Annotated in this window: 54 protein-coding genes and 1 pseudogene (1 of these 55 running past the window's edge); 32 read left to right on the top strand and 23 right to left on the bottom strand. The window is 35.7% G+C overall.

All coding sequences use genetic code 11. The annotated features are described in order from the left end of the window. Window positions 1-168 precede the first annotated feature (168 nt). The 3 genes from I2E21_RS07490 to I2E21_RS07500 all read left to right on the top strand — a co-directional run bounded on the left by I2E21_RS07490 (window position 169) and on the right by I2E21_RS07500 (window position 1290). Window positions 169-453 (top strand): DUF6809 family protein, encoded by a 285-nt coding sequence (locus tag I2E21_RS07490; RefSeq protein WP_195410898.1) that lies wholly within the window; start codon window positions 169-171, stop codon window positions 451-453. Beyond that, window positions 450-950 (top strand): hypothetical protein, encoded by a 501-nt coding sequence (locus tag I2E21_RS07495; RefSeq protein ID WP_195410899.1) that lies wholly within the window; start codon window positions 450-452, stop codon window positions 948-950. The genes I2E21_RS07490 and I2E21_RS07495 overlap by 4 nt, the downstream gene beginning before the upstream one ends. A gap of 103 nt (window positions 951-1053) precedes the next feature. Then, entirely contained in the window at window positions 1054-1290 is a 237-nt protein-coding gene (locus I2E21_RS07500) for a hypothetical protein (RefSeq protein ID WP_195410900.1), read from the top strand. A gap of 167 nt (window positions 1291-1457) precedes the next feature. Here I2E21_RS07500 and I2E21_RS07505 read toward each other — a convergent pair whose 3' ends face one another. Beyond that, window positions 1458-2102, bottom strand: coding sequence for a DUF6076 domain-containing protein (locus I2E21_RS07505; RefSeq protein ID WP_195410901.1), 645 nt, complete (start codon window positions 2100-2102; stop codon window positions 1458-1460). Between the two features lie 42 nt (window positions 2103-2144). Continuing rightward, entirely contained in the window at window positions 2145-2432 is a 288-nt protein-coding gene (locus I2E21_RS07510; protein WP_195410902.1) for a hypothetical protein, read from the bottom strand. A 266-nt stretch (window positions 2433-2698) separates the two neighbouring features. Between I2E21_RS07510 and I2E21_RS07515 the strand changes: the two are divergent. The 4 genes and pseudogenes from I2E21_RS07515 to I2E21_RS07530 form a co-directional block, all read left to right on the top strand. Then, window positions 2699-3652: pseudogene (locus tag I2E21_RS07515) on the top strand (AAA family ATPase); the annotation flags it as partial. A gap of 234 nt (window positions 3653-3886) precedes the next feature. Next, entirely contained in the window at window positions 3887-4195 is a 309-nt protein-coding gene (locus I2E21_RS07520; RefSeq protein WP_195410904.1) for a MobC family plasmid mobilization relaxosome protein, read from the top strand. Then, window positions 4156-5136, top strand: coding sequence for a relaxase/mobilization nuclease domain-containing protein (locus tag I2E21_RS07525; RefSeq protein ID WP_195410905.1), 981 nt, complete (start codon window positions 4156-4158; stop codon window positions 5134-5136). Before I2E21_RS07520 ends, I2E21_RS07525 begins: the two co-directional genes overlap by 40 nt. Before the next feature lie 51 nt (window positions 5137-5187). Then, entirely contained in the window at window positions 5188-5361 is a 174-nt protein-coding gene (locus tag I2E21_RS07530) for a hypothetical protein (protein ID WP_195410906.1), read from the top strand. 48 nt (window positions 5362-5409) lie between these two features. Here I2E21_RS07530 and I2E21_RS07535 read toward each other — a convergent pair whose 3' ends face one another. The 3 genes from I2E21_RS07535 to I2E21_RS07545 form a co-directional block, all read right to left on the bottom strand. Beyond that, entirely contained in the window at window positions 5410-6495 is a 1086-nt protein-coding gene (locus I2E21_RS07535) for a hypothetical protein (protein WP_195410907.1), read from the bottom strand. Window positions 6496-6498: 3 nt separating this feature from the next. Further along, window positions 6499-7929 carry a DUF5677 domain-containing protein gene (locus tag I2E21_RS07540; RefSeq protein ID WP_195410908.1) on the bottom strand — a complete coding sequence of 477 codons (1431 nt, stop codon included), beginning with the start codon at window positions 7927-7929 and terminating at the stop codon, window positions 6499-6501. A gap of 280 nt (window positions 7930-8209) precedes the next feature. Then, on the bottom strand, window positions 8210-9538 hold the full coding sequence (locus tag I2E21_RS07545) for an AAA family ATPase (RefSeq protein WP_195410909.1): 1329 nt from the start codon (window positions 9536-9538) through the stop codon (window positions 8210-8212). Between the two features lie 196 nt (window positions 9539-9734). On the opposite strand from I2E21_RS07545, the gene I2E21_RS07550 reads away from it, so the two are divergent. The 3 genes from I2E21_RS07550 to I2E21_RS07560 all read left to right on the top strand — a co-directional run bounded on the left by I2E21_RS07550 (window position 9735) and on the right by I2E21_RS07560 (window position 11762). Beyond that, a complete protein-coding gene (locus I2E21_RS07550; RefSeq protein WP_195410910.1) occupies window positions 9735-10610 on the top strand; it encodes an MBL fold metallo-hydrolase in 876 nt (291 codons plus the stop codon). 70 nt (window positions 10611-10680) lie between these two features. Continuing rightward, window positions 10681-11064, top strand: coding sequence for a hypothetical protein (locus I2E21_RS07555; protein WP_195410911.1), 384 nt, complete (start codon window positions 10681-10683; stop codon window positions 11062-11064). 2 nt (window positions 11065-11066) lie between these two features. Beyond that, window positions 11067-11762 carry a hypothetical protein gene (locus I2E21_RS07560; RefSeq protein WP_195410912.1) on the top strand — a complete coding sequence of 232 codons (696 nt, stop codon included), beginning with the start codon at window positions 11067-11069 and terminating at the stop codon, window positions 11760-11762. A gap of 129 nt (window positions 11763-11891) precedes the next feature. On the opposite strand, the gene I2E21_RS07565 is transcribed toward I2E21_RS07560, so the two are convergent. The 3 genes from I2E21_RS07565 to I2E21_RS07575 form a co-directional block, all read right to left on the bottom strand. Further along, window positions 11892-15194 carry a DEAD/DEAH box helicase family protein gene (locus I2E21_RS07565; RefSeq protein ID WP_195410913.1) on the bottom strand — a complete coding sequence of 1101 codons (3303 nt, stop codon included), beginning with the start codon at window positions 15192-15194 and terminating at the stop codon, window positions 11892-11894. Further along, window positions 15194-17152 (bottom strand): Eco57I restriction-modification methylase domain-containing protein, encoded by a 1959-nt coding sequence (locus tag I2E21_RS12295; protein WP_195410914.1) that lies wholly within the window; start codon window positions 17150-17152, stop codon window positions 15194-15196. Before I2E21_RS12295 ends, I2E21_RS07565 begins: the two co-directional genes overlap by 1 nt. Window positions 17153-17326: 174 nt before the next feature. Beyond that, a complete protein-coding gene (locus I2E21_RS07575) occupies window positions 17327-18403 on the bottom strand; it encodes a site-specific integrase (RefSeq protein ID WP_195410915.1) in 1077 nt (358 codons plus the stop codon). A gap of 389 nt (window positions 18404-18792) precedes the next feature. Here I2E21_RS07575 and I2E21_RS07580 point away from each other — a divergent pair, with 389 nt between their 5' ends. Beyond that, window positions 18793-19056: a DUF6809 family protein gene (locus tag I2E21_RS07580; protein WP_195410916.1), complete on the top strand. Its 264-nt coding sequence runs from the start codon at window positions 18793-18795 to the stop codon at window positions 19054-19056. A gap of 50 nt (window positions 19057-19106) precedes the next feature. On the opposite strand, the gene I2E21_RS07585 is transcribed toward I2E21_RS07580, so the two are convergent. Continuing rightward, on the bottom strand, window positions 19107-19892 hold the full coding sequence (locus I2E21_RS07585) for a hypothetical protein (protein WP_195410917.1): 786 nt from the start codon (window positions 19890-19892) through the stop codon (window positions 19107-19109). Between the two features lie 4 nt (window positions 19893-19896). After that, window positions 19897-21213 carry a DUF6076 domain-containing protein gene (locus I2E21_RS07590; protein WP_195410918.1) on the bottom strand — a complete coding sequence of 439 codons (1317 nt, stop codon included), beginning with the start codon at window positions 21211-21213 and terminating at the stop codon, window positions 19897-19899. Between the two features lie 577 nt (window positions 21214-21790). On the opposite strand from I2E21_RS07590, the gene mobC reads away from it, so the two are divergent. The 4 genes from mobC to I2E21_RS07610 all read left to right on the top strand — a co-directional run bounded on the left by mobC (window position 21791) and on the right by I2E21_RS07610 (window position 25455). After that, complete coding sequence (gene mobC, locus I2E21_RS07595) at window positions 21791-22006, top strand: plasmid mobilization relaxosome protein MobC (RefSeq protein ID WP_243240609.1); 216 nt, start codon at window positions 21791-21793, stop codon at window positions 22004-22006. Further along, entirely contained in the window at window positions 22006-23472 is a 1467-nt protein-coding gene (locus I2E21_RS07600; protein ID WP_195410919.1) for a relaxase/mobilization nuclease domain-containing protein, read from the top strand. The genes mobC and I2E21_RS07600 overlap by 1 nt, the downstream gene beginning before the upstream one ends. 21 nt (window positions 23473-23493) lie before the next feature. Next, entirely contained in the window at window positions 23494-23733 is a 240-nt protein-coding gene (locus I2E21_RS07605; RefSeq protein WP_195410920.1) for a hypothetical protein, read from the top strand. 96 nt (window positions 23734-23829) lie between these two features. Next, window positions 23830-25455, top strand: coding sequence for a recombinase family protein (locus I2E21_RS07610; protein ID WP_195410921.1), 1626 nt, complete (start codon window positions 23830-23832; stop codon window positions 25453-25455). Between the two features lie 77 nt (window positions 25456-25532). Here the strand turns inward: I2E21_RS07610 and I2E21_RS07615 are convergent, their stop codons facing one another. The 6 genes from I2E21_RS07615 to I2E21_RS07640 form a co-directional block, all read right to left on the bottom strand. Next, window positions 25533-28124 carry a DEAD/DEAH box helicase family protein gene (locus I2E21_RS07615; RefSeq protein ID WP_195410922.1) on the bottom strand — a complete coding sequence of 864 codons (2592 nt, stop codon included), beginning with the start codon at window positions 28122-28124 and terminating at the stop codon, window positions 25533-25535. A gap of 1 nt (window position 28125) precedes the next feature. Then, window positions 28126-28770 carry a hypothetical protein gene (locus I2E21_RS07620; RefSeq protein WP_195410923.1) on the bottom strand — a complete coding sequence of 215 codons (645 nt, stop codon included), beginning with the start codon at window positions 28768-28770 and terminating at the stop codon, window positions 28126-28128. Between the two features lie 157 nt (window positions 28771-28927). Beyond that, window positions 28928-29410, bottom strand: coding sequence for a hypothetical protein (locus I2E21_RS07625; RefSeq protein ID WP_195410924.1), 483 nt, complete (start codon window positions 29408-29410; stop codon window positions 28928-28930). Between the two features lie 505 nt (window positions 29411-29915). Then, the gene (locus I2E21_RS07630) at window positions 29916-31982 is read right to left on the bottom strand and encodes a hypothetical protein (RefSeq protein ID WP_195410925.1); all 2067 of its coding nucleotides are present in this window, start codon (window positions 31980-31982) and stop codon (window positions 29916-29918) included. Then, complete coding sequence (locus I2E21_RS07635; protein ID WP_195410926.1) at window positions 31979-35521, bottom strand: hypothetical protein; 3543 nt, start codon at window positions 35519-35521, stop codon at window positions 31979-31981. The genes I2E21_RS07630 and I2E21_RS07635 overlap by 4 nt, the downstream gene beginning before the upstream one ends. A 14-nt stretch (window positions 35522-35535) precedes the next feature. Then, window positions 35536-36528, bottom strand: a complete 993-nt coding sequence (locus tag I2E21_RS07640) for a WYL domain-containing protein (RefSeq protein ID WP_195410927.1) — start codon at window positions 36526-36528, stop codon at window positions 35536-35538. A gap of 216 nt (window positions 36529-36744) precedes the next feature. Between I2E21_RS07640 and I2E21_RS07645 the strand changes: the two genes are divergently transcribed. The 7 genes from I2E21_RS07645 to I2E21_RS07675 all read left to right on the top strand — a co-directional run bounded on the left by I2E21_RS07645 (window position 36745) and on the right by I2E21_RS07675 (window position 41773). Beyond that, window positions 36745-37809: a Dam family site-specific DNA-(adenine-N6)-methyltransferase gene (locus I2E21_RS07645; protein WP_117951220.1), complete on the top strand. Its 1065-nt coding sequence runs from the start codon at window positions 36745-36747 to the stop codon at window positions 37807-37809. A 15-nt stretch (window positions 37810-37824) separates the two neighbouring features. Then, on the top strand, window positions 37825-37977 hold the full coding sequence (locus I2E21_RS07650; protein ID WP_117951219.1) for a hemagglutinin: 153 nt from the start codon (window positions 37825-37827) through the stop codon (window positions 37975-37977). Between the two features lie 133 nt (window positions 37978-38110). After that, window positions 38111-38767, top strand: a complete 657-nt coding sequence (locus I2E21_RS07655) for a DNA mismatch repair protein MutH (protein WP_117705104.1) — start codon at window positions 38111-38113, stop codon at window positions 38765-38767. A 1-nt stretch (window position 38768) separates the two neighbouring features. Next, entirely contained in the window at window positions 38769-39308 is a 540-nt protein-coding gene (locus tag I2E21_RS07660) for a hypothetical protein (protein ID WP_117951218.1), read from the top strand. After that, window positions 39308-40057, top strand: a complete 750-nt coding sequence (locus tag I2E21_RS07665; RefSeq protein WP_199523050.1) for a DNA methyltransferase — start codon at window positions 39308-39310, stop codon at window positions 40055-40057. Before I2E21_RS07660 ends, I2E21_RS07665 begins: the two co-directional genes overlap by 1 nt. Window positions 40058-40183: 126 nt before the next feature. Beyond that, on the top strand, window positions 40184-40588 hold the full coding sequence (locus I2E21_RS07670) for a GNAT family N-acetyltransferase (protein WP_195410928.1): 405 nt from the start codon (window positions 40184-40186) through the stop codon (window positions 40586-40588). Between the two features lie 48 nt (window positions 40589-40636). Further along, window positions 40637-41773: a class I SAM-dependent methyltransferase gene (locus I2E21_RS07675; protein ID WP_195410929.1), complete on the top strand. Its 1137-nt coding sequence runs from the start codon at window positions 40637-40639 to the stop codon at window positions 41771-41773. A 199-nt stretch (window positions 41774-41972) separates the two neighbouring features. Here the strand turns inward: I2E21_RS07675 and I2E21_RS07680 are convergent, their stop codons facing one another. Further along, window positions 41973-43484, bottom strand: coding sequence for a DUF6076 domain-containing protein (locus tag I2E21_RS07680; protein WP_195410930.1), 1512 nt, complete (start codon window positions 43482-43484; stop codon window positions 41973-41975). Window positions 43485-43614: 130 nt separating this feature from the next. On the opposite strand from I2E21_RS07680, the gene I2E21_RS07685 reads away from it, so the two are divergent. The 5 genes from I2E21_RS07685 (at window position 43615) to I2E21_RS07705 (ending at window position 47513) form a co-directional block, all read left to right on the top strand. Further along, window positions 43615-43818, top strand: a complete 204-nt coding sequence (locus tag I2E21_RS07685; protein ID WP_195410931.1) for a helix-turn-helix domain-containing protein — start codon at window positions 43615-43617, stop codon at window positions 43816-43818. 6 nt (window positions 43819-43824) lie between these two features. Beyond that, entirely contained in the window at window positions 43825-44235 is a 411-nt protein-coding gene (locus I2E21_RS07690; protein ID WP_195410932.1) for a helix-turn-helix domain-containing protein, read from the top strand. Window positions 44236-44359: 124 nt separating this feature from the next. Then, window positions 44360-44761 carry a hypothetical protein gene (locus tag I2E21_RS07695; RefSeq protein WP_021882778.1) on the top strand — a complete coding sequence of 134 codons (402 nt, stop codon included), beginning with the start codon at window positions 44360-44362 and terminating at the stop codon, window positions 44759-44761. Window positions 44762-44764: 3 nt separating this feature from the next. Continuing rightward, window positions 44765-46123 carry a MobP3 family relaxase gene (gene mobP3 / locus I2E21_RS07700; RefSeq protein ID WP_021882777.1) on the top strand — a complete coding sequence of 453 codons (1359 nt, stop codon included), beginning with the start codon at window positions 44765-44767 and terminating at the stop codon, window positions 46121-46123. Window positions 46124-46295: 172 nt separating this feature from the next. Then, window positions 46296-47513: a site-specific integrase gene (locus I2E21_RS07705; protein WP_195410933.1), complete on the top strand. Its 1218-nt coding sequence runs from the start codon at window positions 46296-46298 to the stop codon at window positions 47511-47513. A 409-nt stretch (window positions 47514-47922) separates the two neighbouring features. Here the strand turns inward: I2E21_RS07705 and I2E21_RS07710 are convergent, their stop codons facing one another. Continuing rightward, the gene (locus I2E21_RS07710) at window positions 47923-48210 is read right to left on the bottom strand and encodes a hypothetical protein (RefSeq protein WP_117911649.1); all 288 of its coding nucleotides are present in this window, start codon (window positions 48208-48210) and stop codon (window positions 47923-47925) included. Window positions 48211-49200: 990 nt separating this feature from the next. Between I2E21_RS07710 and I2E21_RS07715 the strand changes: the two genes are divergently transcribed. The 5 genes from I2E21_RS07715 (at window position 49201) to I2E21_RS07735 (ending at window position 53616) form a co-directional block, all read left to right on the top strand. Beyond that, window positions 49201-50403 (top strand): WYL domain-containing protein, encoded by a 1203-nt coding sequence (locus tag I2E21_RS07715; RefSeq protein ID WP_118101739.1) that lies wholly within the window; start codon window positions 49201-49203, stop codon window positions 50401-50403. Window positions 50404-50423: 20 nt separating this feature from the next. Further along, window positions 50424-50960 (top strand): DUF4760 domain-containing protein, encoded by a 537-nt coding sequence (locus I2E21_RS07720; protein WP_021882772.1) that lies wholly within the window; start codon window positions 50424-50426, stop codon window positions 50958-50960. 4 nt (window positions 50961-50964) lie between these two features. After that, on the top strand, window positions 50965-51366 hold the full coding sequence (locus tag I2E21_RS07725; protein ID WP_021882771.1) for a DUF3232 domain-containing protein: 402 nt from the start codon (window positions 50965-50967) through the stop codon (window positions 51364-51366). Window positions 51367-51494: 128 nt separating this feature from the next. Beyond that, window positions 51495-52682 carry a hypothetical protein gene (locus I2E21_RS07730; RefSeq protein WP_118101740.1) on the top strand — a complete coding sequence of 396 codons (1188 nt, stop codon included), beginning with the start codon at window positions 51495-51497 and terminating at the stop codon, window positions 52680-52682. Window positions 52683-52803: 121 nt separating this feature from the next. Further along, window positions 52804-53616, top strand: coding sequence for a hypothetical protein (locus I2E21_RS07735; protein ID WP_118101741.1), 813 nt, complete (start codon window positions 52804-52806; stop codon window positions 53614-53616). A gap of 1674 nt (window positions 53617-55290) precedes the next feature. Here the strand turns inward: I2E21_RS07735 and I2E21_RS07745 are convergent. The 5 genes from I2E21_RS07745 to I2E21_RS07765 all read right to left on the bottom strand — a co-directional run. Further along, window positions 55291-55848, bottom strand: coding sequence for a recombinase family protein (locus tag I2E21_RS07745; RefSeq protein ID WP_195410934.1), 558 nt, complete (start codon window positions 55846-55848; stop codon window positions 55291-55293). Window positions 55849-56031: 183 nt separating this feature from the next. Next, on the bottom strand, window positions 56032-56232 hold the full coding sequence (locus I2E21_RS07750) for a hypothetical protein (RefSeq protein WP_195410935.1): 201 nt from the start codon (window positions 56230-56232) through the stop codon (window positions 56032-56034). A 45-nt stretch (window positions 56233-56277) separates the two neighbouring features. Beyond that, on the bottom strand, window positions 56278-56562 hold the full coding sequence (locus I2E21_RS07755) for a hypothetical protein (RefSeq protein WP_195410936.1): 285 nt from the start codon (window positions 56560-56562) through the stop codon (window positions 56278-56280). Window positions 56563-56819: 257 nt separating this feature from the next. Then, window positions 56820-57311, bottom strand: a complete 492-nt coding sequence (locus I2E21_RS07760) for a J domain-containing protein (protein ID WP_195410937.1) — start codon at window positions 57309-57311, stop codon at window positions 56820-56822. Between the two features lie 128 nt (window positions 57312-57439). Further along, window positions 57440-57671, bottom strand: partial view of a hypothetical protein gene (locus tag I2E21_RS07765; RefSeq protein WP_195410938.1) — the 3' portion only. The gene runs 44 nt beyond the window's last position; 232 of the gene's 276 nt are visible here — the last part of the coding sequence; its start codon lies beyond the right edge, outside the window; it ends in the stop codon at window positions 57440-57442.

Below are 57671 nucleotides of genomic sequence, written 5' to 3' on the forward strand. Positions count from 1 at the left end.
ATGCCTTAGTTGCATAACAAAAGCGTAGCAGCTAAAAGCCACTACGCTTTCAAATCTAACTTTTGGGGGTCACCACAATGCGGCGCTTTTGCTTTTTATAAATAAATCTCTTGACTTGTGGAAAGCGTTGTGGTATGTATTTGTGTTGCAAAAGGAGGTGCAACGCACATGACAACACTCGAAGATTTATACTACGGCAACATCAGTCCGCATGAAAGGTATATCAAGCGAGGGACGAGAGTTGATAAACTCGTAAAGCTGATATGCAAAAATGAGGAAGAACTGAACTTGGGACTCACAGAGAAACAAAAGGAAACCTTTGAAAAATTTAAGGATTGCACAAGTGAACTATCCTGCATCACCGAGTGGGAGGCGTTCAGTTCAGGTTTTATTTTAGCCACGCGCATAATGGTGGAAGTGATGCAAGGCTTGGAGGAAGTCGAGGATATATGAAGAATATCATAATCCTTATTTTCTGCTGTGGGGTGCTTGTGAGCATGGTGGGATGCGGTGGCAACACCGCACCGCTGCCTACTGAAAGTCCACCAACAACGGTATCAGAAACGGCAATAATGAAAACACCGCCTGTGACGGCGGTAGAGCCGACAGAGAAAGAAAAAGAGCCTACCCCGACCGAGAGCAAGGAACAGGCAACCGAACCGCTCGTGAGCGTCACAAAGCCCATAACGACCACACAACCAAAGGAACAAACCGAGCCTACAGTAACAACAAAACAGACCGAGTCAACGGCGGCGGAAATTACTGAATCCACGAAAGAAACATCTCCGAAAACTGAAGAACACCAAGAAGAAATATATGTAGGCATACAGTGGCCGGAGGTTAATACTGCAGATATAGAAAAGCTCGTAATAGAGAAAATAAATGCCTACCGCATAGCACAAGGCGATACGGCAGCTATGATGCTCCCCGGACTGACCGAGGTGGCATGATTCAGAGCCAATGAGCTTACAACAAACTTCTCTCACACAGATATCCGTAATGCGTGCAAAGAATTAAAATACGGCGAATTTATAGATATGACACTCTACGGGTATGACCGCCGAGGATAGTTACTACCAAGGCTATAACCGAGAAGCCATCGGTATGGGCGATTGGTTCGGCACGGCGGAAAGTATGTCCGACCGCATTGCTGACGGATTCCACCACAGCAAAGGACATTGGGCATATGTCGGCAGTTCCCAATATCCATACATAGCCGTAGGTGTAACCAAAGCTAACGGCAAATGGTACGTTTGCATATGTATGAGTGAGGAAAATTACGGCGGTTAAAATTAAATAAAAACAAGCATAAAAATACCCACTGGATGCGGCGGTTCATTGCTGAACTTTGCTACAACATCCGGTGGGTATTTTTTTGTTTTGCCTTTGTAGGCGTTTGTTTTATCCGAAACAGCCTTACGGGTCGATAAAACTATTTCTGTTCGATTGTACGGGGTTTAATCTTTAACCTCAATAATCTTTAGTGCCTCTTCCGCTGTTAATTCGCCTTTGAGGTATTTAGTTCGCACTTCTGCTGCAGGCTCTCGCCACTCTAAATATTTTTCAAAGTATATACCTTTCGGAAGTTGGTCAAGCGAATAATATGCGCGTTCGTAGCGTTTATACATTTTATGCTTAGTTCGGTCATAGACTTTCAAAACAGGATCTGCATCCACGGCATTTTTATGAATAATTGCAGGTGCGATTTCTTTGCAAGTTTTTCCGTCCTTCATAACTCTATCACAGTACAGTGTTGATTTTCGTGTCTTTGGAATGAAATACTGTCCGCAACAATGGCATCGGGCAACATTGGGGTCAGAATTCAGATAGTTCATTAAAAGGAACTGGAAATAATTTTTAGTGGAACGGAAATGGTATTCCATTTCAAGAGTATTGGTAAAAGTATAGCTTTGTGCAAATGAACCTTGGGCAAGGTTGGCATATTTATCTTCAAAATCCAAGGGAATGCCAAGAGATAAATCTTCCAAAACTTCTCGCAATTGAATATAAAAGTGTACCGGCTCGGCAATCTGTTCGCAGATTGCCGATTTTGCATTATACACATACATTGCCGTTCCATCGTCCTTGGGTGTGTGATTCAAAAGGTCAAACCGTAGCAATGAACCAAGTGTCGGATATGCCGCTTAGATATCATATACCAATTCGTTGGCTTCGGTTAAAAGTTCATCAAAGGTATTCAAATAGACAGTACCGTAATTTTCGGGATCGCCATCATCTTCTGTTTTTTCTGCCAAGTCTTCAATTTTAATTAAAGAATCAACATAAGTATTGTAGTCAAGTTCGGCATACCATATCAGTTCTGCCCCGATAGTAGTTTCATCAAGCACTGTCTCGCCCTTGTTCGTAACAAGGTTTCTTTTTATTATACCGCCTTTCTGCGGCGTTACATAAAGTCCTGGTGTTCTTTTCATTTGGCAATCCCTCCTTTGTCTTAAATTAAACTTTTGATTTTTTTGAAAGTTCACTCGTTCATTTAGAAACCGAGTTTTGTTATTTACAATTATATTACAGGCAGAAGGAAAAAGAAAGACTGACCTGTTCGCAATATGAATACTGCCCCCACTTTTTAGGGGCAATGAATTTTAGAATTATGAAAGGTGGGATGTATATGATTGTTCCAATCGAACCCTCAACACAAAAAACTATAGAAAGGAGATTAAAAATGACAAACGGAAAAACTTTATCCCTTGTTCGAATGTCGGATGTGCAGCTTCAAGAAGTCAAATGGCTTTGGAAACCGTATATCCCATTCGGAAAACTGACCATCATCCAAGGTGATCCCGGCGAAGGTAAAACGACCTTTGCTCTACAGCTCGCCGCCGCTTGTTCTTCGGGCGTGGCTCTGCCCGGCATGGAAATTGCAGAACCCTTCAATGTGATTTATCAAACCGCCGAGGATGGACTTGGTGATACCATAAAACCGAGACTCATCGAAGCCGGTGCAGATGAAAGCAGGGTGCTTAATATCTGCGAGGACACCGATCCTCTTTCTCTGTCGGATGAAAGAATTGAACAAGCAATTAGGCAGACCGATGCCAAACTGATGATACTCGATCCGATTCAAGGTTATATTGGTGAGCGTATCGACATTAACCGTGCCAACGAAATCCGCACGGTTCTTAAAAAGGTTGCCGCCGTTGCCGAGCGTACAGGATGCGCCATTATTATGGTCGGTCACCTTAATAAAGCACAAGGCTCAAGCAGTGCCTACCGAGGACTTGGCTCAATAGACTTCCGAGCCGCTGCAAGAAGCGTACTGTTGGTAGGTCGACTCCGCAAAGAACCAAATGTTCGTGTTATCGTTCACGATAAATCTTCGCTGGCACCCGAAGGTAAATCCATCGCCTTCAACCTTGGTAATGAGGATGGTTTTTATTGGCTCGACGGTTACAGTGAAATATCCGCAGAGGAATTGCTCTGTGGTTTCTCTGCTGAAACCAAAACAGCGGTGGCGGAAGAACTGATCCGCAGTATACTGGCAGACGGAAAAGAAGTTACGGCAGAGGAAATATTCCGAACCGCCGCTAACAAAAACATTTCACAGCGCACCGTTAATGAAGCCAAGAAAAACATTAACGGTATCAAAACCCGAAAGATCGGTAAAGGCTGGGCGTGGTCGATACCCGAATAAAGATTGCAACATTGCAGAGTGTCCCATCTGCATTGTTAAAAGTAGATGACAATGGGAGTCCTTTGCATTGTTGCATTCTTCTTTTTCTGCCGTATGGATTACAGCAGTAACTATCGGTAGGGCGTTTATTGCGAGTTTCGCCTTTGTGTTACGACCACCTCATCGTCGGCCGCATAAAAGGCGGTCGGGCTAAGCCCATACCCCTATAAAATTTCAGGAAGGACGGTTTAGGCGATGACTAAAACCGAAATATTAAAGTTCAGGGTAACCCCTGAAGAAAAAGAAATCATCACCCACAAGGCACTATCCTCATACAGACTTGTCAGTCAGTATCTGCGTGACTGTGCCTTGGAAAAACAAATCACCGTAATAAACGGTGCGGATAATGTTGCCGAAGAGCTCAGGCGCATCGGTAATAATGTAAATCAAATCGCCCGTGCGATTAACGCCGGTTTCATTACCGAAGCAAACCTCACGGAAACAAGAGAGAAGTTGAGAGCAATATGGCAATCGTTAAATTCGTTACTTCGGACTGTCCGATGAATAATATTTTCCCTTATGTTATGCGGAAAGAGGCAACCGAGCAAAGACTCATAAGCGGCATTGAATGTTCACCCGATACCGCCTTGGAAGAATTTCGTTATGTAAAACAGAAATACGGTAAAGAGGATGGTAGAACCTATTATCATATCGTGCAGTCCTTCGCTCCAACGGATAACCTCACACCTGAAACTGCACACGAAATCGGTATTCGGTTTGCCGAACACTTTCCCGGTTATCAAGTCTTGGTGGCGACCCATCATAATACAGGACACACTCATAATCACCTTATTATGAATTCGGTAAACTACCATAACGGTAAAAAGTTTCATCAAACCCGTGATGAACTATTAGAGGGGAAGGCTTACTACAATAAGCTATGTCAGGAATATGGTCTGAGCATTACCGAAGAAAAGAGTAGTTACGGCAAATGGCCGGAATGGAAAAGGTTACTCCGCCGATTTGCATTATATGCAATAAGCAATTCCGATACAAAGGAAGAATTTATTGCATGTATGCGCGAGCACGGATACAACGTCAAGTGGGAAGATAAGTATAAATATATTACCTTCACCACACCCGACAATCACGTCTGCCGCGACAAGAGTTTGTTCGATGAGCGGCTGCTCAAAGATAATCTAGAAGTGTATTTTGCACTTGGCGGTGTGAGTAGTGAACTTTATGATGAGTATAACGATTATAAAACTCCTGCGCATACACACGATGCAAGTATGACGGTTACAACAGGACTCATAAATTTACTTGACGATCTGCTTTCAATAGCACCACCCGAAGATGATTATGAGCCAAACCCCACAAAAGAATTAAGCACCGCCGAAAAGCTTAGGCTCGAAAAAATCCTCGGCAGAAAAATTTCACCAAATGCTTATGCTTGCTATTCTACTCAGGAAGAATACGAGCAAGGTATGAGTATGATCTGGTAATGTAAAGGAGGAATGACTAGACAACAGTTGAAATAAAAGCAGTGTTGCCTTATGGCAGCAAACAAATGTAATATTCCAAAACAAGAATTGGAAATCCTCGCACGGCACTTTTTTCCGCAAATTCAAGCCTTCTTTGAGAGCGAAGAAGGGCGAAAGGAGTATGAGGAGTGGAAGGCCGAGCAAGCCGCGTTAAAGGTACAGACCACCGTTAAAACGACTGTATAAAGAATAGGGACTGCCAATCTATATGATTGGCAGTCCCTGCACTATTAATTACATCGTGCTTATGTTTGTTGACACATATTCGCACAACTTTTCAAAGTATTCATCTATTATTGGTATAATGTTTTTAGGCAATAATTCTTTATCGTTTATATCTATTTGATTATACAGGCTATTATCTCTTCGATAATTATTAACTAATGTAGCATATTTGTTGAAGTCAACCGCTTCAACTTTTTGTTTTTCGAAACGATTATAAAAGGTATTTGCAATAATCCCTTTGTTAAGTAATTTGCAAATTTCATCGTTGGATACAAAGTTTTTTCCAATTACAGCAACATATTTAAAAGTAATATCGTATCTGATATATGGTGCACAATTAAAATAGACACATAGTTTTATAATATCAAGAGCTTGCACCAAATGACCCATAACTGTATATAAAAATATTTGATTGTCGTTACCCAACCCTTGAGCTTCAGGAATCCGATTAACATATCCCTTAAATCGTTCTACTAAAGATAATGCTCGATCATCTTCTTCATCAAAAAATATGGTTTTATCCATACCATTACAAAGAGCTTTTTCAATGTCAGAAATATTTTCTAATTTTTTATAATCTTCAAATGTGTTGATATCGTTCGAAAACATACTTAAAAATATGTCTTTTGCACCTTTATAAGAAAGGTCTTGATCAATCTTATGAATATACCTTAGCGGTAAAATCAGAAATTTCGGGAAGTAAGACCCTATAACATTAATATTATCGGATATCATGTTATATAATTGCTGACTGATTTTTGTTGAAGAATTTAAATGCGTATTGTTACAATACATTTCTATAAAAACGCATAGCGGATCGTCTATAATGTGCTTATCGCCAACAGAAAAAAACGGATAATGCTCATTATCATCTATATCCAAGTAGCTGGCACCGGTGAACAAGTACGTGTCTTCTGATTTTATATAAGATTGGATTATTGGTATCACACGAGTTTTCTTTTTACTCCAAAACACTAAAATTTCATCCAAACAAGCCTCAATGTTTTCATCGTAAAAATTATTCAGTGCATTTTTCAAAATAGTTAAGTATTCAAATTGTAAAGATTCTATTTCTGCATCTAATAAATTTTTCATATATTAATCCTCGGGTACAGTGTAACAATCTGGCAAGGTGTATGTGTCTTTTAGAACTTGTAAAGTTTTATTCATAACAGATCTGCAGTCAGGCCAAACCGAGTTCAGCTTTTGGTTGTTTTCAACATCAGGAATACAATGAAATTGGTGTCCTGCCGAACTACATTTCAGCATAGCACTTTCTCTTATTGCTCCCCATAAGCCATGCTCGAACGCAGAATCGTAATCATAGTAAAGGCCAAATAAGTCTTTTTCTCCAACATCTATGGCTTTTTCTCTGACGTTATACTTATCAAAGTATTTAGTATCCATATCTAAAAATTGTTGATCTGTATATTCGTTGATTAAAATTCCTAAGTAAGGATAAGGCACATGGCTTTTAGGATTAGCATAATTTTCCTGTGAACGAAGATAGATGAGTTTATATTGACCTATTCCATAATATTGATATTCACTCCATATATCTGTGTGTTCACTTTCATGTTTTAAAAGATATTTCATCATAATATAATTCTCGATTAACACCCTTATAATCGATCTACCAGATATTTCGTTATATAAATTGCAATTAACTAATTCCAATAATCTCTTATATGAATATGTCGCAATTCCTAAAAGGACAAGCATTTTGTTGTCTAATGGTTTTACTGAAATAAAAATATCAGAATAATAATCCATTATCTCTTTAACTTTTGTTATGTATTCGTCTGTGTCGGTAGTTTCTAATTTAAAATCAATATAAAACGGCTGACAACTTGTCATGGCACTAATTTCCTCCCAAAAAAATTTTAAGTATTCATAATTGGTTTTATAGGTAAAATCCAACCCCATTTCAGCAGAACGAATTATGGGTCTAATTATCTCCATTTCTACGTCATCATGTGATAAATGCGGGTATCTTGATAAAGCTTCTGCAGTCTCTTTTATTATCCCTAACTTTTTTGTTAGAACAGAATAATACAAAACAATAAACCGAATATCTGTTGAAAAATGTGTTTGGTGGAAGGAAGCCTTTTTCATTGCGCCTTCTATTTTTTCAAGCCTTTCGTCTGCAGATATAGTAACGCAAGAAAAGCAGTTGGAAAAAACCGGATATTTTGAATGAGTGAAAACAATAGTTAATGGAGATATGGTTTCTTTGCCTGCAAATTTTAATACTGTATCCCAAATGTCCCTTTGCTGTTCATTTTCATATTTTAATAACTCAGACATACATAACGAATTGACATTCTTTTCTTGAAATGACAGCATAATATCCCAACATATTTTAAGTGCTTCGGTGCGCTCGAATTTATCAAATATTAATGCAAGCCATATATATTCTGGAAGTCTGTTTTGAAACCATGGATTTTCTGTCATATTAATTTCTAAGTCATTCCATGGTGATATGAATTTACCCTTTTTCAATTTATGATCTTTTAGACTTATACTCATATCGTTCACCTCTTTTTTATTATGTTAAGTATATCATAATTAATGGCTTTTTTCAATGATACATCCATTCGGTAATAAGATTTCATATAGTAACATATTGTCAGATATAAAGACTAAAGGGTTCGCAAAATTGCGAACCCTTTAGTCTAATTAGATATGAAAACAATAAATCCGAATGCATCACCTATCACGGTAACGAAGTTCGGATTTATCGCACTTGGCAAGGGCAGAAGGATGCCGACTGCTCGTAAGGATAAAATTTTAACTTTGATGTTCCAATTTATTTCGACTTGAGAATACCTGCAAGCTCTTTGATTGAAAGATTTAATTTATCAGGCACAGCTCCATATTCTTTATGTACTATATATCTAAGTTGTTTATTATGATAGGGATGTACTCTTCCATCTATATCTGTAATGCATTTTATTTCTCGTGTGCCATCCTCGTCTTCTTGGATTACATAAAAAGAATTTGCAGGTATGAATTCAGAAGTCATAACTAATGTATTATGCGTTGTTATTATAAGTTGTCCTTTAATATCTGGAAAAATGTCTTGTAACATATACATAACTAGTAAGTCATGAATTCCTGTATCCATTTCATCTATTACCGCAGTGTATCCTTGAGCTGCTATCATAAAAAATGGAAGTAACTCTAATATGTTATGTGTTCCTGTTGATTCTAATGTAAACGGAATATCTTTCAAATCGCCTGAAATTATCTGTTTTGTATACAATTCATAAGCGATTTCTTTGTTCTGATTTTTTAATTTATAATATACATTTTTTATATTAGAATTAATTTTCGGTAAAAACACATTTAACATTTTTTCCACATTTTCTAAATTAGTTATTTCATCTTTTTTAATAGTGCCAGATTCCAAGTCTCCTAGCATTGGATGCGTTAATCCGAGAATACCATATTCCGGAGAGTTAGATTTCTTAACTCTACATGACAACAAGGAAAAGTCATTTAAACAATCCATAAAATGTGTAGAAAAAGCATTTCTTAAAAAGCTACTAGATTTGTCACTGAATTCGTGATAAATAATTGCGAGCAAAGAGTGTTTTCCCCAAAATTTTTCAACATTAATCTCAATATCATTCAGAAGAGATTTATTAATAAATACTTTTTCATTAAGTTTTTTTGTTGTAGGAGTGATATCAAAATACACACCTTTATTTTTTTCTAGAGTATACTCTAATCTTTCGTGGACAATTTCTTTGTCATCCATTTCTAAAAAATATTTACCTTTTTTGCCTTTGATGATAAAAGAAAATTCCATTATCATATTTTCTGTTGTACCTATAGTTTTAGAATCTTTAATTATTGTTTCAATGTCTTTAAATCGAGTTTTTAATAATTGAATAAATTTCTCATTTTGAGGAGATTCCTGATAGTTTTCCATAAACTCTTGAATCATATCTCTTACGTCCATGGTACGAATCAGTTCAGCAAAATTTAAAAATACTGAAGCAAAATTTGATTTACCTATTCCATTGTTTCCGTAAAGTAATATCAAATTATTGACTTTTGTACTATTTAAAGATAAATCTATAGTAGTATCGGTAAAGGTTTTATAGTTGCGTAAATAAATAGATGTAAACATAGCTTTCTCCTCCGATATGTAATTATATCATTGAGAAAAATATTTGTCTAGCCAAAAAACTTTAAATCTGCAAAACTTTTCCTGAAAATTGTAAGTATTTATAACAAATCAAAACTAAATATTGACAAATGATACAAGATATGTTATGATAAATCGACACGTTAAATCAATTGAGGTGATAAATAGGAGTTAATATATGAAAGAATTAAAATTATTAAGTTCAAAAAATTATAAACCGCAAGGTCCTAATTATGGTGATTGTATCTTGATTGATACAGGTAGTCAGTTAATTGTCTATGACTGTGGCTGTGAAGAGCATGCCAAAAGAGTTGAACAGTATATGTCTGACCACGGATATGAAAAAGCTATTGTTGTCCTTTCACATAATGACGCTGACCATTTTGATGGTATTCCTTATTTGATTGAGAACGACTTAGTGTCTAAGGTCTATGCACAACTGTTTTTAAAACACAAAGATGAAATCTTGAAGTTAATAGAAGATAAAAGAGTCACAAATAAGTCTTTAAGCGAGAGAATTAAAAACGATTATGATAATATTGCAAGCTTGAGTGGTTCTGTTGAGTTAGTAGATGCTATTGAATTACAGGATATAGTTCCAGGTGTGTGTATTGTTGGACCAGATAAAAGTTACTGTCTCAAAACTATAGCAAAAGAGTTAAAGAACAGTGAAGGAAATACTATTGATGCAGAGACAGTTATTAACGCAGCAAGTGTTCAGATTTCGGTTAAGTTAAAAGATAAAAACGCCTTGCTTTGTGGAGATTGCTCTTTTGAATCAATAAAGGACAAGTTGTCTGATTATAAAATAATACAATTACCTCACCACGGTAAACCGGAAACAGCAGAGAAAATTTTTGCTGAAAAACTTGGCGAAAACGATGTTATTTTCTTAGTTAGTGATAACACCGGCGATTCAAACGGTGGTTCAACAAAGTTAAAAAGTGCCGGCAAGCAGGTTAAGAAAACTCTCTATGGCGACGTGAGTTATCCTGGCAATTCAGCATATACGGTTAAAGTTACCAGAACACTGGGTCGTTTTGAAATGGGGTGATTCTATAGTGAGATACATCCTTCAATGTTGTTTTGAAAATGAACTGAAAGCACGACAGGAATATTTGTATTTGGCATTAAACACTTATTTTGTAGTTGTTGATAGAAACAACAGCTTAATAGAATTACGAAGTTTTCCTTACTATGATGACAATATAGTTATGTTGTATGGACATAATTATTGGGTTAAACGTTTTTTGGGGGTATATGGCAATAAGATTAAAAATTGTCTAAAAATTGTAAATTCCTGTGATTTAATTGATAACGGTTCGTTATTTGTAGGGCAGAAAAATTTATATTATAGTAAATCGGATAATTACGGTAGGGTGTATTGTTACGAAGGTAATGCATTTGGATTGTCATTTGACGTAACAACATCTGAACTGGATTTTTTGAATTCATCAAAACTTCCTCTTATGAGGCGAATACAATTCGCTTATAGGAAGGTGGCTTGAATATGGACCTGAATATTTTTGATAGCTATAATCTGAGAGCTAGGTTGAGTGTTATAGCTTTTTATGCTGCTCCGTTTGTAATTGATGTGTTCTTTATTACAGGACAGAAATTCTCCTTAACAGAGAATATTATTCTTACCTTAATAACAGTTGTTATTTGCCAGTGTTTACTTAATATATGTCGTTCTAAAAAAGACTCAGCAAAAGTAAACTACGCAGCAAGTTATTTACAACCAAATTCTGGTTTATCCACGGAAACACGAAAAAGGTACTACAGAAAATTAGCTTCATTTGAACCAGAATTCAGAATTTTTGCTTGTGAAGAAAGCGAATGGAATGAAAGAATTTCATATGATTTGTGTAGTAGTGTGATAGCTTGGCTATCTTCAAAAACAAGGGATAAAAAAGTGTTTCATCTGGTATATGAAGAAAATATAAACTACGGTTATCATCGAAATATGAGAAATCTTAAAAAGCTAGGAATTATATTTAATATTATTGCCTTATTTATACTGCTTTTAAGCATATGGTTTCCATATCTTGAAACTCTAAAACAAAGCACTGTAAAGTATGCAATTTCAATGTCAGTACATATACTGGAAATTGCATATTTATGTGTTTGTATTACGAAAAATTCAGTCAATGTGTCAGCAAAAAGATATGCTCGAGCTTTGATTGAAACAATAGATATAATTTAATATAAAAACACCTTTCAATTGATTTTATGTGTCAGAAAAATATTGTCTTAAACAGACAAGTCTTGAATATATTAGTAAACGGGAACAGCTTTCAGTAACTGTTCCCGCTTTTGTTAATTGCCAAGAATCCTAACCAAAAAGCTCATCTATCTTTTGCTGTAAGGTGCCTGATTTTGCATATTCTAAGGCGTCAACCTGACGAAAATTGTGATTACGGATACTATCGTTGCTGAATCCCAGAATATAGCTTATAGCGATTCTGTAAATTATTTCCGTAGGAGCAAGTCCGTACACCTGTTTTTCAAAAATATGGGTTAATCTTTCCTTATCATCAGAAAACAGCTTTTTCATATTTTGGCTTTGGTATAGTCGCTTTACTATTTCTGTAATGAACATTCCGGACTTCATATATGGGTCTATAAATGTGTGTTCAGGATTATCAAAGCAGTTTGGATTCTCTTTTTCCAACTCATCAACCATTTTCTTAACTACCCGTTTGGGTGTAAAAATCTGATTAGTCTTTTGAGGCGGAATATAATCAAAAATATCTTCTTTATTGGATTCGTCAAAGTAATTTGCCAGTTGTTTCTTTAGATTCATAAATTCCTTAACAGAGTCATTGAAAACAACAGAATCAAATAATTGTCCGTTAAAATGTTCTGTTTCTCCGGTTTCAGGATTTGTATAATCACCGCCGTCACGCAAAAATCTGAACTGTTCGAGAGTGATGCTTGTAACCTCAACAAACACATTATCAGGAATAATTCTATCAAAGTTTTCGAGTGTCACTTCGTTATCTCCGTAAGCCATCAGGAAAGACGGAATAGTCCTTGAAAAGCCTCTCAAATGGTCTTTTATTCCGCCTTCAAGGTCTTTCTTTTCACGTTCTTTTTCTTCTGTTTCAACTGTGCGAACAACCTCCTGCCCTAACTGTTCAACAAAATTGTCAGCCTGTTCGGAAAGAGCTTGTTTAAACTCGTCCCGGACTTCCTTAACTTTTTTCTTGTACTCTTGACGAATTTTTTGCTTATTTTCTGCTGATGCTTCCTCTAACTTGTCCTTATATTCCTTTTCAAGCTCTTTGCTTTTAATAGAAAAATCACCATAGGCAGCATTAATCTTTTTATCGGATTCAATTTCAATTTTCTTTTCAAGTCTTTTCTGACTTGATTTAGACAGATTTTCGCCATAATGTTCTTTTGCAGAATCTATCAGTGGTTCAGTAACTTGCTTTTTGAAAATCTTTTTTAAATCTTCTAACGTGTCTTTTTTGCTGTCATTTTCCAATTCAATATTATCAATACTGTCATTAAGGGAATCGGTAATATCATAAATTTTGTCACCGAAAACTTCTGTAGCAGTTCCTATAACGAAGTTATCATCAATATTGACGTTTCCGTTATCATCTAATGACAAATCATCTCCGGTTTCAGTCGTAATATTCAGGTTGGAATTTGGCTCAGCAACAGGAGTGAAATTTTTTATAATATCAATTACTTCCTGCGGAGCTTTGAATACATTTGATATATTCTGAAATAAGAAGTCGCTCATAAATCCTCTGCGAACAACTTCTTTAGACCTTATTTTTCTTGGTATTGATAAAACTTTTTCAGCGTCAAGCTCTATCATTTTTCCATTTTCATCTTCGCCGATAACAGGGAAAAAGTTGAGCAATGTGCGAACATTGTTTTTGTGGGTATCAGAATCTCCTCTTCCGTCAGAAGTTTCAGCAGATAAATCATTTGCGAATTGTTCATAAATAACCAGAGTTCTGGCTGGGTCAAAGTCAAATATATAAGCATTCTTTTTTCTGAAAAACTCTGAACCGTTGCTGAACATACATGGGTTTTGTGACCTGAAAGCGGTCTGCATATACAGAGCGGGACTTTTGACATTGCTAAGCATTAATACAGCAGTCCACTCAGGAATCGTAATACCCGTTGTTAATTGTCCTACCGATAGAGTTATGGTTTTATCATATTTTCTGATAGCGTCCACAACCTTGTTGTAGGCTTTTTTGTTCTCTTCATCTGCGCTTAATCTGCCGTCACCTGCTGCTAAAACAATTTCGTAATCCTTGAAAACAGGGTGTGCTTTCAGCTTTTTCGCTAATGCTTTAGCACTGTCAACACGATTCAGCAACCAGAATGTATGTTTAAGTTCATTTCTTAAATCATCAGTTGAAAACGGAAATTTCTCTTGAGATGTAAGTGCGTCCAAAAATCTGTCAACAGAACTGTCATACAGGAATTTTCCGCTTTCGGATGTGGCAAAAAACTCGTTAAGGTCAAAAGCATATTCTACGGTTTCTCCCTCTAACTCTTTTCCTTTTGATAACTCATCTCTGACTATTTCGGACATCTGATATGTAAAAAGGTTTAGCTGCGGTAAATTAGCATAAGGATTTTGTTCAGAACTGTTCCATTCACGCTTTTTCTTTTGTTCATCAGCATATGTGTAGTTAAAAATTGCGTCCTGCGGAAATTTGTCATTAGCCAGGGCTTTAAAAGGAGTGCCGGATAAATGCAAGGTGTGATTGCGTGTGATCCGATTAAAAGCAATGTCGGTTTTGCTTGTGTCTATGCCCTCGTGCGCCTCATCAATAACAAGCAAATCCCAATGCATATCCTTAACGTGCTTTAGCTTATCATAATTTCCGCCAAAATAAATTGAACCTTTTAAATCCTGCAAACTCAAAAATTCTATACAGCGTTTTTTGTTTTCAGTTTTACTTTGACTGCGATTATATGTAAGATATTCCTCACGACTTATTACATACGGTTTCCCTTTCAGCGATTCCGTACTGCTTACAAACAAATAACCCGATTCACTTCCCATAAATTTTTTGTAGTCTTCATACCATGAATTTGCAATAGAAGGACGGTTAGTTACAATCAAAACACTGCGGGCATTCATAGCTTTGCACAAATCATAAACAGACAGCGTCTTGCCGAAACGAGGTTTTGCATTCCAAAGGAATTCGCCTTTTTCGTGAGTTTCAAAATAGTTCTTAGCCATCTGAACGGCTTTCTTCTGTTCGGAACGCAGTTCATATGGCAGAACAGCGTCATTTTGTTCTAAGACTCCTCTGTTTTCCTTAAAGTCATAAAACATATGCTTAGACTTTATTTTGTCAATATGAAACCATTCGGTTTTCTTTTTGTTTTCGACATTGTTTTTTATTAAATACGCATGGAAATCCTTATCGGTAAACCTTTCGCCGCTTCCGTCTTCAAAAACAGCATTACCCCGCCATTCTTCTATGTATTCAACATCAGCGGTATAGGTTTGCTGCTTTAATCTTTTATCTACTTCCTGTTCGGTATAACCGATTTTAAGCCAGCCATTGTGTTTTGTAATTTCAGGAGTTGAGTAAGCGTAAATCATAGGGACAACCTGTTTTGTAGTATTAATGCTTATGCGGTTATTCATCAGCTCATCTCCTTAACATTCTTTTCTATAAATTCTATTTCAGTATCGTCAAGATTGTATTTTTTGTAGAGTTGTAAATCTATTTCGTGAATTGATTTTGACCAGTCAATGTCGGAATTTTCGGTAAAGTCTTGGAGGGGGACATATTTCCACTTGCCAGGCGTTATAGCTTGTGTAACTTTTAATAATCCTAATAGAGTTCTTGCAAATTTGGTTTTAACATATTTCATACAATTTTCTGCATTTTCTAATTTATCAAATGCTCCAATACTGATAAAAGATTCAGTATTGCCGGTTAATGGCGTTCCTATTAATGGCGTACTTAATACTTCTCCTATAGCACCGCTTCCGTTTGCACCGGCTATAAATACCTTGTATTTTTCGAGATTAACAGTATTAGTAACATATGACCTTTTTATCCACTTATAAGTTCTTTGATTATCTTGCCTTCCTAATATTTTTATGTATTTATCATTGATTTTTTCATCAGCAAATACTTCTGGTAGCAAATCAAAAACATTTGATTTGAGATCATATTTATGACCTTTGCTCAGTCTTGTCGATAATTTCGGGTTTTCTTCATACAATAGAGGTGTAAAATGGTAAGAGTAAGCAGACTCTATTATGCTACTTAATGAAATGAATTCATAATAACTTGTAATTCTATGGAGGATATTATTTAATTCCCAAAAGGGAGTGAATATCTCAATTGCTCCATAATCTTTTTGATTATCATGATACGAAATTACAATGCCACCTTTTATATCGGTATTGGGAAACAAATCACTACTTTTTGATATGTAACTAATTATCTTGAAGTTTTTATCATTAAGCATTTTTTTGTTCCATAGCTTTGGTGTACTACCAGCATTGAATAAAAATCTTGCAGGATGAATAAGTTCAACTTTATCGGCAAATTTTAATGTTTCATCCATAAATATATTGTATACTGGTGGAGCAAAAGTATCATTTTCTCCAATAGTATTATCCTGATAAGGTGGATTTCCGATTGCAAAATCAAATTTCATCTTCCTTTTCACTCCTTTTAAGTCTGAATAATAAAGCGATCTGTCAGCTCTCCAATTATATAATTTGCATTCATAATTTTCGATTTCAACATTTTTAGTATTTGTAAATCCATTAATACGCAGTTGTTCGTTAACCTTATTCGGTGCTCCGTTTGGTACAGTACCTTTCAGTCCGTCCATCTGCCACAAATTCCAACTGATAATATTTGCTATTTTTTTAAGCTGGTTTATACTTGGCTCTTCACTCCAACGGTCTTTATAATATTCGTAAAACGACAACAGCATATTAATTCTTGCAATCAACAGGCTGTCGCCCTGATATTCATAGCCATAGCAGCTTTGAAATGCTCTGATAACCCACTTGTACCATTCTTCTTTATTTGTTGTGTTTTCATTAATTACACGCAATTTTCTGTCAAGGATTCCTATGCGATTATTGATAGTAATAATCTGACCGCTTGACATATCGTATCTTGAACAAAGGTAAGGAGCTTCGCCGCAGGTGATTTCAAGTATTCTTTGGTCAATATATTTCTGCCAACCTTTGTTATACGAAAACTCTATTTTTTCCGGATTAGTCTGCCAATCACGGTCAACTTCCGTATTAAACACATCAGCTTTACAAAACCACTCTTCATCGCAAAGATTATTCATTTTGTTGCATAACCAAGCCGGAGTAAATACTTCTGCTTTTGTTCGTGTCCGCTTCTGCTGTTGCTCAACACTTTTCTGCACTCTCGGCTGAACTATCCACTTATTTATTTTGCTTATCAGATATTCCTGAATTTGACTGTTGTCAGAGTATTCAAACCCCAAGTGTTCATAGGAATTAGTTGCCCATATAATATTTTGTTTTGTTGCTTTGTCCTTAAGCAAAATCCTCTTAACCAAATTAACAGGATATGACTCAAAATCTATTAACTCTATCAAATGGGTTCACCCTTTTATATTTGTTGAATATTTTTTGAAATGATGAAGACAATAATAGAGAAAAATTAGAAGACTATTCGCAGAATATTTACATCTGCGTTTAAATATAAAAATGGTCACTATTATCAAAGTGTAAGATAAATAGTGACCATATTTTTGACGATGAATAGAAAATTAAATTACCAAATCCAACGTCAGTTTTTCCATATTTTTTTGCTTTAGTTCAAAGGAAGAATGAACATATTTGTCAAGAGTGGTGCGGACATTAGTGTGCCCAAGAATTTCTGACAGAGTCTTAACGTCGAAACCTGACTCAATACATCTTGTTGCAAAGGTGTGACGGAGTGTGTGAAAATTTACGTTTTCCAAACCGCAAGCAGTAGTAATTTCTCCGAATTTTTTCTGCATAAGACGTGGCTCAATAAATTTGCCATTAGCTTGACGAATAACATATCCTTTTGATTTTCTGTACTTTTCAATCAGTTCATAAATAGCTGTTGGAACAGGAATAATGCGGTTTGATTTATCTGTTTTTGGTTCAGTAATCATAACTGTACTTTTCCCGTCTTCATTTTTTATTCTCTGCATTGTTTTTGAAATATGAATTTTGTTATCCTTTATGTCATCCCACTGTAAAGCACATAATTCGCCAATCCGAATACCGGTAAAAAGTGCAAACAAAATTCCAAAACTAAAACAATTATCATTGTTTCTAATATATCTGATAAGTGTCTGCTGTTCTGACCGAGATAACACTCGCATTTCTTGTTTGGATTGTTTCAACAGCGAAATTTTAGGGCATTTTATATTGTATTCTTCCTCAGCGTAGTCAAAACCCATTTCAAGAACGATCAATATATTATTTACTGTTGCTGTTGCAAAAGAATCGATAAGTTTATCGGTAAATTCTGATATGCGTTTAGCGGTCAGCATACTCACATTGATTTTTCCAAGCTCAGGAATAATATGATTGTTGATGATAGTTTCATATTTCACAAAAGTAGAGTACTTGGTTTTGTGCTTTGTAAGATACAACCAATTCTTCATAACGGCTTCAACTGTTGCAAAATTTTTCGTTTCAATAATCTGCGGATTAAAAATATGAGTTTTTTGTTTCTGCTTTACTTCAGAGTAAGAATGCCCATAAACAGAGCCATATTTTTTCTTTCCGTCAATAGTTATTTCTTTAACAAATCGAGCTTCCCATCTTCCGTCCTTTCTCTTATAAATATTTTCTCCTCGCCTTGACATACTAACAAATCCTTCCTGTTTTAATATATTAATTTTAAAACAGACTACATATTTGACCACAAATAAAATAATTTCAGCTACAAATAATACGATTTTCTATGATTTATTTCAAAATACAGTAGTAAAATCAATTGAATTATTATTAAATATGTGGTAAAATATTGTAGAAATAATAAAAATAATAGGTTATTTTAGCATTCGCAGATGTAAATATTCTGCGAATTTTTATTTATCATAATTTATTTGTTGTATGGTAACTTGAAACATCGGGAATTGCAAGTTATTTTTTCCATATTAATATTTTTATAGAATAGAGTAATACTTGAAAAAAGTCTGGACTTTGCAAGAGCTTTGTGATATATGTTTGTACTGCGAAATGCGGTGCAATAATGAATACACTTGAAGAGCTATATTATGAAAACATAGTTCCGAATGAAAAATGTGCAAAACTTAACAGCGAGGTCACAGAACTGCTGAAATTGCTAAACAGAAATGAAGAAAAACTCACGGCAACCCTGACTGAGGAACAGAAAGAAACCTTTGAAAAATACAAGGATTGCAATCGTGAAATTTCTGAAATCTGTGAAAAAGATGCATTCCTAAACGGCTTTAGGTTAGGAGCACGGATTATCATTGAATCGGTAAATCAATAATAATTGTTTACTCAAAAATCAACGGGAGAACGCTGTAAATTGTTCTCCCGTTAATCGTGGTATTTACCTGTTTTTATTAACTTTTTAATAATAGCTTTTCTTGCCTTGATCACTCCGTCTATGGTCATCATTTCAACAAGAGCAACTTCGTCAAGCGTTTTCTTTTCATAGCCGAATACACCCATTGAATGTCCGAGTATATATTTGTCTTTGTCGGGTAGCTTGTTAAACTGTTTTTTCAAAAGCTCAAGGCAGAGCTTTTGCTGAACAAGCTTGTCCGTAGAAGCTGATGTTTCATCTGATAAAAGGGAATCAATAATACTATCAGAATTGTCGGATGTGATGTCCTCCATAGACAGGCTGTGCGTGTTGTAGTTGATATATTTCTCAACTGTGGTTTCAGACAACTTCAATTCATCTGCAATTTCATTGACTTCCTTGTAATCTTCATAATACATTTTCTGAACCTTACGGACTGTGTTCATATCGTGCTTTGAAAGTGAAACTGCACCCACGTTCTTCTCAAGCCAACGGTACATTGCTCCTTTGATATGCGGATATAGATATGTAGTCAGCTTCGCTTTGGTAACATCATATTTTCGAGATTGAATACAGTCAAAGAACGCAAGTGCTCCCTCGCTATCCAAGTCACTTAATATTTCTTTTGTATAGACCGTAAGCTCCTGCGGTCTGTTTTCTTTTTTATGGAAGCAATTGAATGCAACGGCAGCTTCTTTTGCAATGTTGTGTATAAAACCGATGTTTTCATTGTACAGTTTTTCAAGCATACTGTCATCGCCGTCGTAATATTTCTGAATCATTTCTTCGTTAGTCATACGCTTACCTTTTAGCTTTCGGTCGTCCTCTCGGATTTGTTTTTCGTATTACATTGCAGAGATGATAAAGATTTCCAGAAGCAAGAGATTTTTCAAATTCTTCATTTGAAATTCCCGGCGTGATTTTAGCGTGGTGATATAAATCTTTAGCCTTTGCGTAAAGGATTTCTCTTTCTTCTGCCGTAATAATGCGTCGGGATAAGTCCTTGTCAATACGCTTGTAACAGCGGTTAAGCGACTGCGCCTTTGGATTGTCTGCAACGGTTTCTTTAACTCCTTTGTAGTGATAGCCAAGCTGAGCGCAGGTGTAATTCGGATTATCGGGAGCAGGCTTGTCGCAGTATTTAGTGTGGTATGCTTTATTAAGCAGAAAAAATCTTCCGCAATACTCACACCTGCGAATTATATATCCTGCCTCTAAAGCCTTGTAAAAATCTGTTTTCAGAAGCGTCTGGAGTGATTGCACTTCGTAATATTCATAAATTTTAAACTCACCTGAACCCTTTAATGTTTCTCTGGGAATATATCTGAGTGTAACTGAATCGGCATTAGTAAATAAGCCTGTATCGGTAATCGGATTTGCAATCAGCTTGATTGCACTCGGATGATTCAAAAAGTTATGCAAAGCAGATGCATAATTATTTGAATTGAGTTTTTGAAGTTTGGATAAATAGAAGTCTATGAAGTTGTAGATTGTATTGTTGAATGACTGTATATCGGATAATATTTTCTCGTACATTGAGCAAAAGTTTTTGTAGTACTCCCATTTTGTTTTAGTATTTCCGGGATAGATAAGTAATGCTCTTGCCTTTGACGGCGGTGTAGACGGAATATCAGGCTTTGGAATGTCAATAGGAAAGCTTAATCCGCTTTCCTCATTGTCAAGATATACTGTATCGGAATTTTCAAAGTTCTCGGGATGTTCAAGATATTCGTTGTACTCTTCAATCTGCGATAAGATTTCCAAATCTCTGTGTGAAAGCTCGCAATCATCATTTTCAAAAAGAGAAAGCTGTGAAGTAAATTGTCTTGTTTCTTCTAAAATATTATTATCTTCTCTCAACAGAAAAAAAATTTTGTGTTTGCTCATCATCTTATCAAGCACAGTGTAATCTTCATTAGCTTCAAACCAGTCTTTTAAATCGTGCGAGGTTTCATATTTATAAGTTTTTTGGATTGCAGAGTCAAGAATAGTTTTCATTTCCAAGTAATTGTTACGGGGAAGATTGAGTACCTCGGTGGTAAGTTCGCCGAGGGAAAAATCTTCTCCGTTTATTTCTATTGTCTTATTGCCAACGCAGTAAAGTATCTTTTTAAACATAAATCCCTCTTATAAATTGTCAGTGAATAAAAATATATTGTCGATGACAAATATAAGTCTAACACAAATTTATCCACAATACAAGCGGAAGGAGGTAAGTGAATTTATCAGAAAAGAGTAGTAAAAATATGGGAGGAGTGAAAAAATTATATATGTCTGTCGGTGACGATGGTGACGTTAAGTACGATAAAAATACCGCTCTCTGATTTATCGTTTCTATCGTTTTTATCGTCGCAAGGCGGTTGTTTCGCCGTTGTTGCCGATTTGTGCGGTTATTTTGCAGAAGTCAAGGAAGTACCCGCTTGAAAGTGAAAATCGCAATTAGGGCGAATTTACGGCTGAATTGAAAGTTTATCTTTAGAAGCGAAAGTTTGAGCTACATTTCCCGGACTTGTCCGGGGCAAGCAGAGCGCCCGGCTGTCCGCCGAACACATAAAACCGAGCGAAGCCCGGACCCACTTTATTACGGAGGTGCATAAAAATAGAAAATCGTAAGAGAAATCAAACTTTAAGTATCAGATTAACTGATTCTGAAAAATCTGCAATCAATAAAAAGTCAAAGAAAGCTAAGATTACATTGACTGAATATATTTTGAAATCTTCATTGCAAAGTGAAATCAAAGTCATTGACTTGCAACCATTGCTTGTTGAGCTGAAAAGGATTGGAAACAACCTGAATCAGATAACACGAAAGATAAACAGCGGTGCTTTTTGTTCGTATAATTTTGAAGAAGTAATTGATATGCAGAGGAAAATCTATGATGCAATCATAAAACTGTCGGAGGATAAGTAATGGCGACCGTGACATATATTCGAGAGTCCAAGCAATCCATAAGTGCAATGAAATGTGTAATTGATTACTGTTGTCAGGATAAGAAAGTCTATGATGAGATTTCAAATCAAAGACTTGTCAGCGGAATTAACTGTGACGGTGAAAATGCATTCAAAGAGTTTATGGCTACTAAAAAGTCATACGGTAAAACTGACGGAATGAATTTTTATCAGTACGTTCAATCCTTCTCACCCGAAGAAAATATTACTCCGCATAAAGCTCATGAGGTTGCTTTAGTGTTTGCCGAGAAAGCGTGGACAGGATATGAAGTTTTAGTTGCAACACATTGCGATGCACAGCATATTCATTCTCACTTCGTAATCAACTCAGTCAGCTTTGAAAACGGCAAAAAGCTTCGTCAGAATCCAAACACACTCAAATCGTTACGGGCATTGAGCGATGAAATTTGCAGACAGCATAATCTTTCGACTCTTGAACCTTACAGCAAGGAAGGTATAAAAATCTCTACAAGAGAATACCGCACTGCAGTCAAAGGTCAGAGTTGGAAATTCAAACTGATGAACGACATAGATAAAGCTATGAACATAAGCGGAAGCAAAGAAGATTTCATAAACACAATGTCGATTATGGGTTACTCAGTGACTTGGACTGATGACAGGAAATACATCACCTATCAATGTCCTAACAAAATGAAGTGCAGAGATATTAAACTCCACAACGATAAATATTTGAAAGGAAGTATGGAAAATGAATTCAGATACAGGCAAGAACAATATTTTGGAAAGCCTCAAGCAGAGGAACAGCAACTCGCTGACGGCGATAGAACTACTCTCGGGAGAAACGAAAGTAATCTCAATTCCTTCTCAAGTGAGAGAGGAAGAACTCAATCTGTTGAGAACGGCAATAACCTTTCAGCCGGAGCTGTACAACCTGATTTCAAAAATCTCAACGGACGACCAGATGGTGGACTATCTGGAGAGGATTCTGGAAATCAACAAAGACAATATGAAAACAATCTCGCAGAACTGCCAGACGGAACTGAAGAAAGTTTCGGAACAGATTCTGAAAGAAATCAAATCTACACAGACGCATATGACGAAAATTTTAGAACAGGCTGGGAAGAGTCAAGAGGAATTTTTGAACAATACCTTGCAAAAAGGTCAGGAGTTGGAGTCAACAATAGCGTCACAGGTGAAGAGGTCAACTCTAATGACAACTTTAAAATGGATAGCGTTAACCGTGCTGTCCTCGGCGGTGTCAACTCTCTTGCTGAATCACTTTCTCGGATAATTGATGATGAGTCGGAGGATGAAGAAGAACGCAGAAAGCGGATTGCAGCCGAGCAAAACAGCAGTGATATTGGTACTTTACTTGGACTTACCGCCGGATTGATTGCAGGTGCAATATCAAAAGAAGAAAATATTGAATACGAAGATGAAGAAATGGGATTTAATCTGAATATGTAGCTTCATCAGAACGGAGGTTTAATGAAAGATATTAATGACTTCAGAATTTCAAAGGAAGAAAATTATAACTCTGCGGTAGCCGGTCATCTGAAACGAAGCAGAATGGTTATTGTGGAAGATAACAAAATGATTTCACACAAAGATTACAGGATAAACGGAGTTACATACTCTGTCAACTCAATCTTTGATATGAATTCGAATCGGACGGCAGAGGATAACTTGAAATATCTTATGATGCAGGAAATTGAAAAAGTATCTTAATATTTGAAATTTGGTCTGGATATTCAAAACGCTTAGGAGTATGATTGCGTTGCGAAAAATTACTCTAAAGCGGTTTGATACAGACAAGGAGGACAAATGGATAATTTAATTACAACAGAAGAAAAAATCACAGCTCTCTATTGCAGACTCTCACAGGAGGATGAGAAAGAGGGCGACAGCAACAGCATAGAAAATCAAAAGGCAATGCTTACGAAATATGCAATTGAAAACGGCTTCAGAAATATTGAGGTGTTTGTTGATGACGGATATTCGGGAGTATTCTTTGACCGACCTGCATTTCAGAAAATACTTAATCTGATTGAAGAGAATAAGGTTGATACTCTGATTACAAAGGACTTATCAAGACTCGGCAGAAATTACATAAGCGTAGGTAACTATATCGAGATGGAGTTTCCGCACAGAGATGTTCGTTACATAGCTGTCAACGATAACTACGACAGCCAAGATATAAACAGTTCGTCAAATGAGCTTGCACCTTTCAAAAATCTCTTCAATGAATGGTTTGCAAGAGATACAAGCAAAAAGATTCGTGCAGTTATCAAGTCTAAAGCAGAACGGGGAGAACGCATTGGTTCTCATATTCCCTATGGTTACAAGAAAGATCCCGACAGAAAAGGACATTTGATTATCAACGAAGAAACTGCAAAGAATGTGAAACTGATATTTCAACTCTGCGCCACAGGAATGGGACCAAGGAATATTGCAAAGATTCTTGCCGAGAAGAAAATCCCAAGACCATCGGTGTACCGCTATGAAAATGACGGAGTTATCATTCAGAAAACCGATATTACAGACCGATACAGCTGGGCGACAAAAACTATTGTCGGTATGCTTGAAAATGAAGTGTACCTCGGACATACGGTGAATTGTAAAACCACAACTTTATCCTACAAAGATAGGAAAAAGAAAGTTGTTCCCATAGAAAATCAATTCAGATTTAAAAACACTCACGAAGCTATAATAGACAAAGAAACCTGGGATATTGTTCAAAAAGTTCGTGAGGGCAGAAAGAGGATTACAAAGTCAGGAAATATCAATAAATATAGTGGTCTTCTTTACTGTGCAGACTGCGGAGCAAGGCTTACTTACAACAGCGGAAACAAGCCAAAGCCCAAAAGCTATTACTTTATGTGTAGTTCCTATCGCAGACACAAGGACGGCGATTGTATTCTTCCGCACCGAATCCGTGAGATTGTATTAGATGAAATTGTCAGGGAGGAAATCAATCAGGCAATTTACTATGCGGTCAATGAAAAGAACAAATTTGTTGAGTGCATCAGTAAAAGAAGTTTGTCGGAAAGCCGAAAAAAGCTCAGTCAGAAGATAACCGAGCTTGATAAGTTGAATAACCGCAAAAACGAGCTGAATGTAATATTCAGAAAGCTTTATGAGGATAATGCACTCGGTAAAATTCCCGATGACCAGTACAGACTTCTATCCGACAGCTATACTGCTGAACTGCACGAATTAAAGGCAAAGATACCCGAACTGCAAAATCAGATAAATGAAATCAAAACAGAGGAAAGCAATGTTGATAGGTTCATTGCCTTGGCAAACAAATATATTTACATTGAAGAACTGACACCTGAGATACTGAGAACTTTCGTAAGCAAAATCACCATACACGAAAACGATAAAGACAACCCCGGAGCAAAATATGAGATTGACATATTTCTGACACATATAGGAAAATTCTGGTGAGAGATATTCAATAGCAAAATCACAGCAAAAAACAGAGCAGATAGCGAAAACTACCTGCTCTGTAAACTCATCTGAAGTTACCATTCGCTGATTTCAAGCTTCGGCATATGACCGTAAAGGAAGTACTCGCATTCCTCGTAGTCCTTGTACTTATGCTCCTGCTCTCTGAACAGCTTATCGTGGTGCATATAGTCACGGTGAAGAAGCTCGTGGTAAATTACGAATTTCACAACCTCTTTCGGGACGTCCTTTGTGTTGAGAACGCAGTTAATGACTATGCTGTTGTCTCTGTAAAAATAACAGCCGTAGTATTGCTTGTATGCCTTGTCAGTCCAGCGGATTGACGAAATTCCGTCATATGTGCCGTGGAACATCTCGTCCTTTACTTCCTGCACCAGCTCGTCAAGGTTGTAATACGACTCTCTGTCAAACGGTATCTGCTCATCGGGGAGCTCGCTTACTCGTGTTCCGTATGCGGGAGCTTTGCCTCTGTAAATGTAGAAGTGAAAAACCATGCTTGCGTAGTTTTCCCAGCTTCCGTATATTTCTTCGGCTAACGGATAATTCTGATATGCTTGTTCTGCCAACACCTTGAAGTCCTTGTTTTCTTCAAGAGCCTGTTTTGCAACATAGTACGGGTCAATCTTTTTGCGGTCTGCAAACATATGCACCTTCGGTTCTTCCTCGAAGTTTTTGAGGTTGTCAATCAGCATCGCAATTTCACGCTCGCTCGGCCGCATACAGAATCCCGAAAAGTACTTTTCAATCAGCTTGGGAACGTCAACCGACTCGCTTGAAACAATCTCTTTCTTGTCCTTCATAAGATTCACATAGCCTTTCAGCTGGTCCTCAAATGCAAGCAGAGTGTAATCGTAACCGTCCTCGTCAATCAGCGAATACCAGCAGGAAGGGAGAGTGACAAGACTGTTGTAAGTCATTGCCTTTGCCGACAGAATATTGTACGCCTCCTTGCAAAGCTCCCACGAATATATTTCTTCCTGTTCTTCCTCGCTGATTGCGGTTTCAGCCTGTGTCTGTTCTTCTTCGGTTTCCTCGTTTTCGTCAATTTCCGCAAACAGCCACTTCGGATTGAGCCATTTGTTGAACACCGTCCACTTGTCGTTGAAGTCAACAAGGTTGACCTTTTCCGTACCGCCTGCCTGAATGCCACGCATACCTCTGCCAATCATCTGTATCAGCAAGCCCTCACTCTGTGTAGGTCGGGTGAGAAAAACAGTTTCGATATCGGGGACGTCACTGCCCTCCGTCATTATGTTCACATTCACAAGCACGTCGAATTTTCCGTTTTTGAAATGCTCGATTATGTAGCTGTTGTCCTCGTTGCCCGAATAAATACAGTCGCATTTTACACCGCGCTTTTTCAGCTCGTCACAAAGAAGTCTGCAATGCATAACATTCAGCGCAAAAATCAGAGTCTTGCCGTATTTTTCAGCGTTTTTGAGGTACTCGTCAATAATAATGCTGTTTCGTGAGGAGCAAACGGCAATTTTTCCGAGCAGGGAATCGGGGAGCTCGCCTCGTCTTTTGATTTTCTGTGCCTCGTCCTCGGTGATAACAGGCTCAAAGTCCTCGTTTGTTTCTATTCTCGTAAATACAGGCTCTGCAAGTATTCCCTTTGTAATCAGGTTTCCGAGCGATATGCTGTAGATAATATTGTCGTCAAATAGCTTCAGCAAAACTGCGCTGTCGTAATCGTAACTGCGTACAGGTGTTGCCGTAAGTCCGAGGAGCTTTGCGTCGGGGCGGTATTTGAGAAGATATTTTATCGTGTCCTGATAGGAACGTGCAAAGGTGTGGTGAGCCTCGTCAACGACAATCATCAGCTTTTTACTTGTAATTCTTCTTAAATGCCTTTGGTTTCTGCAAATTGACTGAATACTTCCTATGATAACATTGTCGTTTTTATCAACAGATTTTATGCTTTGGTGCTCGGAGGAGATACAGCTGATTTTATAGCTTCTGATGTCGGGATTTTCAAGCTTTGAAAGCCCTGCGAATCTGTAAAAGCACTCTGCCGCCTGATTAATCAGCATATGACGGTGGACTATCCAGAGTATCTGGTAACCTTGACTTATCATATCTTTAATCAGAAAATATGAGGCTGTTCTGCTTTTTCCGCTACCCGTAGGCATTACAACCAAGCCTGACTTTTTATCTTCCTTGATGAAGTGGTTTTCGAGGGCGTTTACTGCGTCTTTCTGAAAGTCGTAGAGCGAAATATCCTCCGCAGGAGTTTCTCTCATGTTCAGCTCAATAGTTCTTCTGAACTTTGTGTCCTCTGAAAAAATAACGTCAGCGCCGCCGATTTTTGCAATCGCAGTTGCATATGCGATAATAAGGCTTGCCGAGGTTGCCTTTTGGCGCAGACTTCTGAGCTTTGTGCCGAAGTCCTTGCCTGAAATGCAGAGGGCGCCCAAAACCTCGTCAAGAATGTCGGGGTATTTGCACAAGAGCTTGTCCTCGATAATCTGACGGTAGCTTTTTACAAACCTGTCGTTCGGTGCGGTACAAATAAGATTCATTGAGCAGACAAGGTCGTCTTTTTCGTCCGTTTCGCACAGAGGACGGTCGTCGGCGTTTGTTTCGGGTGAATAGATAACTGCTTTTAAAAATTCATTGTCAAAGTTTTCCCAAGTAAAGTTTTTCATATTATTTCACTTCCTTGTCAATCCAGTTTTCGCCGTTGTAGTTTTCAATTTGTTCCGACAGATTTTCAATGTAGCTTTTTAATTCTGCATTGCTTTCCGTACCCTGAGCGTACCATAGATTTGAACGTCCGAATCCGAAGTCATAGCCGTTGTGACCGCTCCTCGGAACAATCCACTTTGATGAAAAGCGTTCGTTTTCGGGCAGAAGTACGCAGTTTTCCTTCTTGTCAATAAAGTTGAATTCCTGAACGTATCCGTTGATAAAATCAACAAATTGCGGATATCTGTAGACGGTAGCGTCCTTGTACCAGCCGACAACTCTCATTCCGTCAATCTTGTCTGACTTTGCACACCATACAACGGTTACACCGTCAACGCTTTCTTCATTTTTTGAAAGCTGACAGCCGTTGATTTTTTCAATGTGGAGCTGGCTTGTTTTGTTTTTCAGGGATTGTGCAAGCATTACAAAGCCTATGCAGAAATCGGTTTCGTCTCCTTCGCCTCTGAAAAAGTCAAAGTTGTACGCCTCGTGAGCGTCGTTTGTTTCCTGTACATATGCTCCGCCGTTTACGGGTTCGTCAACGCCGTCGATAATGCCTTTGTAGTACTTCATATAAGCGATGTTGCAGAAAATAATGGGTTTCATAGAAAATTTATCCTTTCGTAAATTAGTAATTTGAGAGCCTTTTGGGCAATTGATATTCGGATTAGTAATTCTGAAGACCTCCTTTATTTAAGTGTGTCTTCATTATATATTGCCGGATTATCATAAGAAAGGGATAAGTTTTCCCGTTAACTTTCTTTTATTTTGTTGGTCTATCCCTTAATGCTATACTCTTTCCTGTGTATTTTTCGAATTCATAGATAAAGTCGAATATTGAATCCTGACCTAATGCCCTTATAAAAATATAATCGCCTATGTTATCGTCGGTAAGCCTTCCTTCCTCTGTCAGATTGAACAGGGTATCGGCTTCTTCTCTGCTCAAATTCATACCAATGCAGAATTTATACAACGCAACTCGTGTGGCTTTACCTCTTCCGTTTATTATTTTTTTATATGTGTCCCAGCTCTGCTGACAATTATCTTCAATCTTATCGGCTATTTTGTTACGACTGCAATCGTAATCCATTTCAAGTTTCAGCACAAAATTATTTAGCGTTTTTGCAAGCTTTGTTTTCTTTTCATAAAAAATCTCCATTTCTTTACTGCTGACCTGATAAGACAGCTTTTCCTTTTCAAAATCACATTTGAATTTTCTGCTTTTAATTTCCTGCTCCGTAACCATATGTACCTCCAATAAACAACCGGTGTAATATTTCATTAAGTTATTATATCATATTGTAAGTGTTTTTTATATTACAAATGTTGAAAAAACAGAGCAGATAGTGAAAACTACCTGCTCTGTAAAAAAATTAAGTTATATGTTCCTTATGGGAAGTCAGCTGACTTGAACCCTCGGCACGCGGTTTTGGAGCGACTGTTGAAAGCTCAAAACTGCATAGACAAGCCACTATTTAAGCCAAATTCATAGCATCAAAATTACATTTTCGTGGTTTGATGCTTTTTTGATGCTATTGGTATTTTTAAGCTTACAATATAATAGCTGATGACTTTTTTATTCTATAGAAATTTCAAATGCTGACGGTATGCTAAAATAACATCCTTTATTGCAGTGTATGGTAACATGCTAAAATCAATCTGTCAATCAATTCATAACTCAAATTTTGCGCCGCTGTAAACAAAGAATACAAAGCGGAAACAGATTCGTTTTATTTTTTCAGTATATTAAACTATATGTTTTTGCTGATTTTTATATATTCTCGCAGATATTTGAATGGGAAAGGTACAACGGTATATTGACCGTTGCGTACAAATTCAACGGAGAGAAGTGGTAGCAGGTCCTTGAATTCCATTTTCTTTTCTGATATTATTTTACGAATAATACAAGCTCTGCTGACACCGGATCTTCTAAGCGATTTTTCTCCTGCATAATAGTACACTTCTTCGCCCTCTTCAAGAACAAAATCCTTTTTAAAACAGCATATATTTACGATATTACTCATAAGGTATTCGTCATTTTTTAGACTTTGGATTCTCGGATGCATCCACACACCATATTTATCGCGCATATACTGATTTAGATCAATAGCATACTTTTTTTGCATATTCATAAATCTGCGAATTTCATACTTTGTAAGAACAGGTTGCTGCTCTCTTATAATTGCTATAAGATTGTTTGTTTCATCAGCGTACTGTGGATATTCTGATGAAAATGCATTAATCATATTAATTAGATTTTCTTTTCGTACTGCTGTGTTTGGGTTGGTTTCTTTAAGTGCCATGTTGAGTTTGTAAATGTCAGGAATGGTAAATTCGCAGGTCCTCACAATTGCGTGTATATTATTAATATCAGAAAACACAAGACCTTCAACACTGTTACATACCCTGCTGTTTTCTTTGTTGTATTCTGAATACATAAGCATTATTCGTTCTTTATCAGTACTTTCTGTGGGTTCAATATCATTAAAGGTTTCAAAATTCAAATCACCTGTTGGTGTTACTGTCATCATATTGTATTCAAAGTGAGAATCAGGGTATGTATATCCTTCTATCTTTTCTCTAGTTACAAACGACCAGGTTTTGTCTGTCTTTAGTTGTGTCCAATCATAAATAGAGAGTTTACGACTATAAATATCCCCTTTAATTATTAATTCCTGGACTACCTTTTTTACCATGTTTTTTAATTTTTCCTCGCTATGGTTTTCAACTATAATATGTTGAACAATCAGACCGTTGTTATCATCTTTGTGTGGGTCCGGTAACTTATTATTTTCATAGTATTCCTCACCATAGATAATACGGATATTGTAACCGCTTTCTGAGGTTGTATCTATCAGAGGGTGTATATTGTAATCACTTTCAAGAATGCGAACAATGCTGTCAAGCATTGATTCGGACTGTTTGTCCTTGCAGTAGTCGGATATGGTAACGTCTTTTTCACTAAGCATTTTTCCGAATTCTTCTACGCTAATTTCAGTCTTTTTGCTTTTTTTAATTTCCGTTTTATCAGCAGCATCGTATGAGTCATATTCAAGTGTTAAGTAATCAGACAGTTTTAGCTTTACATCTTCAAGAAACTTATTCATTATACCCAGTTTGCTTCTGGAAAATTTTTCTGGGTTTTCATAACATAAAAATTCTACCGTATTGTGGGAATTTTTATATGAACCCGGCGCAAAGGTGTCCTTCAGGTCAACTTTGTCACTTTTCAGTTTTTTTCTGAAAGCTCCTGTTTCGGCGTCTATTATGTAGAAACTGCCCTGTTTTGAATAACTGTTTTTCCTGAATGTCTTGACATCAAGGGTTAAGTACATTCCCGGCTTAAGTGAAATCTGGAGGAATCGGAACATATATATTTCTTTAGTTGATTTGTCTCTTATCGGGGATGTGCTGTCGCCATAGTATAACTTACCTGTAAGATTATTATAGGAGAACAACTCGCCTTTAGGAGTTTTCATAGAATTTATAAGCAGTTGCGCAAGAAGTCTGTCATTGTAATAGAAAACCCTGTTTCTTTCAGCCTTATCCAGCACATTGATTTTTTCTACGGCAACATTTGGATACTGCTCTTTTATCTTTCTGCTAAAATTGAGATTATATTCTTTGCCTTTTTGAAAAAGAACAAGTGCTTCTTTTCCAAAAGAATGTTGTACTGCAAGTGCTTTGTATTCAGCGGTAGGAATATCAAGGATATTTGTATTGTATAAACCTGTTGTGCCTTTGACAAAGTAAATGTCAAAATCCCTTTCTATATTTTCATAGTTGTATTCTGCTCGAAACTTGTTGGTAAGTATCATAAAAAATCTTCACTCCTTATCATATTAATATTTGTGGTTATAGGTTTTCCGTCTTGGTCAATCAATCCCGGAATCTCTACAATTTTTCCGTCACAGCTTATAGTAGGTTTCGTATTGTTGTTTCCTACAAGGTTGATTATATATGCCCTTTTGCCCTTAATAGTATCAAGCTTTTGCCGTATTCTTTCAGTAGTGCTTTCTCTGTCCTGCAGGTAAGTAGGCTTCCAGTTTTTGAAGTCAACATAAATACCGTCATTAAGTTCAAAATCAAAGAACTCAAATCTATCAGGGTCATTAATTGGCTTTAATTTCATTCCCCGTTCTCTGCTTAGTATAAACTCGCCGCAGACTTCTCCTAATGCACCTTTATAGATATTGTGGAAAAGCACAGGGCTCATCATATACATATTTTTTTCAAAAGTTGTTGCATAACCTAATTTAATGAAGTGTTCTCTCATACCGCTATATTTCATCGCGTATGGAAGATAAGAGTTTTTCTCTCCTGCCTCATAAATAATAGTTTCGTTTGTTATACCCTTCATTTTTGCTCTGCCACTGTTTTGAAAGTCAATTTTACTTGTACCAAAATCAATAATTACATCATCAAAATCATAGTACTGAGAGTAAAGGTATTTGTCGATTTTTTTACCGGCAGTAATATAAAGCATTTTCAAATTATAGTCAGCATTATATTGGCTTTGATTTGCAGTAGGAAAAGTCAACACCAGCTCTCTTAATTCATGCCATATTTGCATACTCCTTTCGTTCCATTTTCTGTAAAGCAAGCCTTTAATAGTCCACATTCCGGTTGAAGATATTTTTTCTGCAGTATTAAGGATGCGCTGCCGTTCATCCGAATAATCACTTCCAAGAGTTTCTCTCAAAACAGCAATAGCCTCCAGCTCAGGCGACATTATTCTTTTCCGTAGTTCACCGCTATATATCTTTTCAAGCAGCTTGTCCTCAATGTAAATATTAATGTTTCTGTTTTTCACAAATGTGCGGCACATTCTGCCTACTGCCTGAATGACTTCTCTTGTTGCCTGCATACGGATACTTTTAATTTTATATAGTTCATTATTTTCATAGGTATGCCCTGTAGAGTAGGAATTAAAGGCTGTTCTAATAAGACTATTAAGTTGTGAACGCTTGATTTCTCCGTTTTCATACAGACTTTCTATTTGTACCAACATACTTATCAGCTGGTTAACTGTAATTTTTTCATCTGTATAAATATTGGTAGTAAGATTTGTAATATTTCCAAGATACAGAGCATCAATATCCTTTGTAAAGTGGCGTTTATCCTTTGGATTTTTATATTCGGCAAGTTCAATATAGTTTGTTTTGTCTGTAACTGCATATTGCAGATTTTGCCCTGCGCCGATTGTACTGTAAGAAGAAATTATAAGAATTTTTTCTCCTTGCTCCAATTTATTAATCAGAACTTTTTTATCCTCTTCAAAATTTTTGCTTTTAAGCACAAACAGTGTATCTGTTGCGTTATAGTTTAGTCCGCAAAATAAAATTGCCTTTTCCATTAATCCTAAAAGCAGATTATAGTTCATAGATGCTTTGTTTTCCTCAGGAAGAGCCATTCCAAGGTAAAGCATGGATTTTAGTGTTGTATTTTTAAGGAAGGATACCATAGCATACAGAATATTGCAGTACCTGATGCGGTAATATATTTCTTCGCACTCATTGTCAATAATATTACCGCATACCATTGCAAAATCATTGTTTCCAAATAATTCTCTGCAAATATCTTCACTTCTGCTTTCACTGTACTCAGTACTGATAACTTCGGTGCTAATACTAATTCCTTTGTCCTTGTATGGTTCATAAAGCCTGAACATCTGTTTTTTAACTCTGTCTTTCATATCTTCAGGTGTAGAATGAAAGTCGTTCTCCAGATAGTTTCTGAGATAATCAAGATTGTAGTTGCCGACAACAGTAGGTATTTCAGCGGTAGCTGAAAGTCCGATGACAGCATTGTGCTTTGAAATATATCCTATAATTTTTTCAGGTGTATCATATAGTTTTATAAAACTGAGATTTGTAAAGTCAAAGTGTGAGTCGCTATCTTCAAATTCAAAGATTTCAATTCCTTTTTGGTAGAAAGAATCGTCTGGAATATTGTGTTTTTCTTTCTGACTTATTTTCTGCTCACATAATTCACCAAGCAGGAGTTTGCTTTGGTTACTGCTAAGCTCAAGCTTTTTCATAATAGTAGATATAGCATTTTCAATAGTCATAGCATCAGCAATAAACGGTCTTTCCTTGTTGATGATGTTCATATATTCATTAGCCCAGTGAAAAAGAAATCTTCTGAAGTGAAGTAAAAATCTGTTAATATCTCTTAAAAAGCTATAAATTACAATATCGTCTTTTTTGCGGTTTTCAAAGAATGTTTTTTTATCCTCAAAGAAAACCTTAACAATGTTTTCCTCCTTATCCTTTGTTGCACGAATATACTTTGCATTTCCATTTAGTATAGAGTGGTAGGTAGCATCCTTGAACAGGAAATTTTGTTTTCTGTCAATATGATTTTCGTTTACCTTTATACTCAGATTAGTGTGATATTTATTGGCAATTTCATCCGCCTCTTTTTTCAACTTTGCAAAGGTAATTATTTTACCTTTACTATAGTCAATTGAGTCAATAGCCTTTTTAAGATTGTTTGAAAAATAATCCGTGTTAAAAGTTCTTAATATCTGCCTGAAAACAGAAATATAATCTTCTCGAACTGAAACAGCTCTTTCAATCAGCTCATTTTCAATAGTGGATTTTGTCGCATCAAATTCATCAACAATAATGATTGAATCGGTAAATAAAGGAGATTTTATAAATTCATAACTAGGTTCTACTATAACAGAATTTCGCTTCATAAATTTGCTGATACTCATAAGAATAATCTTTCTTTCATCAGTAAATACTGCAGGATAAAGTGCACCTATCCACTTGTAATTTGCATCATTCTTTATTGCTTTTAGCTTGTCTTTTTTATTTGAAAACCTCTTTTTCAGTGTATCGGAAACAAAGTGTCTGAAATTTCTTTCTGCCCTGTTAACATTATCAACTAACATCTGTTGATATTGAGTATCGTTTATATTGCTGTTTTTTATTTTTGTGTAATTTCTTATTGCTTTTTCAAGTTCATAATATTCAGCGGATATAAATTCTTCAGGAATATCAAGAACAGGGATTTTATCTACAACTTCATCAAAATTTGAACGTATTCGCAGTACCTCTTTATTGTATAATTTTTCATCATTATATGCTCTTTTTAAATCTTCTTCCGGAAGATTTTTGTTGAGGGTTGTAAGGTATATTATTTTTCTTGTGTTATTAGGATTTGCGGCGTATTCTCGCATACAATTTGTGATTGTGTAAGTTTTTCCGTATCCTGTGGGAAGTTCACAAAGAAAAAGGCCGTTTACATTGTCGTTTAAAACTGAGTCTATGTATTGTTTCGTAGTTATCACCTCGTTAAGATTTGTCACTATATAGTATAACATAATAAAAAGGATAAATAAGGGCATATAGTACCCCCTATTTATCCTTGACATAAATCTATATTCTTTTTTAAAAGTTCGAGCATTTTTGATTTCACATTATCGGGCTGTAAAATCTCTACATTACCAAGACCAATTATCCATCCTAAAAATATATTAGACGGAACAGCATAAAAGGAAACCTGTAAATATTCTGTTTGCTCGTCATCACAAATTTCAATGTTTGTACCAAATTGGTCAAGAAATGCACCTACCAAGTATTCGGGGATTTTTACAGTAATACATTCTTCTTTCCCGGAAAACATGCCGATTCTTCGGGATACATATGTATCCGGATTGAATTCTGAAAACTGTTCCTTTCCTCTTATTTCAAATTCCAACTGTTCAATATGGTAGAGTTTGTCAACTCTGTAAACTCTTTCTTTAAGAATACCATCAGTTTCCTTGGTGTCATATCCATAAAGATAATATCTACCGTCTGCCCAAATAAGTGTAAACGGATTTAATGAATATGATTTTCCATTTCTGTTTTTCAGGACCTTATCCTTAGTCCAATGACGGTATTCAAAGGAAATCTGCTTTTTATTATTTATTGCGTGCATAATATTATTTATGTTGATTAGTATTCTCTTGTTTTCACTTTTTGCAATATTGATACCTAAAATACTCCTGTCTAATGCTTCTGCATCATATATGCTGACGGTGCTTCTCAACTTCTTTGATATACTCTCCGCAATGCCGTTTGGAATAATATTAGAGGCATAAATAGAGTCTAACAATAATTTTATTTCGGCGTTTTGTAAAAGACGGTCTCCGATAAAGTAGGTAGCATTTCTACCTCTGCCTGAAATTATTTCTACGCCAAAATCTTCACGCAGTAATTTAATATCTCTTTTTACAGAGTCATGTTCACATTCAAATCCTTTGTTGTAGAGCTTTTGTAAAATCTCCTCCATAGATAATTGATGATCTTCATCAGTGTATTTTTCCAGTATTCTGTATAGCATTAATATTCTGCTCTTATTTCTGCTCAAAGTATCCTCCATAATATTTTGGTAAGTATATTCTTTATGTTTAGTATATCACCTGAAAATAGTGTGTTCAAGGAAAAAATAACTTTTACAAAAGAAAGTGAGTTTTTTCTTATGGATAAAGTACATAGATCTGAATTTTCTTTTTTATATAAAAATAGTATTGCTATTATTCCAGAATTAGAATATAATAAAAACAGTAATATTCGAGGTGATAGAATGCTTGCTTATATGACTGCTGGTGAAGCCGCAGAAAAATGGAGTATATCCCATAGGAGAGTTATAACTTTGTGTCAGGAAAACAGAATTCCCGATGTAGCTATGCTCGGAAATATGTGGATAATACCAAAGGACGCTGTAAAGCCTGTTGACGGAAGAACAATAAGATATGACAAGAAAAATCCTGCAAAACCCTTTGTGAAATGGGCAGGCGGTAAAGGACAGCTGTTGCCTACAATCAGAAAATTCTATCCTGCCGGAATGGGAACAACCATACGCAAATATTGTGAGCCTATGGTCGGAGCAGGAGCTGTGCTGTTTGATATTCTCAACACATATGAAATGGACGAGGTCTATATATGCGATACGAATGCCGAGCTTATGAACGCTTACAGAACAGTAAAAGAAAATGTAACTCAGTTAATAGAATTGCTGATGAAGTACGAAAACGAGCACCTTAAAAGAAATGACGAGGGCAGAAAAGAATACTACTATCAGCAGAGAGAGCAGTTCAACGCAGAAATTCAGAAACCGGATGAAAACAATTCGTTGTTGAGGGCAGCATTGTTTATCTACCTGAACAAGACCTGTTTCAACGGTTTGTATAGAGTCAACAGAAAAGGCTTGTATAATGTGCCGATGGGAGCTTATAAAAATCCGAAAATCTGCGATATTGATAACCTCAAAAAAACTTCAGAGCTTTTGCAATGCGTTACTATTCTGACAGCCGATTATACTTGCATTGAAAATGTAGTTGATGAAAACACTTTAGTATATTTCGATCCGCCATACAGACCGCTGACAAAGACGTCTGAATTTACGTCATACAATGTTGATGACTTTAATGATGAAGATCAGATTAAATTAGCCGAATTTATTAAATCACTTAAAACAGCGAAGGTAATGGCAAGTAATTCAGATCCGAAGAATGTAGATGAAAATGACGAATTCTTTGATGGCCTGTATGCCGGGCTTAACATAAATCGAGTGTCGGCAAACAGAGCTATTAACAGCAAAGGTAAAGGCAGAGGAAAAATAAATGAACTGTTGATTAAAAATTATTAAAAAAAGGGGGATGAAATGATGCCATATGGTGAATATGCAGAATGTCCAAACTGTGGTAAAATTGCTCACGGAGAAGAAGAGATAGAAGAGCTTTTTGGTTACAGAAATATGGGCGATGAAAAAATCATTCCCCAGTCTTGGTGCAAAGAATGTAGGAGTGATAGTTAAATCCCTAACAAAAGTGCTGATGGTGCAGAAAAAATTTTTCTGCACTATCAGATTAATACTTAATACCCTATATATGATTATTTGAACTGCGCAATATGTGCAGTTTGTTCCTTTGGAAAGAAGGTCAATAACTATGAAGTTAAAAGAAGCACAGGCAAAAATTAAAACCATTTGCAATATCCCTTTTGCGGATATTTTTGAAGAGTTAGATTTTCCTATGATTATCAAGAACAAAGGCAAAACCGGTCAATTACTGGAAATGGCTTTAGGAAAGAAACTTGATAATGCAAACATCGACTTTGAGGACGGAGAACTAAAGAGCAATAAATGTGATGCAACAGGTAGACCTCTTGAGACAGTTTTTATTACGCAAATTGCAAGTATTATTGACGAACTAATTGTTGAAAAACCGTTTGAAGAAACACACTTATACGAGAAAATCAACAATATGTTGTATGTACCTGTTTGCAAAGTCGGAGATCCGCATAACTGGATGTTTCTTGATGCAATTCATATTGATTTGTCAAAACCCGAGTTTTCTTCTCTTTTGAACATTTGGAGAGATGATTATTACTCTATTTGCAGACAGTTAAAAGAACACATTGAAACATCAAAGGATGGATTTATACATACATCAAACGGTAGGCATATTCAGGTTAGGAGCAAGGACTCTAAGCCTTATCATCCAATTTATTCAAAAATATACGGACGGAAAGTTTCAAACAAAAACCATGCTTTTTATTTTCAAAAGCAATTTGTTTATGATGTAAGAATTGCATATGGAGGTTAACATGGCATTGCATAATATTGAATACAATCTTCAATCTGATAATAGAACTGGCATCAGAATAGAAGTTGCTAAATTATTTACTTTAGAAGAACCCGGAATTGGTAAAGGTGAAAATTGTTCCAAATATCACTATATCGTAGAGCACTATGGTGAATATTCAATTGTTCTCAAAAGACCAACAGGTTTGAACAAGGATTTTGATTTTACGGTAAATATTAGTGGAATGTATTTTAAAAAGAATAGAAGGTATAGTAACCCTTCTCATAATGATATATTTAAAGTTTTAAACTATGTAAAAAACAACTATGAGCATGAATACGATATAGTTGCAAAGCAAATTATCAATATTTTTCAAATTAATGAATATAGTTTTAAGGTATTAGAAAATGTAGTTTTTCCGGATGGAGATGGAATATTAAGACCTATTGCAATTATTTTACTTGCCATTAAGTGGTTATTTATAGAGCAGGATATTACATATTGGAATTGGTCAGGAAGAAATATGTTATATAACCATCTTATAGAAATGGGGCTTGTATAGTGCCAAATAAAAAGATAACTAAATGGGAACCTGAAGATTTTGAATTGGAAATGACAACGCATTGGTCGTTTCCGAAACGTGGAGATTGGGCAACTCACGATGCAAAGTGGAGAGGTAACTGGTCGCCGTACATTCCTCGCAATATTCTTCTCCGCTATTCAAAAGAAGGAGATTTAGTGCTTGACCAGTTTGCAGGCGGCGGAACAACGCTTGTTGAAGCAAAGCTACTGAATCGTGATATAATCGGAGTGGATATTAACGATGTTGCTTTAGAACGGTGCAGAGAAAAGATTGATTTTGATTACGAACCTGCAACAGGAAAAGTGTATATAAAAAAAGGCGACGCACGAAATCTTGAGTTTATCCCGGATGAGAGTATTGACCTGATATGCACTCATCCACCCTACGCTAATATCATCAAATACAGCGACGGTATAGACGGAGATTTATCTCAGCTTAAAGTCAAGGATTTTCTTGAAGAAATGAAAAAGGTTGCAGCCGAAAGTTATCGGGTACTAAAGAAAGATAAGTTTTGTGCAGTGCTTATGGGAGATACCCGTCAGAAAGGGCATATGGTTCCGATGTCTTTTGAGGTAATGAAAATCTTTCAGGACGCAGGCTTTAAGCTAAAGGAAATCATCATAAAGGAACAGCATAATTGCAGGGCAACAGGTTATTGGAAAACAAACAGCGTGAAATATAACTTTTTGCTCATCGCACACGAGTATTTGTTTGTGTTTCATAAGTGACAAACTTTCATTACAAAATATTAAATGCAGTATATATTCTATTATAATATTTTGTAAATTGCATATTTATATGCAATTTTTTAGGATATATATATTATAGGTGAAAGGATTTATGGTGATGATTTAATGAAACATAATAAATTAAGAAAAACAGATTATTTAGTTTACAAAAACATTCCATGCTGTAATATGTCTGAAAAAGAGATTATTGACACATCAAATCTGTTTTCAGAACACTACGGTGTATGGTCTTCATATTGTCCAGACAGTTCCAAGTGTAATGAAAGAGTGAAATTTCCACCAAGTATGATAAAAAAGAATTTTGTAAATAAACCAGACAGATTTGTCGCAATGGTTTATTTTGAATCAAATCTTATTGGGCATGCTTTTTATATAAAAAGGAAAGGAGAAAAGACAAAAAATATTATCTGGATTCTTCAATTGGTTGTAGCAAAGCAATTTCGCGGTAATGGTATAGGCAGTAAACTTCTTCATTCTATATGGGGGTTGTCTGATTGTTACGCTTGGTGATTGTTCACTTCAAATCCAATGACAATCAAGGCATTAGAGAGAGCAACCATGAGAAAAGTAGATCCAAATACTATAAACAAAAAATTAGATAAATTAAAAAGTGTAGCATATGATATTTTTGATGACAGCTCATGGATAGATAATTATTCGTGTGGAATGGTAAATACTGAATTTTATGTTGATCATAAAGGCTTAAATAAACGCATTAAAAAAACATATAAGAGGGGAACTTTTCTTTTAAACAGAGAATTACCCGAAGGATACGAATGGTTGGCTTTTACTTTTAACTCCCAACCTCCACGAATTGATGATACACAACAATTGGATGCTTATCTAGAATATTCAAATGATATTATTCAGCAAGCTTATTCTATGATGAATATGCAAAATCACAAATGGACTTCACGCACAAAGGAAGAAATAGATTATCTTTGTGAAAAATATATCAAGAAGAATGATTCAGTAATTGATGTTGGTTGTGGTATTGGTAGACACACAATAGAATTAAATAAAAGAGGTATAAAAACCAAGGGAATTGATTTTTCAAAAGAAAATATCAAATCGGCTCAAAAAGCATATAATCCTGAGTGTTTTATTAGCGGAGATGTAAGGTCATATAAATTTAAAGAAAAATATGATGTAGCGATTGCTCTTTATGATGTTATTGGATCATTTCCCAACGACAAAGAGAACCTAAATTTATTGAAATCAATTAGAAAGATTTTAAATAATAAAGGTATCCTAATTATTTCTGTCATGAATATGACATATACAAAAAGAAAATGTTGGAATGTTCTTGAAGATATTGATGACAACATAGACGCACTATTAAAACTTCAAGGAACCAATACTATGCAAAAAACAGGAGATGTGTTTTCCGGTGATTCTATGTTAATCGATGATAAGTCCGGTATAGTGTATAGAAAGGAGCAATTTTTTAGTAAAAATAGTCTTCCTTGTGAATATATTATTAGAGACAGGCGTTATACTATAAAAGGAATAGATAACTTGCTTCAAAAAGCTGGTTTTCGTGTAATTGATTCATATTGTTTTAGCGCTAAAAACATGAGTCAAGAAGTGGATGAAATAAGTGGAAAAGAAATATTTGTTGTTGCTCAAAAGCAAAATAGTTTATCTTTATTATCTAGGAATACTTTTTTAATGCCACAAACATGGAAAAAGTAAAAGAAAAATATAGTGGTCGTAATATTTAAGGCAACAGCAATCGTGCTACTTGCGTTTCTCAGCAGGAGATCACGAAAATGTGGTTTCCTGTTTTTTACAATGTTGCACATTCAAAATCTGCGTCGCTATAAACAAAGATAAGCTAAGAAACCGCTGAAAAGTTTGTGTATCAAGTTGATTAAATTTTCTGGTCTGTATTTTAATGCTTTCTGTTCCTATTTGGGAAGCAACTCTCCATCCAATTGATAAAATCTTCCTCTGTAAGCTTACCATCAATACACTCATTCCTTTTAGTCATTGCCTGATATTTCCACTTTTTAAAATCCTTTTCAAGAATGGTATGAGCCTTAACTCTGGCGGAATATCTCTTGTAATATTTGTTATAAATCTTTATGGCGGCGTTGTCCGCCGTTTTCTTTTTGTAGTTTTCAAGTGCCATAATATCCTGACAGTTCCGAATTTCACCCTCGGCAATTCTGTCACAGTAGTTTGTGTTGTAGTTGCCCTTCATAATGAAATACTTGCCACAGCGTTTGCATTTTCTGAAACGAATATCCTGTTCAAGCATTTTTGTGAATTCAAGTTCAAGTGCTTTTCTGATGTTTCTGAATTTATAACTCGTATTAGGGGAAATAGGAAAACGGCAGAATACTTCCATTTCGGCATTACTTAAATTATATTTCTTTTGAAATTCCTTATGCTGTTCAGTCGGCTCATATTCATTCATAACTCTGCTGAGAAAATCCTCATGAGATAAATGAATCGGCAGGATTTTTCCATTTGGATTGCTTCTGCTGTAACTAAAATACTCCTCTCTTTGAATTGTCAGAGGTTGATTATGAATTATTTTATAAAGATAATACCTCTCAGCCGGCTTGATTTTCTCCATTACCTCCGGATAGAAGTCTTCGTCAAAGCAGAATTCTATTAGCTCCTTATACTCATTCTGTAATGTAATTAGATAGTTGTAATACCACTTCAAACCTTCAACGGGTAAGTTTTCTTTCAAAAACACAGGAGGACAAATTGCTGAGTATAAAGACGCATTTGCTATATTCTCAATGAAAAGCTTTCTGTCTGTATATTTGAAATACATTTCAACATTTTCCTGATTACAGTTGTATATTTTTTCAGGTTTTTCATTAAATTCAATGTGCCTTTTCTCTTCGCTGTTTTTAATGAATTTGTCAAAAGCAGAAACAAATCCGTAGCTTTCTTTAAATGGTGTTTTAAAGTCTGCATAGATAAAATCAAGAATTCCCTCACCTATTTGCAGGTCAATTACAGCACCGCTAAGCACATTATGAAGAGGCTCTTCTTTTTTAATTTCGTATTCATCTATAAGATCTTGAAAATACTTGTCACTATCAGCCCAGTCAATATTATATTTTGCAGAGAAATGTTTTCGCAAGGCTCTGTTTTTCTCTAAGCCTTCAACCCTACTCTGTTCATAATCAGCAATATCTTCATCAGACAAAATGTCAGGATGAACATTTCTAAGTGAGCGTTCGAGTTCTTCAAATTCATCAATAGCGTCCTTCATAGACAGGTCTTCATTAACCCTATCAACTTTGATTGAAAACAATTTCGAGTCAGGATCGAATGATGCAAAGTTAATGAAGAAATCATAGTACACATAGCTGTTGCTTTGCCTTGCAATATTATATTTTTCGTAATCCGTATGTTTATATTCCGAGTAATCTTTCTTCATAATCTGCTCCCAAAATTAGAAAATGTAAATGTTTTAGATTTTCGATAATCAACATCACTCCAACTAAGATTATACAATTCTATTGTCTGACTGTCAATTTTCTGTTATTTTAAAAGCAGAGGTGATTAATTTGAAACAAAGCGTTTACAAAAGTTATGATGAACTTCCGTTGTTTTTGAATGCCGTATTAATTGCAAAGGTGCTTGGGATTGCAGATTCATCTGCCTATGAACTTATGCATAGCAAGGACTTTCCTGTTATCAAAATCGGTTCAAGAATGGTAGTGCCAAAAGAAAATTTCATCAGTTGGATTGAAAGTCAACTGGGAAAGTGAGGACGAATGAATAATAGATTTTTTCCTATGCCATATGATATCTTCTGTTTAGGTTTAAGAATGCCGGAGATTGCTCTGTACTCATATCTGATGAGTTGTGAAAATCGTAAGAACTATACTTGCTATCCCAGCTACAAAACTATTGCAAGAACCTTAAACACTTCTGTAAATACGGTGCAGAAATATGTTAAAGCGCTTGAAGAAAAAGAATTGATTTCAACTGAACACACCAAGATTTTTACTCAAAACGGGTTGAAGTTAAACGGTAATTTACTCTATACGATCAAGCCCATCCAAACAGCGGTTGATCACTTTAATCAAAGCCAATTGGATAAGGCAATGCTTGAAAGTCAGAAGAACATAATCCAAAGAAAATTTCAAAAAGCAAGTGGCAACTGCGATTTTACACCGAATTAAGGGGAAATTATTTTAAGCAGGTTAAAGTGGGGCGTCTCCCCACGGTGTCACATCAGACGGCAGAGCCGACTGTTATGCGGTTTTGCAGTATGTCAAAAATCAGAATTTGAGGGGTCTATCAGAAATGAGCGAAAATAAAAAGAAATATGCCTATTGGATGAAACCTTCAATGGTAGAAGAAATGACAGAAATGCTTGATACAGCAAATGCAACTTCAAAAAGTGATTTTGTCTGTCAGGCTGTTCAGTTTTACATCGGTTATCTTCATCAGAAAAAATGTATTGATTATCTTTCGCCAATCCTTGCTCAGACCATTAAAAGTGAAATTGAAAGTGTTGAGAAAAATATTTCTGAGATGCTTTTTAAGGTGGCTGTAGAACAAGCAAAACTAAGTAATGTTATATCAGCAACAAATCAGATTGATAAAGTTTCATTGTCGGCGCTCAATAATCTCTGTGCGGAAGAAGTTGCAAGGAACAATGGCATTATAACTTTTGAAGATGCGTACAAATTCCAACGAGGTTAATCTATGCCGAAGATTATTTTTACAAGCCGATATATAAAAAATCCTGCATCATCAAATGCAGGTAAGCTGATAAAATATATGGGCACTCGTGAGGGTGTTGAAAAACTGCCAAACGGTATTGATAACTCCCCTGCAACTAAAACGCAAAATGATTTAATCTGCATTGCACTTAAAACTGTACCTGAAGCTTGGGATTATCCCGAGATGAAGTCTTATCTTGAAAATAAAACTAAGGTTAATGCAACGGAGTTTCTGAATGAATTCCTTGAACGCAACGCAGACAGGATAGACGGTGTTAAAAAGCTGGTAAACTATTATGCTGAAAGACCCGGTGTTGAGAAGTTAGGTAACCACGGATTGTTTTCTCAAACTGATAACAAGATAAATCTTGATGAGGTAGCGGATGAAGTTTCAAGTCACAATGGAATTGTGTGGACTCATGTCATTAGTCTTAAAAGAGAAGATGCTGAAAGACTTGGCTACAACAATGCAAATGCGTGGAAAAGTCTTGTGAGAAGAAATGTTTTAGAAATTGCCAAGGCTCATAAAATAGAGCCAAGCGATTTGCAATGGTACGGAGCATTTCATAACACAACACATCATCCTCACATACATCTGCTTGTTTATTCTAAATCAGGACAAGGATATCTTACTAACAATGGCATTGAGAGTATGCGTAGTTCATTCGGCAATGATATATTCAGAAATGAGCAATACAAGTTGTTTGAAATGCAGACAGAAATCCGTGATGAACTTAAAAATGAAGCAAAGAATGTAATTGATGATTTATTTTCAAATATTGATTCGGATGTTTATGTTTCCGATAAAATGGTTGAGCTGTTTAGAAAACTTGATGAACAGCTCAAAAGTTACAACGGCAGGTTGATGTATGGTTACCTTCCCAAATCAATCAAGGAAACCGTCAATAATATTGTGGCGGAAATTGCAAAGGATAAAAATCTTGAGTATCTCTATTTGAAGTGGAACGAAATCAACAGAGAAAAACTGTCATTATACTACGATAAAGAAAGGCCCGATATACCGCTTGAAGATAACAAGGAGTTCAGAAGTATTAAGAATTACATCTTGAAGTCGATTAGTTTATTATCCAAGGCAACTCCGACAATGGAAATTGATAAATCAAGTGTTGAGCAATCTGTTTCAGGAATAGTCTTCACACTCGCAAAATTGATTGCAAACAGTTGCAAGCGTAAACGAGCTAAATTATTCGGTCAGGTTGACAGCAAACTAAAATCTAAACTTGAAGAGAAAAAGGTTGCTCACGGACTTAAAACCGACAGAACAGTTAATCAGAATGAAATCGAAAATGACGAGGAGCAGGGATTTACAATGTCAATGTAATCCCTCTGTTGAGCCATATGTTGCCCGTGTTGCGATTTTATTGCATTCAGCAGGAAAGTAATCGAAAACAACAAATAAAAACGATGTGGGCGATTTTTGAGAAATTCAAATTTGGTCTGGATATTCAGATTGATTTATGGTATGTTGTTGTACTTGAAAAGGAGCTGATATTATGTCAACAAGGAAATTACTTACAAACGGCAACGCATTCAAGAGAACGGACAACCGCTGGGGTGGTGTTGTTTGGTATATGGATGAAAGCGGTGAGCGTAAAAGAAAAAGCTTTTCAGGTACGACAAAGGCTGAGGTCAACAAGAAGATGACGGAATATATTGCAGCGTTTAATGACTCAATAATTGAGTCGCAGGAAACAAAGAAAAGGCTTAGTGACAGTATGCAGAACTGGCTTGAGGTATTTAAGTTTCCATCTGTGGAACGCACTACATATGACCGGTATGAATGTACTGCGAAAAATCAAATCTATCCGTATATCGGCGATAAGGTAGTCGGAGATATCAAGTCGGCGGACATTAAAAAATTGCTCAATGACAAAATGAACGAGGGTTATGCTTACACAACAGTTAAGAAGGTTCATAATGTGCTGAATGAGTATTTCCGTTATCTTACTCAACAAGAGTATATTGACAGAAATCCTATGATAAGCGCTCCGATGATTAAGAAGAGCAACTTTCTGGCGGCGCAGGACAAAGAAAATCTTCCGACGAGCGAAACCATAACGATATTCACGTCGGAAGAGATTAAAATATTTAAAGATGAAGCGTTTAGTACATTCTCAAACGGCAAGAGAAAATATCAGCAAGTCGCCGCATACATTCTTATGCTGAACACAGGATTGAGAACAGGCGAAGCACTCGGACTACTTAACAGCGACATTGACCTTGACAATCGTGTAATGCACCTTAACAGAGGTGTTAAGGAAATATCAAAGCGTGACGGTGTCACAGCAGAAAAAGGACGAGAGGTTAAGGTCGGCAAGCTGAAAAGTGCCACAAGCAAACGAGATGTTCCGCTGAACGATACTGCAATAGAAATGATACTTGATTTAAGAAATGAATTCTACTTTGGAGAGGACTCACCGCTGATACCCGATGAAAACGGCAACTTTACCAGACCTGTAAATTTCAGAAAACGCTATTACAGAATTCTCAAAGCCGCAGGCATAGAAACCAAAGGCTTGCACTCACTCCGTCATACTTTTGCCACTAACCTCGTAAACGGCATAAAGCAAGCAGACGGTACAATAAAATCTCTGACTCCAAGACAGGTAGCCGACTTGCTCGGTCATACAACTTCTGAAATTACAGAAATGTATTATGTAAAAAGAGATTTGACAAAGTTGAATGGGATTACGGATGGGTTTAATCTGTAAAAAGGAACTTTTTTACAGATCGTATGAACCTCTTAAATGCAAAAACATGGTATTTTAAGGATTGTACTGTTGCCTTTATGCCCGAGATACATTCCAGAATTGAAAACTAACAGAAAGTTGCATGAACTTCAAAGGAAAAATCTCTGTGAAGTTACTAAGTCTTTCAGATAATTAGAATTTGTATTTGCCCTTTCTTGCAAACTTTGAGTATATAAAAGTGCTACACAAAACTAAAAATAATTACATCTCGGTTTGTGTTTTTCTTGGTAAAAATGCAGGCTCAATTTCCATATGCACTGAGATGTAGTGAAAGTTTTGTGTAACAGCAAATGAGCCGTGCTTTTTTCGTGCGTAGCTCTTTATGGCTTCGCATTTTTTATGTAATTATTATAGTTTTATGTACGGCGTTTTAAGGTTTTGATTCTCTTTCATTTTCCCTGATTATGTTTATAAAAATCACTCTGACCGCATAAGCAAGTTCTTCAACAAAAAAATCTTCCTCTTCAAAACGGAGATTCAATTCATCATTTCTTAGAGTGTTTTTTGCGTGGTAAATTTCTGACGTTGAATACTCGTTTTCAGTCGGGGCATTGTCCTGACGAATTTTTAAATAATTTTTACAGCGTTTTCCGTCCTCGCTGAATGCAAATGTGTAGTAATGCAGATTTTCGTTTGCTTCAAAGAAAAAGTCCTGCAAGCCGTCAGCACCTGAAAACTTTCTTGTGTATGAGTGAATTCCCTGTACTGTTTTGTAAATTTCTCTGTATTGATATTCTGAAAGAAATAAGTTGCAGTTAATGGCTCTGTAAATATTATTAAATTCGCTTGTGTAATAGTCCCAGCCTGTTTTTTGCCGACATCAGTACCGGGGATGTTGTTGAAATTATCGCTTTCTCTGAGCGCATAAATTATCTGAAGCAGTGGGTTCAGTATATCATTGATAATCATTTCGTTGCATTTGTTCTGCTCAATTTTTTGGAATTCTTTTGATTTATCAAATACTGTAATTCTTCTTCTTTCCATAACAATTCTCCTTTTCAAAAAATATTCTCAGATGAATCTGTTACCCGAACATATTCTCCTATCCTGATTAAAGCTCCTTTAAAGCTGCTTATAATAATATCCCAAAATTCTGAATAATCGGGATTGTCAAAGTTGCACACATATGCAAAAACATATTGACCGCAGCAGAGTGTTTCGAATTCCCACCCTTCCTTGTTATCGCTGACAAACAATAACGCTATAGTGTTGCCGGTTTCAATGACGTGATAAACAAGACAATCATATTCTTCTGCAAATCTGTCAACGACTTCAGCATACCTTTTATCGTAGTTAATGGTGTCAATAGTCCCCAGCAGACCTTTACAGGTTATGTATGAGTAATAAAGCTTATCCTCCTTAAAATATTTTAATATATATTCGGTCGCAGATTAAATGTTTTTGTTAATTCCTCCAATCTTTTAACAGTTTCTTCTTTCTTCGCTTCTTTTGAAATTTTGCTCATTTAAATTCCGCCTTCCTTAATTATTCATTTGTTCAGCTGACATTGACTATTATGCCAATCAGTCAGGCGGAGTTTTCCGCTTAAACTTAAATTTAAAATATTTTTTATTTAAAATTTTTGCAGAAAGTTGGAAAAAACCGAGCAAATGTGTGATATAATGAATTTGAAACGGAGGCAAGTAAAATGAAAGAACAAAAAGAGAGATTTTCAAAGCTTGAAAGAGCGTTCAAGATACTTGAATATTTAAAGTTGAATTCTGACAGCGAACACACTGTAACACAGGCGGCTTTAAGAAGAGAATCTGAAATCGAGCCGTATCTGGGTGACAAGGAAACCTATAACGACACGATTGTAAAAATGGCGATGGCTTTGAATTTTGATGAATACGGAGTAAAGTCTGAAAATGAATGGAAACTTATTTTTAAAGATTTCGTCAAAAAATTCGGGGCTGAATCGCTTGATGAAAGCGATTCAGAAGATGAATATGACGATAATCAGACAATGAGAATCCGAGGGTTGTATTATAATCATACTTTCACATATGAGGAAATTAACAGTATGATTGAAAGTATTTTGTTTTCAAAAACAATAGATACGGAATCTGCAAACAAGATTATTAAAAAAATAGAAAATAACCTGACAACCAAATTCTATAAAAAAGGTGCAAAGAATATTTGCAGAATAAAAGAGCCTGTGCTTGTCGACAGAGAAATCCTGCGTGAAAATCTGCTGAAGATTCAGCATGCAATAGATGACGGTGTGCAAATAAGCTTTACTTTTAACGGCTATGACAAGTACAAAAAGCTTGTGCCGAATCACAATAAGAAAGATACGGTCAGTCCTTATTATATTGTTGCAAGCGGCGGAAGATACTATCTACTAGCTTGTAAAGAGCTTGTGTTTAGCGAGAAAACAATCACAAATATGTCGATATGGCGTATTGATTTAATGTCGGAAATTGAAATCCCCGGGAGAGATGAAAAACATAATATAAACGGTATTCCGTCAGTCAGCAAGTGGAAGGTTGATAATCTTCCTCAGTCGTGGAGCGAAGATTTTCAGTTATCTCATTTGAATATGTCTTTTGATAATCCTGTAAAGATTAAATTGAGAATAAAAAGTCCAAAAGAAAAAAATAATCCGTCAAAGCCTTTGCGTGCTGATTACACTTTTATGTACGATTGGTTTGGTGATACATTTAAATACATAAGAACAGAAGAATCAGAACCATATGACGATATAGTTGAAGTTAAGTGCAGTCCGTACGCTATGGCAAATTGGGCGTTCCAGTACAGCGACAGAGTAGAGATAATTGAACCTGAATCGGTCAGAAATATGGTAATAGAAAAGGTTATGAGTCTTAATAAAAAATATATAGAAAAGTAAATTTACAAAGGAGTGTAGAAATGGAACTTATAATATCAATTATAGCAGTTATAATTTCCTTTGTAACCTTTCTTTATACTGTGTTAGTTGAATACAGGGGCGAACAAAGGGAAAAGAAACAGTCAACATTAGAGGCGTTGAATTTGTTACAGGAACAGGTTTTTGACAAATTAAATGAATATACCTTTGCAGAAATAAAGGATATTTCGGACAAATGGAATGAGTCGGCAGAAGAGAAAAGAAAATTTGTCACTGCGAAAAAAGGAACAGCAACTGAATTCTGGAACACTCATCATGAGTATGATAATACTATTAATGAATACAGGGTTCTGTCGGGGTACTTGGCAAGAATAGAGCATTTTTCATTGGGGGTAAATACCGGAATATATGATGTTAAAGTTACGGAAAGAGCGGCGACATCGTATTTAACAATGTTGTATAAAAAGCTTGAACCACTGATACTGACGAAAAATAATAGCAATAATTCTTCATATGAAAATAAATATCATAAAGAGTTTGGCAAATTGGTAACTGCCTTAACAAAATTGGAGGCATAAAAATATGTCAATAAAGGAGCTTATGATGATTAACGAGGAAACAATATTAAGTCTTTTGAAAATTTACAAGGATGATGAAAAAATACTGAACACTATTCAAAGGTGTCTTATCTCCTTTGAGGAATATCACAGTCAGATTTATAAACTTGAAATATGTATGAAAATCTTTTCAAACGGCAATGTTGATAAAGATAATTATAAAATTAAAATTGAAGAGCTTGATAAATCAAGAACTACATACCATAACGCTTTATTGGGTAATGTTAATGTGCTTAACAGACTGGCAGAGAAAAACACTTTACCGCCTTTTTATGACGGAAAAGTGTCGCAGGATAGACCGTATCGCAGAGAGGTTGCAAACGGTGTTTTGCAATATGTTGAGAAAATAGTTAAAAACAGATGTTAATAAATTCAATAATATATTATTCAAGCGGAAAAAGCCGAGCAAATATTTGATAGAATGAAGTTATTGATTGATTAAGCAGTCAGATTTAATGTATTTATACTTTAAAAATAAATTGAGGAGAAATTAAAATGGGATATGACAGAATTGAAACATTCGTTAAAAACGAAGAAAAACCATATGAATACTGCTTGGATTTTGAATACGGTAATTCAGCCTATGAAGCACTTAATCCGATAGAAAGGTATCTTGCCTATAAATCAACAGGCGTAAAGATTGATAAAGATAAACAAAACCTTAGTAATGCCGAAAAGTTTTGTCTGAATAGCCTGAACACATACGGTGATATTCCCGATTGTGATGGCTCTGACGGAAGAAATGCGCTTACCCTTGATGTTTATAAAAAACTCTGGAATTGGGAAAAGGGATATTATTCCTCAGGTGTAATTTCAACTCCGAATTTTCATGGCGAGTTTGGCGGAGATACGATGAATTCAATGCAGACGACTTTTAATGTATTAATGGGTTATGCTCTGAGCAAATCTGAAAACAGTAATTTAAGTCAGTATCAAAAGAATAATTACAGCTTTATGGACTGCTTACAGATATATTGTAATTATCCAAAAGAACTTCTTTTTGAACTTCAAAAAGAGCCTTACTTTATTCGATTTGCTGATTTATATCATACGATAGGAAATATGGTGCTTGTTCCTCGTCGCTTTAACAGTGGTAGATACGGAAAAACTTTTGATTTTTGGGATTCTTCTTTAGTATGGCTCAAAAATGACGGCTTTGCATACGGTAATCAGCTTTTGTTTGATAAGCGTAATTTCACTAAATATATAAATTACTTCTATTTATGGGATTATGTGGAAAGTGTAAATGGAGAATATAGGGTCAAGCCTTTGTTTAATTCTCACAGTAATATTGAGAACGGTAATGTCTATAATTCCTTGCCTTGGACAAATATCAGTAATGAACAGGATTTAAAGCAGTTTTTAAAAAATGCCTGTGAAAACATAAGTAAGCGTGGTTCCTTTATGTCAATTCTTATGAGGCTTAGAAGCGCTGATAATCCAAAGCTAAAAGAAATATCCGATGAATATTTCAATATTATTCAAGGTGACTTCCTTCATAATGTGCATATGGATGGCTATAATGATGCAGTGACAATACTTTTGAGATTGTTGGAAAACTTTGATGATAAAAACGACAAAGATTATAAGCTTTTGTATGATGGGATTATGTCATTATATAAATTAAACGTGAATTCTGACAGAGAAAGTATAAGCAAATCAGCTGTGCATAATTTCAATTAAAAGGGAAAAACAAGAAGAGAGTGAAAATTCATCGTATAACGACACTTCGTCAGTTATGGGATGAAATAGGAATAGAACATTGGACATATGCTGTAGAAGGAATTAACGAGGAGAAATAAAAATGCGTGCTGTTTACAAAATATTTTTATATGTATTAATTATTGCTGTTGCACTTTTTAGCTGTTCTTGCGGCGATGAAAGTTCTGAATTGCAGGAAACAACTGTAACGCAGGTAATACCGTCAACAAAAGCAACAGAAGCTCAAACGACAGAGCTAACTACAGTTCAGGAAACAACTAAAAAAACTGAGCCTGAAACTGAGAGTGCGACAGAGAAGGGTGTAAGTAATGCTGAAAATAGAGAAAAAACTGTAGCTCTTAACAATGAATATACCACTCGTTATCAGGAAGTGAATCAGGTTACATATCCTCCATTTGTATTTAATTATCCCGATAATTGGAGCGTTACAAAAGAAGAATGCGATCAGCAGGAGGAGCTTGTTACTCTCGAAAACGATGGAGGTGCAAGCGTGACATTTTTACATTACTCAGGTGAATTACAGGGTGGCGGCAGCGGAGTTTATATGAATAAAGAAGAAATCAGTAAAGTTGCTTCTTCACAATTTATTCCGGGTTTTGTACAGGCAACAGACCATAGTTCACTTGGTGAATTTATGGTAGCAAGGATAAAAACAATAGGAAAACTAAATATGCAAACCGACAGAGAGTACAAAGAGGTTGATGGAAATGTTGCATATGCTGTACTTCCCGTTAGTGAAGAGGGCATAAGAGAGGGTGTAAGAAGAGCAATAAGCGGTGAATATACCTTCTGGTATTCAAGTACAATTTCATTTACTGCTTCCACCTCAGAAGAATTTACACCGCAGGAAGAAAAGGAGGTTATCGCAATACTCAGCAGTTTCAGAATAGCATAATTTTATAATAACATGATACGAGGGTTACATGTTATTTGCAGTTACTATTAATATGAAGATGCCCCTTGCCCAATACACTCTCTGGCATTATCGGTGACAGAAGTTTAAGTCTGCGATTAGCCTCCAATAATAACCATTCTGATGATTTTAAAAAGCAGCTCAGAAGTGATATAGCCAACATAGTGCGTAGCTATGAAAAAGCAAAAACAATGTGAACATTGCAGTGCTAAAGGAGAACTTAGAAAGGATTTACCGTGGGCAAAAATCTTATGTGATGACTGCTATGAAAAGTCTGATAAAAAGTACTCACCTAACAGATAACCTTTACAAAAGACAAGATGATTGAGAACAGGTGGAAGTTATGTTAATTCACGAAGAAAACCTCTGTAATATTAATTAGATGCAAATTGGCAAAACTACCTTTTGTTCTATTTATGAGTGTAAAAAGGCCATTCTAAAAGTTGAACTGCAGGATTATTCATGAATGTGAAATATATAGTATATTCAGCGGGACACATTTATAAATCAAAATATGCTACGCTGTAAACAAAGAAAAGGCTTTGGAAAATTAATTTTTCTCAAAGCCTAAATTTATTGGTCATTCGATATTCTTGACGATATAATGAAGCTGACATTATAATACCGTGGTAGATGTGATAATTTTTGATGCTATTTTGATGATGTAGCAGACGGAAACGTTGGTATTATTAGCGCCGGTTGAACATTTTGATGTCTGAAATGAGCTTCAAAAGCGGAAAATCAGACCGTGCTCCGTACATAAAAATATATCAAGAAACGGCTTAAACGCAGTGTTTAAGCCGTTTCTTGATGGCAGGGGCAGAAGGACTTGAACCCTCGGCACGCGGTTTTGGAGACGCAAAAACATATTTTTACAAGAGTTTATCTTGTGTTATTTTATGTTATATAGTTGAAAAAGTGCAATAAAACTCTGATTTTATTACTTTTTTTAGAAACACATTTATATTACGCTGCATTTTTTCTGCAAAAGTGTTAGAAAAAGTGTTAGAAAAAAACTAAAATTGTGTTAGAAAGATTTTATAGGTTAATCCGGTCAATCAATCTGATTTTTATATTCTTTTTCGTTTGTTAAATAATAGTTTGCAAAGGAAAAAGACTATAAGGCAACTTTATGTATTGCCGCTGTAAATTTATTTAGTTTTATCGTGTGCGATTATGTCCTCAACCTCACAGTTAAGAATAAAGCATAAAGTATCAAGTGTTTTTGTTGTTATTGGTAAGCCTTTTTTGATTCGGTGCAAGGTATTTGCAGATATACCTTTCTTTTATATATCTGCGTTTGCTATCTCGGATTTTTATTTCTTGATTGCAAAACGGACAAATTACAGGATAATCAAGATTTTGAACCGTTATATATAATATTTGTTCTAATGGAATACTAAATGAAAGACTATGTTTTTTAATTACTATTGGTTTCTCATTCGTTTTTTTAATTATCAAGTTGTAATTATGGATTATTAACATTTTCGGTCTCCTTTGAAATCTCGGTTAGAGTGAAGAGTAGCACATTATACTATACGGATAGGCGGATTTTTATTTCAAAATGTAAACTACCCCCACCATATGCAACCTACCCACCATATACAAAGAATAAGCAGCGATATAATATTACCGCTGCAAATCTTATACTATTTATTATTGTTGTTGATATTCTTTTATGAGTTTGTCAAGTGTCGGACGGCTGATATTTAATTCTTTTGCAAGCTCTGATTTGCTTATTTCTCTTGAAATATATCTTTGATAATGTTTATTAAAATCCGGGATTGATACAGCTTTACGCCCTTTATATTTACCTTCACGCTTTGCAATGGCTATACCCTCTTTTTGTCTCTCTAATAGGTTTGTACGCTCGAATTCGTTAATTGCCCCTATCATTGTAAGCATTAACTTTCCGGTCGGTGTGCTACTGTCAATGTTTTCTTTGTTGCTTATTAGTGTAATTCCTTTACTGTTTAGTAGTTCCACAATGTCAAGTAAATCTTTTGTTGACCGTGCAAGCCTTGAAAAGTCGTGTATATGTATCGTGTCGCCCTCTCTTGCAAAGTCAAGCATTTCTTTTAATTTTGGGCGGTTTGTGTCTTTGCCTGATACCTTTTCAATGAACCACTTTTCTATATTGTACCGCTGCATAGCTTCAATTTGCCGCTGCTCGTTCTGGTCTATGCTTGATACTCTAATATAAGCTATTTGCATATTGTACCTCCTGCAATGTAAATTTAATATTATAATGTGCTTTACAAAATGTAAAATAAATGTTTTTGCAATTCTATTTTTACAATTATATTATACCATCTAAATGTAAAAATAAAGTGTACCCTATTTGTATTTAATAATGCAAATATTAGGCGGCATATTTCAACCGCCATAATTATATATTTATTTGACTGTCTTAATTATTGTTATCTTCAAGAGTTTTAAGAACCAAGCCGGTGCATAAAAGATATTTGTTGCAATTTTGCCGACAACATTCTGACCGTCAACAAATTTTGTTTGCATTTCTTTTGTAGTCATAGCTTTTGAAACAATGCAATTAAAAGCAAGCCACAAAAGAATAATTAAAAATACTATGATATTCATTTAATGTACCTCCTGCCCGTAATGCTGTTAGCACAGCTTTAATTATCAATAATATCTTTGTGTTGGCGTGTCAATATCAACCGCAAAATGTGATATTGTTGCCGCTGCTATTGGTTTTATATATTCTCTTAATTCGTTGAGTGAAAAACCATAAGGGAAGCCGGTTTCAAGCGGTATAAGTATTTCAGCCTTATCAAAAATGATGTGCAACTGTTTTAATGATGGGTATTGTTTTCTTATTTCCTGAACGATAATATCAATGTTGGTGTTTTCATCTGTGTTAATTGAAATAAATTGTTTGTTGTCATCTTTGTTTGTGAATGTAATCATTTTTAAATTCTCCTTATTTAACAGTGTTTATAATAATAAATTTTAATCCTTTGAGTAACCACGCAATACTATAAAAAGCATTAGCGGCTATTTTACCGACAATACATTGACCATCTATAAATCGTGTTTTCATTTCTTTAGCGGTCAGCATCTTTGATGTTACAATATTAAATGCAAGATACAAGCATATAATAATAATTAAAATATTCACAATAATATACCTTTCTGCCCGTATTGCCGATAGCACAGCATAATAATTATATAATTGATAATTTTAATTGTGGCTCTGATTTAATTGTTTCAGAACCATATAAATCACGGATTTCATCGAGTGAATATGTTTTCTTGCTTGATTTCTTGTAGTCTGCTGTGTGGTAATACCAAGCACATTTTGACTTGCTCCATCTGAAATGTAAGCCCTTTAATACTTCTTTGTGTTCTTTTGTATTTCCTGTTATCCATAGCCAAGAGCCGCACAATTCAATATTGATGCCTTCAAGATTTATAAGAGCGTTGATTATATTTTTGAACTCGTCCGGCGTTTCGGTTGTTTCCTTGCTTGCCGTGTATGTCTTGCCCTCTGCTGTTGCGTGTGTGTTTTTTAACTTTGCAAATAGTATATCATACTCGTTGTTGATTCCCTGCATATCGGCTGTGTTGCCGCCTAAATCGGGATGATGTTTTAATGCAAGTTTTTTATACTGCTGTTTTAATTCTTCAAGCGTTGAAGGATTGTTAAACCATTTCATTTTTTTATGCTCCTTTTTATTGATTTTCGGAGCAGCTACGAGTATAATATATATTGTAACTGCTCCGCTGGTTTGGTGTGGTTGCTTGCCCTTGCTTTTAACTTGCCGGTTTTAGCAAGGGCTTTTCATTAAGCTATTGAAAATCTACGGCTTGATGTCTGCTTTGTGTACTGCTTGTACATTTCGGCGTGTTCCTTTTTGAATGTCGTTGTGTCAAATCTGTTTGAAAGAACGGAAGTCCAGTGGCAAATATAACGCCCTGCGGTCATTTCCTCGGTATTGCGTGCAAGCATTTCGGCTTTGATTTCGTCCTTGAGGCTTTCAACCTGTGCCTTTGCTTCCTCTAAAAGCTCCTCCCAT

The sequence above is a fragment of the Ruminococcus sp. BSD2780120874_150323_B10 genome (assembly GCF_015553695.1).
Taxonomy (GTDB): domain Bacteria; phylum Bacillota; class Clostridia; order Oscillospirales; family Acutalibacteraceae; genus Ruminococcoides; species Ruminococcoides intestinale_A.

Excerpts from the sequence above, each read along its gene's own strand:
- I2E21_RS07490 (WP_195410898.1), top strand. The coding sequence starts at position 169 with ATGACAACACTCGAAGATTTATACTACGGCAACATCAGTCCGCATGAA.
- I2E21_RS07495 (WP_195410899.1), top strand. The coding sequence starts at position 450 with ATGAAGAATATCATAATCCTTATTTTCTGCTGTGGGGTGCTTGTGAGC.
- I2E21_RS07500 (WP_195410900.1), top strand. The coding sequence starts at position 1,054 with ATGACCGCCGAGGATAGTTACTACCAAGGCTATAACCGAGAAGCCATC.
- I2E21_RS07510 (WP_195410902.1), bottom strand. The coding sequence starts at position 2,432 with ATGAAAAGAACACCAGGACTTTATGTAACGCCGCAGAAAGGCGGTATA.
- I2E21_RS07520 (WP_195410904.1), top strand. The coding sequence starts at position 3,887 with ATGACTAAAACCGAAATATTAAAGTTCAGGGTAACCCCTGAAGAAAAA.
- I2E21_RS07525 (WP_195410905.1), top strand. The coding sequence starts at position 4,156 with ATGGCAATCGTTAAATTCGTTACTTCGGACTGTCCGATGAATAATATT.
- I2E21_RS07530 (WP_195410906.1), top strand. The coding sequence starts at position 5,188 with ATGGCAGCAAACAAATGTAATATTCCAAAACAAGAATTGGAAATCCTC.
- I2E21_RS07535 (WP_195410907.1), bottom strand. The coding sequence starts at position 6,495 with ATGAAAAATTTATTAGATGCAGAAATAGAATCTTTACAATTTGAATAC.
- I2E21_RS07540 (WP_195410908.1), bottom strand. The coding sequence starts at position 7,929 with ATGAGTATAAGTCTAAAAGATCATAAATTGAAAAAGGGTAAATTCATA.
- I2E21_RS07545 (WP_195410909.1), bottom strand. The coding sequence starts at position 9,538 with ATGTTTACATCTATTTATTTACGCAACTATAAAACCTTTACCGATACT.
- I2E21_RS07550 (WP_195410910.1), top strand. The coding sequence starts at position 9,735 with ATGAAAGAATTAAAATTATTAAGTTCAAAAAATTATAAACCGCAAGGT.
- I2E21_RS07560 (WP_195410912.1), top strand. The coding sequence starts at position 11,067 with ATGGACCTGAATATTTTTGATAGCTATAATCTGAGAGCTAGGTTGAGT.
- I2E21_RS07565 (WP_195410913.1), bottom strand. The coding sequence starts at position 15,194 with ATGAATAACCGCATAAGCATTAATACTACAAAACAGGTTGTCCCTATG.
- I2E21_RS07575 (WP_195410915.1), bottom strand. The coding sequence starts at position 18,403 with ATGTCAAGGCGAGGAGAAAATATTTATAAGAGAAAGGACGGAAGATGG.
- I2E21_RS07580 (WP_195410916.1), top strand. The coding sequence starts at position 18,793 with ATGAATACACTTGAAGAGCTATATTATGAAAACATAGTTCCGAATGAA.
- I2E21_RS07585 (WP_195410917.1), bottom strand. The coding sequence starts at position 19,892 with ATGACTAACGAAGAAATGATTCAGAAATATTACGACGGCGATGACAGT.
- I2E21_RS07590 (WP_195410918.1), bottom strand. The coding sequence starts at position 21,213 with ATGTTTAAAAAGATACTTTACTGCGTTGGCAATAAGACAATAGAAATA.
- I2E21_RS07600 (WP_195410919.1), top strand. The coding sequence starts at position 22,006 with ATGGCGACCGTGACATATATTCGAGAGTCCAAGCAATCCATAAGTGCA.
- I2E21_RS07605 (WP_195410920.1), top strand. The coding sequence starts at position 23,494 with ATGAAAGATATTAATGACTTCAGAATTTCAAAGGAAGAAAATTATAAC.
- I2E21_RS07610 (WP_195410921.1), top strand. The coding sequence starts at position 23,830 with ATGGATAATTTAATTACAACAGAAGAAAAAATCACAGCTCTCTATTGC.
- I2E21_RS07615 (WP_195410922.1), bottom strand. The coding sequence starts at position 28,124 with ATGAAAAACTTTACTTGGGAAAACTTTGACAATGAATTTTTAAAAGCA.
- I2E21_RS07620 (WP_195410923.1), bottom strand. The coding sequence starts at position 28,770 with ATGAAACCCATTATTTTCTGCAACATCGCTTATATGAAGTACTACAAA.
- I2E21_RS07625 (WP_195410924.1), bottom strand. The coding sequence starts at position 29,410 with ATGGTTACGGAGCAGGAAATTAAAAGCAGAAAATTCAAATGTGATTTT.
- I2E21_RS07630 (WP_195410925.1), bottom strand. The coding sequence starts at position 31,982 with ATGATACTTACCAACAAGTTTCGAGCAGAATACAACTATGAAAATATA.
- I2E21_RS07635 (WP_195410926.1), bottom strand. The coding sequence starts at position 35,521 with ATGCCCTTATTTATCCTTTTTATTATGTTATACTATATAGTGACAAAT.
- I2E21_RS07645 (WP_117951220.1), top strand. The coding sequence starts at position 36,745 with ATGCTTGCTTATATGACTGCTGGTGAAGCCGCAGAAAAATGGAGTATA.
- I2E21_RS07650 (WP_117951219.1), top strand. The coding sequence starts at position 37,825 with ATGATGCCATATGGTGAATATGCAGAATGTCCAAACTGTGGTAAAATT.
- I2E21_RS07655 (WP_117705104.1), top strand. The coding sequence starts at position 38,111 with ATGAAGTTAAAAGAAGCACAGGCAAAAATTAAAACCATTTGCAATATC.
- I2E21_RS07660 (WP_117951218.1), top strand. The coding sequence starts at position 38,769 with ATGGCATTGCATAATATTGAATACAATCTTCAATCTGATAATAGAACT.
- I2E21_RS07670 (WP_195410928.1), top strand. The coding sequence starts at position 40,184 with ATGAAACATAATAAATTAAGAAAAACAGATTATTTAGTTTACAAAAAC.
- I2E21_RS07675 (WP_195410929.1), top strand. The coding sequence starts at position 40,637 with ATGAGAAAAGTAGATCCAAATACTATAAACAAAAAATTAGATAAATTA.
- I2E21_RS07680 (WP_195410930.1), bottom strand. The coding sequence starts at position 43,484 with ATGAAGAAAGATTACTCGGAATATAAACATACGGATTACGAAAAATAT.
- I2E21_RS07690 (WP_195410932.1), top strand. The coding sequence starts at position 43,825 with ATGAATAATAGATTTTTTCCTATGCCATATGATATCTTCTGTTTAGGT.
- I2E21_RS07695 (WP_021882778.1), top strand. The coding sequence starts at position 44,360 with ATGAGCGAAAATAAAAAGAAATATGCCTATTGGATGAAACCTTCAATG.
- mobP3 (WP_021882777.1), top strand. The coding sequence starts at position 44,765 with ATGCCGAAGATTATTTTTACAAGCCGATATATAAAAAATCCTGCATCA.
- I2E21_RS07705 (WP_195410933.1), top strand. The coding sequence starts at position 46,296 with ATGTCAACAAGGAAATTACTTACAAACGGCAACGCATTCAAGAGAACG.
- I2E21_RS07715 (WP_118101739.1), top strand. The coding sequence starts at position 49,201 with ATGAAAGAACAAAAAGAGAGATTTTCAAAGCTTGAAAGAGCGTTCAAG.
- I2E21_RS07720 (WP_021882772.1), top strand. The coding sequence starts at position 50,424 with ATGGAACTTATAATATCAATTATAGCAGTTATAATTTCCTTTGTAACC.
- I2E21_RS07725 (WP_021882771.1), top strand. The coding sequence starts at position 50,965 with ATGTCAATAAAGGAGCTTATGATGATTAACGAGGAAACAATATTAAGT.
- I2E21_RS07730 (WP_118101740.1), top strand. The coding sequence starts at position 51,495 with ATGGGATATGACAGAATTGAAACATTCGTTAAAAACGAAGAAAAACCA.
- I2E21_RS07735 (WP_118101741.1), top strand. The coding sequence starts at position 52,804 with ATGCGTGCTGTTTACAAAATATTTTTATATGTATTAATTATTGCTGTT.
- I2E21_RS07745 (WP_195410934.1), bottom strand. The coding sequence starts at position 55,848 with ATGCAAATAGCTTATATTAGAGTATCAAGCATAGACCAGAACGAGCAG.
- I2E21_RS07750 (WP_195410935.1), bottom strand. The coding sequence starts at position 56,232 with ATGAATATCATAGTATTTTTAATTATTCTTTTGTGGCTTGCTTTTAAT.
- I2E21_RS07755 (WP_195410936.1), bottom strand. The coding sequence starts at position 56,562 with ATGATTACATTCACAAACAAAGATGACAACAAACAATTTATTTCAATT.
- I2E21_RS07760 (WP_195410937.1), bottom strand. The coding sequence starts at position 57,311 with ATGAAATGGTTTAACAATCCTTCAACGCTTGAAGAATTAAAACAGCAG.